Source organism: Cellulosimicrobium sp. 22598 (assembly GCF_052044445.1).
In the GTDB taxonomy this organism is placed as follows: domain Bacteria; phylum Actinomycetota; class Actinomycetes; order Actinomycetales; family Cellulomonadaceae; genus Cellulosimicrobium; species Cellulosimicrobium cellulans_G.
Genome location: NZ_JBQEMZ010000020.1, coordinates 1 through 57,671 on the forward strand (window position 1 = coordinate 1; position 57,671 = coordinate 57,671).

Annotated in this window: 40 protein-coding genes and 1 tRNA gene (1 of these 41 running past the window's edge); 27 read left to right on the forward strand and 14 right to left on the reverse strand. The window is 74.3% G+C overall.

Going from position 1 to position 57,671, the window contains the following annotated elements; genetic code table 11:
- The first annotated feature begins 197 nt into the window (after positions 1 to 197).
- From ACTJIY_RS17805 to ACTJIY_RS17815, 3 genes are all read left to right on the forward strand, one after another.
- Positions 198 to 806 carry a TetR/AcrR family transcriptional regulator gene (locus ACTJIY_RS17805; RefSeq protein WP_253052350.1) on the forward strand — a complete coding sequence of 203 codons (609 nt, stop codon included), beginning with the start codon at positions 198 to 200 and terminating at the stop codon, positions 804 to 806.
- Positions 807 to 843: 37 nt separating this feature from the next.
- The gene (locus ACTJIY_RS17810) at positions 844 to 1,869 is read left to right on the forward strand and encodes an alpha/beta fold hydrolase (protein WP_253052352.1); all 1,026 of its coding nucleotides are present in this window, start codon (positions 844 to 846) and stop codon (positions 1,867 to 1,869) included.
- A gap of 89 nt (positions 1,870 to 1,958) precedes the next feature.
- Positions 1,959 to 2,582 carry a GyrI-like domain-containing protein gene (locus ACTJIY_RS17815; RefSeq protein ID WP_440675094.1) on the forward strand — a complete coding sequence of 208 codons (624 nt, stop codon included), beginning with the start codon at positions 1,959 to 1,961 and terminating at the stop codon, positions 2,580 to 2,582.
- 70 nt (positions 2,583 to 2,652) lie between these two features.
- Here ACTJIY_RS17815 and ACTJIY_RS17820 read toward each other — a convergent pair whose 3' ends face one another.
- A complete protein-coding gene (locus ACTJIY_RS17820) occupies positions 2,653 to 3,366 on the reverse strand; it encodes an anaerobic ribonucleoside-triphosphate reductase activating protein (RefSeq protein ID WP_253052356.1) in 714 nt (237 codons plus the stop codon).
- Between the two features lie 457 nt (positions 3,367 to 3,823).
- On the opposite strand from ACTJIY_RS17820, the gene ACTJIY_RS17825 reads away from it, so the two are divergent.
- From ACTJIY_RS17825 to ACTJIY_RS17845, 5 genes are read left to right on the forward strand one after another with little or no spacing between them, the layout of a single operon-like run.
- Positions 3,824 to 5,071 carry an efflux RND transporter periplasmic adaptor subunit gene (locus ACTJIY_RS17825; protein WP_440675095.1) on the forward strand — a complete coding sequence of 416 codons (1,248 nt, stop codon included), beginning with the start codon at positions 3,824 to 3,826 and terminating at the stop codon, positions 5,069 to 5,071.
- Complete coding sequence (locus ACTJIY_RS17830) at positions 5,068 to 5,814, forward strand: ABC transporter ATP-binding protein (RefSeq protein WP_439159205.1); 747 nt, start codon at positions 5,068 to 5,070, stop codon at positions 5,812 to 5,814. The genes ACTJIY_RS17825 and ACTJIY_RS17830 overlap by 4 nt, the downstream gene beginning before the upstream one ends.
- Positions 5,811 to 7,028 (forward strand): ABC transporter permease, encoded by a 1,218-nt coding sequence (locus tag ACTJIY_RS17835; RefSeq protein WP_440675096.1) that lies wholly within the window; start codon positions 5,811 to 5,813, stop codon positions 7,026 to 7,028. Before ACTJIY_RS17830 ends, ACTJIY_RS17835 begins: the two co-directional genes overlap by 4 nt.
- Positions 7,029 to 7,077: 49 nt before the next feature.
- On the forward strand, positions 7,078 to 8,025 hold the full coding sequence (locus ACTJIY_RS17840; RefSeq protein ID WP_440675097.1) for a hypothetical protein: 948 nt from the start codon (positions 7,078 to 7,080) through the stop codon (positions 8,023 to 8,025).
- Positions 8,018 to 9,997 carry an HlyD family efflux transporter periplasmic adaptor subunit gene (locus ACTJIY_RS17845; RefSeq protein WP_440675098.1) on the forward strand — a complete coding sequence of 660 codons (1,980 nt, stop codon included), beginning with the start codon at positions 8,018 to 8,020 and terminating at the stop codon, positions 9,995 to 9,997. Before ACTJIY_RS17840 ends, ACTJIY_RS17845 begins: the two co-directional genes overlap by 8 nt.
- A 15-nt stretch (positions 9,998 to 10,012) precedes the next feature.
- Here the strand turns inward: ACTJIY_RS17845 and ACTJIY_RS17850 are convergent, their stop codons facing one another.
- The 7 genes from ACTJIY_RS17850 to ACTJIY_RS17880 all read right to left on the reverse strand — a co-directional run bounded on the left by ACTJIY_RS17850 (position 10,013) and on the right by ACTJIY_RS17880 (position 24,065).
- Positions 10,013 to 11,551, reverse strand: coding sequence for a sensor histidine kinase (locus ACTJIY_RS17850; protein ID WP_440697248.1), 1,539 nt, complete (start codon positions 11,549 to 11,551; stop codon positions 10,013 to 10,015).
- Between the two features lie 94 nt (positions 11,552 to 11,645).
- Positions 11,646 to 12,413 (reverse strand): response regulator transcription factor, encoded by a 768-nt coding sequence (locus ACTJIY_RS17855; RefSeq protein WP_353707409.1) that lies wholly within the window; start codon positions 12,411 to 12,413, stop codon positions 11,646 to 11,648.
- A gap of 189 nt (positions 12,414 to 12,602) precedes the next feature.
- The gene (locus tag ACTJIY_RS17860; protein WP_440675100.1) at positions 12,603 to 16,580 is read right to left on the reverse strand and encodes a discoidin domain-containing protein; all 3,978 of its coding nucleotides are present in this window, start codon (positions 16,578 to 16,580) and stop codon (positions 12,603 to 12,605) included.
- 332 nt (positions 16,581 to 16,912) lie between these two features.
- A complete protein-coding gene (locus ACTJIY_RS17865) occupies positions 16,913 to 20,635 on the reverse strand; it encodes a glycoside hydrolase family 97 catalytic domain-containing protein (RefSeq protein ID WP_440675101.1) in 3,723 nt (1,240 codons plus the stop codon).
- A 190-nt stretch (positions 20,636 to 20,825) separates the two neighbouring features.
- Positions 20,826 to 21,728, reverse strand: coding sequence for a carbohydrate ABC transporter permease (locus tag ACTJIY_RS17870; protein WP_253052372.1), 903 nt, complete (start codon positions 21,726 to 21,728; stop codon positions 20,826 to 20,828).
- Positions 21,725 to 22,627 carry a carbohydrate ABC transporter permease gene (locus tag ACTJIY_RS17875; protein WP_237841486.1) on the reverse strand — a complete coding sequence of 301 codons (903 nt, stop codon included), beginning with the start codon at positions 22,625 to 22,627 and terminating at the stop codon, positions 21,725 to 21,727. The genes ACTJIY_RS17870 and ACTJIY_RS17875 overlap by 4 nt, the downstream gene beginning before the upstream one ends.
- A gap of 139 nt (positions 22,628 to 22,766) precedes the next feature.
- Entirely contained in the window at positions 22,767 to 24,065 is a 1,299-nt protein-coding gene (locus ACTJIY_RS17880) for an ABC transporter substrate-binding protein (RefSeq protein ID WP_253052374.1), read from the reverse strand.
- Between the two features lie 372 nt (positions 24,066 to 24,437).
- Between ACTJIY_RS17880 and ACTJIY_RS17885 the strand changes: the two genes are divergently transcribed.
- The 7 genes from ACTJIY_RS17885 to ACTJIY_RS17915 all read left to right on the forward strand — a co-directional run bounded on the left by ACTJIY_RS17885 (position 24,438) and on the right by ACTJIY_RS17915 (position 36,927).
- Entirely contained in the window at positions 24,438 to 25,556 is a 1,119-nt protein-coding gene (locus tag ACTJIY_RS17885; RefSeq protein WP_253052376.1) for an ROK family transcriptional regulator, read from the forward strand.
- Entirely contained in the window at positions 25,553 to 26,686 is a 1,134-nt protein-coding gene (locus ACTJIY_RS17890) for a substrate-binding domain-containing protein (protein WP_253052378.1), read from the forward strand. Before ACTJIY_RS17885 ends, ACTJIY_RS17890 begins: the two co-directional genes overlap by 4 nt.
- Positions 26,683 to 27,504, forward strand: a complete 822-nt coding sequence (locus ACTJIY_RS17895) for an ATP-binding cassette domain-containing protein (protein ID WP_353707412.1) — start codon at positions 26,683 to 26,685, stop codon at positions 27,502 to 27,504. Before ACTJIY_RS17890 ends, ACTJIY_RS17895 begins: the two co-directional genes overlap by 4 nt.
- A complete protein-coding gene (locus ACTJIY_RS17900) occupies positions 27,501 to 28,715 on the forward strand; it encodes a sugar ABC transporter permease (protein WP_253052382.1) in 1,215 nt (404 codons plus the stop codon). The genes ACTJIY_RS17895 and ACTJIY_RS17900 overlap by 4 nt, the downstream gene beginning before the upstream one ends.
- Positions 28,715 to 29,854: a LacI family DNA-binding transcriptional regulator gene (locus tag ACTJIY_RS17905; RefSeq protein ID WP_353707414.1), complete on the forward strand. Its 1,140-nt coding sequence runs from the start codon at positions 28,715 to 28,717 to the stop codon at positions 29,852 to 29,854. The genes ACTJIY_RS17900 and ACTJIY_RS17905 overlap by 1 nt, the downstream gene beginning before the upstream one ends.
- A 205-nt stretch (positions 29,855 to 30,059) precedes the next feature.
- Positions 30,060 to 35,480, forward strand: coding sequence for a GH92 family glycosyl hydrolase (locus tag ACTJIY_RS17910; protein ID WP_440675102.1), 5,421 nt, complete (start codon positions 30,060 to 30,062; stop codon positions 35,478 to 35,480).
- Between the two features lie 151 nt (positions 35,481 to 35,631).
- Positions 35,632 to 36,927, forward strand: a complete 1,296-nt coding sequence (locus ACTJIY_RS17915) for an AGE family epimerase/isomerase (protein ID WP_253052388.1) — start codon at positions 35,632 to 35,634, stop codon at positions 36,925 to 36,927.
- Positions 36,928 to 37,069: 142 nt separating this feature from the next.
- On the opposite strand, the gene ACTJIY_RS17920 is transcribed toward ACTJIY_RS17915, so the two are convergent.
- Positions 37,070 to 37,140 (reverse strand) — tRNA-Gly (locus tag ACTJIY_RS17920).
- Positions 37,141 to 37,227: 87 nt separating this feature from the next.
- On the opposite strand from ACTJIY_RS17920, the gene ACTJIY_RS17925 reads away from it, so the two are divergent.
- The 10 genes from ACTJIY_RS17925 (at position 37,228) to ACTJIY_RS17970 (ending at position 47,676) form a co-directional block, all read left to right on the forward strand.
- Entirely contained in the window at positions 37,228 to 37,884 is a 657-nt protein-coding gene (locus tag ACTJIY_RS17925) for an NINE protein (RefSeq protein WP_440675103.1), read from the forward strand.
- 106 nt (positions 37,885 to 37,990) lie between these two features.
- A complete protein-coding gene (dcd, locus tag ACTJIY_RS17930; protein ID WP_047233554.1) occupies positions 37,991 to 38,566 on the forward strand; it encodes a dCTP deaminase in 576 nt (191 codons plus the stop codon).
- Positions 38,567 to 38,631: 65 nt separating this feature from the next.
- Complete coding sequence (locus ACTJIY_RS17935) at positions 38,632 to 39,705, forward strand: hypothetical protein (protein WP_253052392.1); 1,074 nt, start codon at positions 38,632 to 38,634, stop codon at positions 39,703 to 39,705.
- Between the two features lie 234 nt (positions 39,706 to 39,939).
- Positions 39,940 to 42,969 (forward strand): Na+/H+ antiporter subunit A, encoded by a 3,030-nt coding sequence (locus ACTJIY_RS17940; RefSeq protein ID WP_440697249.1) that lies wholly within the window; start codon positions 39,940 to 39,942, stop codon positions 42,967 to 42,969.
- An 11-nt stretch (positions 42,970 to 42,980) separates the two neighbouring features.
- Complete coding sequence (locus ACTJIY_RS17945; protein WP_253052396.1) at positions 42,981 to 43,565, forward strand: Na(+)/H(+) antiporter subunit C; 585 nt, start codon at positions 42,981 to 42,983, stop codon at positions 43,563 to 43,565.
- Positions 43,562 to 45,160 (forward strand): Na+/H+ antiporter subunit D, encoded by a 1,599-nt coding sequence (locus ACTJIY_RS17950; protein ID WP_440675105.1) that lies wholly within the window; start codon positions 43,562 to 43,564, stop codon positions 45,158 to 45,160. The genes ACTJIY_RS17945 and ACTJIY_RS17950 overlap by 4 nt, the downstream gene beginning before the upstream one ends.
- On the forward strand, positions 45,157 to 45,756 hold the full coding sequence (locus ACTJIY_RS17955) for a Na+/H+ antiporter subunit E (RefSeq protein ID WP_253052400.1): 600 nt from the start codon (positions 45,157 to 45,159) through the stop codon (positions 45,754 to 45,756). Before ACTJIY_RS17950 ends, ACTJIY_RS17955 begins: the two co-directional genes overlap by 4 nt.
- Entirely contained in the window at positions 45,753 to 46,160 is a 408-nt protein-coding gene (locus ACTJIY_RS17960) for a monovalent cation/H+ antiporter complex subunit F (RefSeq protein ID WP_087470905.1), read from the forward strand. The genes ACTJIY_RS17955 and ACTJIY_RS17960 overlap by 4 nt, the downstream gene beginning before the upstream one ends.
- The gene (gene mnhG, locus ACTJIY_RS17965) at positions 46,160 to 46,588 is read left to right on the forward strand and encodes a monovalent cation/H(+) antiporter subunit G (protein WP_253052402.1); all 429 of its coding nucleotides are present in this window, start codon (positions 46,160 to 46,162) and stop codon (positions 46,586 to 46,588) included. Before ACTJIY_RS17960 ends, mnhG begins: the two co-directional genes overlap by 1 nt.
- A gap of 95 nt (positions 46,589 to 46,683) precedes the next feature.
- Positions 46,684 to 47,676: a cation diffusion facilitator family transporter gene (locus tag ACTJIY_RS17970; protein ID WP_440675106.1), complete on the forward strand. Its 993-nt coding sequence runs from the start codon at positions 46,684 to 46,686 to the stop codon at positions 47,674 to 47,676.
- A gap of 81 nt (positions 47,677 to 47,757) precedes the next feature.
- Here the strand turns inward: ACTJIY_RS17970 and ACTJIY_RS17975 are convergent, their stop codons facing one another.
- From ACTJIY_RS17975 to ACTJIY_RS17985, 3 genes are all read right to left on the reverse strand, one after another.
- Positions 47,758 to 48,324 carry a methylated-DNA--[protein]-cysteine S-methyltransferase gene (locus ACTJIY_RS17975; RefSeq protein WP_440675107.1) on the reverse strand — a complete coding sequence of 189 codons (567 nt, stop codon included), beginning with the start codon at positions 48,322 to 48,324 and terminating at the stop codon, positions 47,758 to 47,760.
- Positions 48,321 to 49,931: an AlkA N-terminal domain-containing protein gene (locus tag ACTJIY_RS17980; RefSeq protein ID WP_440675108.1), complete on the reverse strand. Its 1,611-nt coding sequence runs from the start codon at positions 49,929 to 49,931 to the stop codon at positions 48,321 to 48,323. Before ACTJIY_RS17980 ends, ACTJIY_RS17975 begins: the two co-directional genes overlap by 4 nt.
- A gap of 154 nt (positions 49,932 to 50,085) precedes the next feature.
- A complete protein-coding gene (locus tag ACTJIY_RS17985) occupies positions 50,086 to 51,117 on the reverse strand; it encodes an alpha/beta hydrolase (protein ID WP_440675114.1) in 1,032 nt (343 codons plus the stop codon).
- A 169-nt stretch (positions 51,118 to 51,286) separates the two neighbouring features.
- On the opposite strand from ACTJIY_RS17985, the gene ACTJIY_RS17990 reads away from it, so the two are divergent.
- Positions 51,287 to 52,618 (forward strand): enoyl-CoA hydratase/isomerase family protein, encoded by a 1,332-nt coding sequence (locus ACTJIY_RS17990; protein WP_440675109.1) that lies wholly within the window; start codon positions 51,287 to 51,289, stop codon positions 52,616 to 52,618.
- A gap of 89 nt (positions 52,619 to 52,707) precedes the next feature.
- On the opposite strand, the gene ACTJIY_RS17995 is transcribed toward ACTJIY_RS17990, so the two are convergent.
- Positions 52,708 to 53,793 (reverse strand): ThuA domain-containing protein, encoded by a 1,086-nt coding sequence (locus tag ACTJIY_RS17995; RefSeq protein ID WP_253052410.1) that lies wholly within the window; start codon positions 53,791 to 53,793, stop codon positions 52,708 to 52,710.
- Between the two features lie 291 nt (positions 53,794 to 54,084).
- Positions 54,085 to 55,362 carry an LppM family (lipo)protein gene (locus ACTJIY_RS18000; RefSeq protein ID WP_440675110.1) on the reverse strand — a complete coding sequence of 426 codons (1,278 nt, stop codon included), beginning with the start codon at positions 55,360 to 55,362 and terminating at the stop codon, positions 54,085 to 54,087.
- Between the two features lie 295 nt (positions 55,363 to 55,657).
- On the opposite strand from ACTJIY_RS18000, the gene clpB reads away from it, so the two are divergent.
- Positions 55,658 to 57,671, forward strand: the 5' portion of a protein-coding gene (clpB, locus tag ACTJIY_RS18005) for an ATP-dependent chaperone ClpB (RefSeq protein WP_253052414.1). The gene runs 608 nt beyond the window's last position; only the first 2,014 of its 2,622 coding nucleotides appear in the window; the start codon lies at positions 55,658 to 55,660; its stop codon lies off the right edge, out of view.

Genomic DNA, 57,671 nt, shown 5'->3' on the forward strand with positions numbered 1-57,671 from the left:
TCGCCTCCTCGTCGAGCTCCGGCCAGTCGTCGGCTCCTGACCAGAAGGTTGGGGGTTCGAATCCCTTCGGGCGCACCTCATGACGAACGGCCTCACCCGCACGGGTGGGGCCGTTCGTCGTTCTGAGCGTGGGCGTCGCTCCGTCCCGCGCCGAGCGGGCCCTCCCCCTTTCCGCACGATCGTGCTACGTTCACCGGATGACCAAGGGCGACGAGACGCGGCAGGTGATCCTGCACCGTGGCGTGGAGGCCGCGTACCGCGTCGGGCTGACCGGTCTCACCATCGGCGAGCTCGCGTCGGCCACGGGCATGTCGAAGTCCGGCCTGTACGCGCACTTCCGTTCCAAGGAGTCGCTCCAGCTCGCCGTCCTCGGCCAGGCGCGCGCCGAGTTCATCGACACGGTGGTGGCCCCCGCGCTGCGCACCCCCCGCGGCGAGCCGCGGATGCGGGCGCTGTTCGAGGGGTGGCTCGCGTGCGACCTGCGCCAGGACCCCGGCGGCTGCCTGTTCGTCAAGGCGGCGACCGAGCTCTCCGCGCAGCAGGGCCCCGTCCGGGACCAGCTCGTGCGCGACCACCGCGACCTCTGCGACGCCGTCGCGCAGGTCTTCCGCACGTGCGTCGCGGAGGGCGGGTTCCGCGCCGACGCGGACCCGGAGCAGTTCGCCTCGGACCTCTACGGCGTCATGCTCGGGGTGAACCACGCGCACGTCCTCATGGCCGACCCGCTCGCCGAGGAGCGCGCCCGGCGCGCGTTCGAGGCGCTGCTCGACGCGGCGCGCACGACCGCGCCGCTCCCCGTCCGCTGACCCCCGCCGTCTGCACCGCCGACCGAGAGGAACCGCCGTGGGCGTCCCAGGCTCGAAGAAAAGCACGACCGTTCGTGCCGACCGGCGACGCGCCGCGCGACGGCGCAAGGCCGCCCTGCGGCTCGCGGTCGTCCGCGCGCGCCTCGCCGTCCTCCAGGCGGTCTCCCCGCGCCGGGCCGCGCGTCTCGCGCTCGACCTCTGGTGCACGCCGCCCGACGGCGCGGGGCGGCGCCGCGACGACCGCACGGCCCCCGGCACGCTCACCACGGTGACCACGGCCGCCGGGTCGCGGGTCGTCGTCGAGACGTGGGCCGCGACCGGCGGCGAGGGGGCGACGAGCCCGGACGGCGACCCGGCGGGCACCCGTGCGCCCACCGAGGTCGGCGTCGTCTACCTGGCCCACGGGTGGGGCGGGTGGCGCGGCCAGCTCGGCGCGTTCGTCGAGCCGCTCCGTGCAGCCGGCTACCGCGTCGTCGCGTTCGACGCGCCGAGCCACGGCGACTCCGGTCCCGGCAGCCTCGGCCGGCGGCGCAGCACCATGCCCGAGCTCGCGGACGCGCTCGCGACGGTGGTCCGGTCCCACGGCGAGCCCGCAGCGGTCGTCTCGCACTCGCTGGGCACCGCGACGACCGTCCTCGCGGTCCGCGACGGGCTGTCCGCGGGTCGGCTGGTGCTCGTCGCGGCGATCGCCGACGTGCTGGGCGAGCTCGACGGGTTCGCGGACGTGCTCCGGCTCTCGCGCCGGACCCGCGAGCTGCTCCGGGGCCTGCTCTCCGACGTCGCGGGCCGTCCGCTGGCCGAGCTGGACGTGCGCGAGACCCTGCGCACCCACCCGGTCCCGCCCGCGCTCGTCGTGCACGACCGCGCGGACAAGGAGGTCCCGTACCCCGTCGGGGCGGCGCTCGCCGCGGCATGGCCCGAGGGCGAGCTCCTCACGACGGACGGGCTCGGGCACCACCGGCTGCTGCGCGACCCCGAGGTCGTGCGGGCCGTCGTCGACTACGTGACGCCGCTGCGCCCCGACACGCCCGTCGAGCCCGACCTCGCGCGCCGCGGAGCCTGAGCCCGTCGCGTCAGGCCGGGGTCGGGTGCCCGTGGCCCGCACGACGGCGCGGGCAGGCCGGCGTCGGGGGCGGCGGGTAGCGTCGGGCCATGCCCTCGGACAAGGTGGACCTCAAGGCGCTGCACCGCGACCTGTACGCCCCGCCGCGCGGGAGGTTCGTCGAGGTGGACGTCCCGACGCTCGCCTACCTCGCGGTCGACGGCGAGGGCGACCCGAACACGTCGCCCGCCTACGGCGAGGCGGTCGAGGCGCTCTTCTCCCTCGCGTACGCCGTGAAGTTCGCGAGCAAGCGGGAGGGCCGCGACTACGTCGTCGGTCCGCTGGAGGGCCTGTGGACGGCCGACGACCCGGGCACGTTCGTGCGGCGGGAGAAGGGCGCGTGGCGCTGGACGCTGCTGGTGCTCCAGCCGGACTGGGTCGACGAGGACCTCGTCGTCGCGGCCACGGAGACGGTCCGCGCGAAGAAGGACGCACCGGCCGCGCTCGACCTCGTGCGGCGCACGAGCCTGACCGAGGGCCGGTCCGTGCAGACCCTGCACGTCGGGACGTACGACGACGAGGGCCCGGTGCTCGCGGAGCTGCACGACGTCTACCTGCCCGAGCACGGCCTCACGTTCGCCGGTCCGCACCACGAGATCTACCTGAGCGACGTGCGACGCACGGACCCGGCGAGGCTCCGCACGGTGCTGCGCCAACCCGTCCGCCCGGTCTGACGACGACCAGGCCTCTACCTCGCGCTACCAGGGCTCTGCCTCGCGCTACCTGGGCAGCGACCACCCGCGGTCAGGCGGCCGACCGGCGTCGTGCCCAGGCGAGGTCCGTCTCGTCGAGCACGTCGGCGAGCCGGCGGCCCGCGAGCGCGCGGGTCCACGCGGCGGACGCGCCGTCCGGCGCGGCCTCCTGGAGCACCCACTCGCGCACCCCGAGGCGGCGCAGGTGCGTGCCGAGCGCGAGGAGCTCGGTGCGCGAGTGCACGCTCGGGTCGACCGTGGTGCGCACCTCGTGGTCGACGCCGGAGCGCAGCAGCACGGTCAGCGCCTCGAACGCGCGGCGCCCGGACGGGATCGTCCCCGTGACGACCGGGTAGCGCGAGGGCAGGTGCTTGATGTCGAGCCCGACCCAGTCCACGAACGGCAGGAGCCGCGCGAGCCGGGCCGGCCAGGGGCCGGCGGTGTGCAGCCCGACGTCGAGGCCGAGGCCGCGCACGTCGTCGATCGCGCCGAGCAGGCCGGGGTGGAGCGTCGGCTCGCCGCCCGAGAAGACGACGCCGTCGAGCAGCCGACGGCGCGGGGCGAGGAACGCGACGACCTCCGACCACGGGACCGTGTCCCCGGGCGGCGGTGCGCCGTGGGCCGCGACCGCGCACAGTCCCGGGTGGTGGCAGTACCCGCAGTGCCACGGGCAGCCCTGGGTGAGGACCGTCGCCACCCTCCGCCCGGGCCAGTCCGTGACGGACAACCGGTTCAGTCCGGCGACCACGAGGCCGGGGCGGGTCATCGGCGGCTCCTTCCGACGCACGACGGCCCAGCAGTCCGACGGGTCGGGGTCGCCCGCCGCGCTGCCAGGACCTCGAACGTAGCGCCGCCGCCCGGTGCGCCGGACCGGCCGAAGGTCCCGACCTGCGCGGCGCACGACGGCGTCCCCCGGTCGTCGCCCCGCCGCCGCGGGCGGGTTCACAGGGAGGACATAGCCGCGCGCTACTCCCGTCCCAGTCGCGCTCCCTAGCGTCCTGGTCATCCGCCACCCGTCGGGGTGGCATCGATCCTGGGAGTCGAGGGTGCTGCTGCAACGCTCGCGGTCGTCCGTGCCCACCACGGAGTCGGGGACGAGGCCCGCCGATCCACCGGAGCCGGACGAGGCGCCGGGGACCAGCGACGACCGCGGCACCCGTCGTGGCCGGCTGACGCGGCGGCTGCGCGGGCCTCGGCCCCGCCGGCGGGCGGTCGTGGTCGGGGTGATCGCCGTCCTCGTGGTCGCCGCGCTGGTCGTCTACCTCACGGTCCTGCGGCCGCGCGCGTCGTCGGCCCCGGAGGCGGGAGCCCTGCAGCCGACCACCGCGCAGGCGAGCACGGCGACGTTCGAGCGGACCGTGACGACGACGGGGACGCTCACGCCGAGCGTGCGGGAGGACGTGTCGTTCGCGGCGTCGGGCACCGTGCAGTCGGTCGAGGTCGCCGCGGGCGACACGGTCGAGGCGGGTCAGACGCTCGCGACGATCGACACCCTGCAGCTCGACGCCGCGCTCGCGCGGGCGAACGCGGACCTCGCGCAGGCGCAGGCCGACCTCGCGGACGCGCGGGAGTCCGACGACGGCAGCGACGCGGCGGAGGCAGCCGTCGAGGCGCGCGAGTCCGCCGTCGCGGTCGCGCAGCAGGCGTACGACGAGGCCGCGGCGGCGATGTCCGACGCGACGCTCACCGCCTCGGTGGGTGGTCTGGTGACGTCGGTCGGCGTCGCGGTGGGGGACACGGTGGGCCCGTCGTCGAGCACGGGCTCGTCCGGGTCGACCGGCGCGGCCGACCAGGGTGGTGCCGGAGCGATGCCCGGCACGTCGAGCGGCGGGTCGACCGGCACCTCGTCGTCCGGCTCGTCCGACACCGCGGCGTTCACCATCGTCGGGACCGACGCGTGGACGGTCGAGGTGAGCGTCGGGGAGTCCGACGTCGCGGCGATCGAGACGGGAGATCAGGTCGAGATGACGTCGGACGACCTCGCCGAGACGGTGTTCGGCACCGTGAGCGAGATCGGGCGCCTGCCCTCCACGACGCAGGGCGCGGTCGCGTACCCCGTGACGGTCGCGGTCACCGGCAGTCCCGAGGGCCTGCACGACGGCGTGAGCGTCGACGTCTCGATCGTCACCGAGCGCCGCACCGACGTGCTCTCCGTGCCGGCCGCCGCCGTCTCGACGAACGACGACGGGGCCTCGGTCGTGACGCTCGTGGACGGGGACGGGTCGACCTCGGAGCAGGTCGTCGAGACCGGTGAGTCGTCGGGCCAGATGATCGAGATCGTGTCCGGCCTGTCGGAGGGGGACACCGTGCAGTACACCGCGTTCACCCCGGGCGCCGGACGCGGCCAGGGCGGGGAGGAAGGCTTCGACCCGTCCCAGATGCCCGGGCGCGGCCAGGGCGGGTTCCCCGAGGGCTTCGATCCCTCGCAGCTGCCCGCCGGCGGCTTCCCCGGCCGCGGGGGGAACTCGTGACCGCCGCGACGAGCGAGGTCGGTCTCGCGGGTCTCCCGGCCGAGCCGGGCTCCTCGCCGGTCATCGACCTGTGCGGCGCGCGCAAGACCTACCGCACGGGCGACCTCGAGTTCGAGGCGCTGCGCGGCGTCGACCTCCGGATCGAGCGCGGCGAGTACGTCGCGATCGTCGGGCCGTCGGGCTCGGGCAAGTCGACGCTCATGAACGTGCTCGGCTGCCTCGACACGCTCACCTCGGGCACGTACCGGCTCGCGGGCGACGACGTCGACGACCTGGACGAGACCGACCTGGCGAGCGTGCGCAACGAGCAGATCGGCTTCGTGTTCCAGCAGTTCAACCTGCTGCCGTCGCTCTCCGCGCTGCGCAACGTCGAGCTCCCGCTCGTGTACCGGGGCGTGGCCTCGGCGGAGCGCCGCGAGCGGGCCGCGGAGGCGCTCGCCCGCGTCGGCCTCGCCGACCGCACCGCGCACCGGCCCGGCCAGCTCTCGGGCGGCCAGCAGCAGCGCGTCGCCGTCGCGCGGGCGCTCGTCGGCGAGCCGGCGCTCGTCCTCGCGGACGAGCCGACCGGCAACCTCGACTCCCGTTCGACCGCCGACGTGCTCGACCTGCTCGACGCGCTGCACGCGCAGGGCCGCACGATCGTCCTCATCACGCACGAGCACGAGGTCGCGCAGCGGTCCCGGCGGGTCGTGCGCGTGCTCGACGGCCTCGTGACGTCGGACGAGCGGGTGGTGGCGTCATGAGCTGGACCGAGACCGCCGCCACGGCGTGGCACGCGATCCGCGCGCACACGATGCGCTCGCTGCTCACGGTGCTCGGCATCCTCATCGGCATCGCCGCCGTCATCCTCACGGTCGGGCTGGGTCTGGGGACGCAGAAGGACGTCTCCGAGGACATCAGCTCGCTCGGGTCGAACCTGCTCATCGTCACCCCCGGGTCCTCCACCGACTCCTCGGGGATCCGCGGCGGGTTCGGCTCCGCGTCGACGCTGACCGTGGCCGACGCCGAGGCTCTCGCCTCGGACGTCGCGGTGCCCGACGTCGCGGCGGTGGCCGCGGAGAAGGAGTCGTCGCAGTCGCTCGAGGCGGGCGACGCCAACTGGACGACGACCGTGACGGGCGTCACCGACGACTGGCTCGAGGTGCGCTCGCGCGAGGTCGCGGTCGGCGCGTTCGTCGACGTCGCCTCGACCGACGAGGTCGTGCTCGGCCCCGAGACCGCGAGCGAGCTGTTCGGCACGACCGACGTCGTCGGCCGCACCGTGAGCATCGCCGGGACGACGTTCGACGTCGTGGGCGTTCTCGAGGCCGCCGGGTCGAGCGCGTCGGCGAACCTGGACGACGTCGCCGTCGTGTCCATGTCGGCGATGACGTCGGCGATCACGGGCGGCACGAACACGTCGGTCAGCACGATCTACCTCAAGGCGACCGACACCGACGCGATCTCCGCCGCCTACCAGGAGGCGCAGTCGCTGCTCCTCGCGCTGCACGGCGCGTCGAGCGCGGACGCCGCCGACTTCACGATCGACTCCCAGGACTCGCTCGTGTCCACCGCGACGTCGGTGTACCGCACGCTCACGGTCCTGCTGGCCGGGGTGGCCGGCCTGTCGCTGCTCGTCGGAGGCATCGGCGTCATGAACATCATGCTCGTGTCCGTGTCCGAGCGGACGCGCGAGATCGGCCTGCGCAAGGCGCTCGGTGCGCCGCCCGGCGCGATCCGCCGTCAGTTCCTCACGGAGGCGTCGATCCTCGGCGTCACCGGCGGCCTCGTCGGCGCGCTGCTCGGCGTCGTCGCGGCGCTCGCCCTCCCGGCCGCGCTGGGCTCCTCGATCGTGGTCTCGCCGCTCGCCGTCGGCGGCTCGATCGCCGTGGCCCTGGCCATCGGGCTCGTGTTCGGCGTGTATCCCGCCGTCCGTGCCGCGCGCCTCGCCCCGATCGACGCGCTGCGCAGCGAGTGACCCCGCCCTGCTCCCTCCCGATCCTCGACACGCACACCTGGAGAGCTCCATGACCTCGCGCACCACGCGCCCCCGCACCGGCCGGCCTCGCGACGTCCTCGTCGCGCTCGGCGGCCTCGGCCTCGCGCTCGCCCTCACGGCGTGCTCCGCCTCGGACGCCGCGACCCCCGACGACTCACCGTCGGACGCCGCGGCCGACCAGGGCGCGGTGTCCGAGGGCGCGTCACAGGGCCGCGGCGGCCGTGCCCCCGGCGTCTCGGGCGAGATCGCCGCCGTCGACGGGACGACCGCGCAGGTCCAGGACGACGAGTCGCAGACCGCCGTCGTCTGGTCCGACGACACCACGATCAGCGTCACGGTGGACGGCGCGCTCACCGACGTGACCGTCGGGTCGTGCGTCCTGGCGGTGACCGGCTCCCTGCCGCAGGACGAGACCGAGGACTCGGCGGGAGACGCGGCCACGAGCGTCGCCGTGAGCGAGCCGGTGGACGGCGAGTGCACCGGCGGCTTCGGAGGGTTCGGCGGTGGCGGGTTCCCCGGTGGCGGTGAGCGGCCTCAGGGCGCGCCGACGGACATGCCGTCCGACCTGCCCGAGATGCCCGACGGCGCACCGACCGACATGCCGTCGGGCGCGCCGGACCGCGAGGGCGGGCCGGGTGGAGGCTTCGGCGGTCTGACGACGGGCCTCGTGACGGCGGTCGACGGCTCCACGATCACGGTGCGCACGACCTCGCCCGAGGGGGAGACCTCCGAGGAGACCGTCTCGGTCGACGACGCGACCACCTACACGGTCCAGCGCGCGGGCACGGGCGACGACGTCGTCGTCGGGCAGTGCGTCACCGCCCAGGGCGAGAGCGAGGACGGCAGCGCGTTCGCCGCGACGAGCCTGAGCGTCTCCGCTCCCGGCGACGACGGGTGCACGAGCGGGTTCCCCGGCGGCCGGGGCGGGTTCCCCGGCGTGCGCGGTGGCCAGGACGAGGACGGTCGCGATGCGTGACGCGGTCGTTCGTCGTCGCCGCCGGTCGCGGCGCCACCGGTGGGTCGCCGCGGGCGTCGCGGTCGCCGTGCTGGGCGCGGGGGGCGCCGCCGTCGCCCTGCGGCCTGCTGCCGCGCAGTACCGCACGGCGACGGTCGCCACGGGTGACGTCGCGCAGCAGGTGTCCGTCAGCGCCACCGTGGCGTCCGCGAGCCGCGCCGACGTGACGTTCGGCGCGTCGGGCACCGTCGTGACCGTCGACGTCGCCGCCGGCGACCGCGTCGAGGCGGGTGACGTCCTCGCCACGCTCGACGCCGACACGCTGCAGGACGCCGTCGACGACGCGAACGAGACCCTTGCCGAGGCGCAGCAGACCCTCGCCGACGACCTCGACGCCCAGTCGGCCGGCTCGGGCTCGACGGCGAGCGTGACGTCCGCCTCCGGGGCGGGCGCGGTCGGGGCCGGTACCTCCGCGGGCGGGTCCGTGCTCCTCGTCAGCACGACGGGTGCGGGCACGCGCGCCGTGACGCTCACGGCCGCCGGTGGGTCGAGCGAGGCCGAGCAGGCGGTCACCACCGCGCTCGACGCGCTGGCCGACGCACGGACGGCCGTGCAGACGGCGCAGGAGGCGCTCCTCGCGGGGTACGAGTCCGTCGCGGACGCCCTGCTCGCCGGCACCGCGGCGCTGGGCACCTCGGGCGACGCGGTCGCCGCCGCGACCGGCGACCAGGGCCCGTGCGCCGCGGTCCTCGTGGCCGGAACCGCCGACGCCGCCGTGACCGAGGACGAGCTGACCGCGTGCGTCGCCGCGATCGTCTCCGCGCAGGAGGCCCTCGCCGCGACCGACGGCGCCCAGCAGACGACCGGAGCGGCGCAGACGGCCCTGCGGGACCTCGTGGCGAACCTCGACGACGCCGTGACCACGCTCGGCGAGAGCTCCGCCGAGCTGGACGCCGCGGTGGCGGCGCTCCTCGACGCCTCCGGTCCGGGGAGCGGCTCCGGCAGCGCCGGTGGGGCACCTGATGCCGGGGCCGGCACGGGGGCGGGGACGGGCGCCGACGGCGGTGCGTCCCCCGCGGGCGGAGCCGCCCCCTCGGGCGGGGGCGCAGGGGCGACCCCGGATCTCTCGGGCGGCGGTACCGGGGCCGTCGGGTCGGCCGCGGGCGGCGCGCCGTCGGGCGGATCCGCGACGACCAGGGGCGACGGGACGTCGTCGGGCACCGTGACCGCGGAGCGCATCCTCGCCGACCGCGCGGCCGTCAGCGTGGCCGAGCGGCAGCTCGACATCGCCGCCGCGGCCGCGGCGGCGGGCACCCTCACCGCGCCGATCTCCGGGACCGTGGCACAGGTGGACGTGGCCCCGGGCGCGTCGGTCGGCACGAGCGACACGGCCGTGACCGTCCTCGGCGACGGCGGCTACGTGCTCACGACGACCCTCGACCTCGCCGAGGTGGGTGCGGTCGAGGTCGGCCAGGCCGTCACCGCGACCGTTCCCGCCACGGGCGGTGCGTACACCGGCACCGTGAGCAGCATCGGGATCCTCGACGACTCGCAGACCTCGACCCCGTCGTACGCCGCGGCCGTCGCGCTCGACGCGGTCGACGGCGAGCTGCCCGAGGGCGCGTCCGCGTCCGCGACGATCGCGGTCGCCGAGGTGAGCGACGTCCTCGTCGTCCCGACGTCCGCCGTGGCCGCGGACGGGCCGGCGCGCACGGTCCGGGTGCTCGACGGCGACGGCGTGCGCACCGTGACGGTGACGACGGGCGCCGTCGGGCCGGAGGTCACCGAGGTCACCGAGGGCCTCGCCGCAGGCGACGAGGTCGTGCTGGCCGACCTGGCCCGAGAGCTCGTGCCCGACGACGAGGAGTCGAGCGGGCTCGCCGGCCTGGGCGGGTCCGAGGGGCAGAGCGGCTTCCCCCAGGGAGGCTTCCCCCAAGGAGGCTTCCCCGAGGGGGGCTTCCCTGAGGGTGGCTTCTCCCGCACCGGCGGATGAGGACGTCGATCCAGGTCATCCGGACCCGCGAGGCAGGCGGACGGTGAAGGTCGTGCCGGTGGGGTCGGGTTCGTCCGCGGTCGCCGACGTCACGGTGATCGTGCCGCCGTGCGCGGTGACGATCGCGTCGGCGATGGCGAGGCCCAGGCCGGTGGAGCCGCCGGTGCGGTTGCGGGCGTCGTCGCCGCGCGTGAAGCGCCGGAAGAGCGTCGGGCGCAGGGTCGGCGGGACGCCGGGGCCGTCGTCGGCGACGGTGAGCACGACGTCCTCGCCGTCGGTCGTCAGCCGTACCGCGACGTGGGTGCCCGGCGGGGTGTGCGTGCGCGCGTTGGCGAGGAGGTTCGCGAGCACCTGGCGCAGGCTCGCCTCGTCGCCCAGGACCTCGAGGTCGACGTCCTCGTCGGTGTCCTCGCCGCGCGCGTCGGGCAGGTCCGTGGCGAGGTCGACGTCCAGGTCGCCGGTGCCGGGCAGGTCGAGGTCCCAGTCGTGGTCGGGCCCGGCGGCGTGGGCGTCCATGACGGCGTCCACGGCGAGGCCGGCGAGGTCGACGGGCGCGCGGTCGAGCGGGCGGCCGGCGTCGAGCCGCGCGAGGAGCAGGAGGTCCTCGACGAGCCCCGTCATGCGGACGGCCTCGGACTCGATGCGGTCGAGCGAGCGCGCGGTGGCGGGCGGGACGTCGTCGGGGGAGCGGCGCACGAGCTCGGCGTACCCGCGGATGGAGGCGAGCGGGGTGCGCAGCTCGTGGCTCGCGTCGGCGACGAACCGCCGCACCTGGGTCTCGGAGTCGTGGCGCGCCTGGAGCGAGGTCTCGACGTTCTCCAGCATGCGGTTCAGCGCGGCGCCCACCTGCCCGACCTCGGTGCGCTCGTCGGTGAGGTCGGCCGGGACGCGCGGGATCGCGTCGATCTCGCCCTGCGCGAGCTCCAGCTCGGAGACGCGGCTCGCCGCGGCGGCGACGTCGTCGAGTGGCCGGAGCGAGCGCCGCACGAGCCACGTGCCCAGGAGCACGGCGGCGAGCAGGCCCGCGGCGCCGAGCGCGACCTGGACGGAGACGTAGTCCTCGACCGTCGCGTCGACGGTCGTCGTGCTCGAGGCGACGACGACGGGCTGGTCGTCGTCCGTCGTCCGGTGCACGGCACGGAACGACCCGAGGTCCGGCAGGTCGACGTCGTGCGCCCTGCCGTCGGCCGGCACGGCCTCGAGCGTGGCGATCTGGGCCTCGTCGAGCGTGACGCGCTCGAGCGTCGGCGAGACGTACTCCGCGAGCACGATCTCGCCGTCGGCGTAGCGCACGAGCGCGCTCCCCGGACCGATGCCGGCAGGCAGGCGTGCCGGGTCGTCGCCGTCGGGAAGGCTGCTGGGCGACGGGGCCGGGGTGCCCGTCGCGTCGTCAGGGAGCTGTCTGCCCGGCGGCAGGACCCCGGGCCCCTGCGCGAGCCGCTGACTCGCCTGCTCGAGCTCGTGGTCGACCTGGGTGACGAGCTGGGTGCGCAGCGCCGCGGTCGAGGCGGCGGCGAGCCCGACGGTCACGACGAGGACGACACCGGCGACCACGAGGACGAGCCGTCGCCGCAGCGCGGTGGGACGTCGGCGGGCCGGGCCCGGTGTCCCGGTCCCCTGCGCCGGGGCCGTCCCGGCCCGTGACGGCTCAGGCACCGGCGTCGGCCGCGCCCGCCGCGGGCTTGAGCACGTAGCCGACGCCGCGGAGCGTGTGGATCATGGGCTCGCGGCCCTTGTCGATCTTGCGACGCAGGTAGGAGACGTAGAGCTCGACGATGTTCGCCTGGCCGCCGAAGTCGTAGCTCCAGACGCGGTCGAGGATCTGCGCCTTGGAGAGCACGCGGCGCGGGTTGCGCATGAGGTAGCGCAGGAGCTCGAACTCGGTGGCCGTGAGCCGGACCTCCTCGCCCGCGCGGCGCACCTCGTGCGCGTCCTCGTCGAGCTCGAGGTCGCCGACGACGAGCACCGAGTCCTCGCGCGCGGTGGCGCCGCCCCGGCGCAGCAGCCCGCGCAGGCGCGCGACGACCTCTTCGAGGCTGAACGGCTTGGTCACGTAGTCGTCGCCGCCCGCGGTGAGGCCGGCGACGCGGTCCTCGACGGCGTCGCGCGCCGTGAGGAACAGCACCGGCCTCCGGGCCTCCTGCTCGCGCAGGCGTCGCAGCACGGTGAGGCCGTCCATGTCGGGGAGCATGACGTCGAGCACGACGACGTCGGGATCGGTCTCGCGCGCGGTCCGGATCGCGGAGCTCCCGTCGAGCGCGGTGGACACGTCCCAGCCCTCGTAGCGCAGCGCCGAGGTGAGCAGCTCGGCGAGGTTGGGCTCGTCGTCGACCACGAGCACGCGGACGGGCGAGCCGTCCGGGCGCGTCAGGCGGGGCTGGTCGGGACGGCCGACGGGGGCGGTGGCTGCGGTCATGGAACCAGCCTCCTCCCTGACCCGGTGACGCGCCTGAGCCGAACCTGTGAGTCACCTAGGTCCTGAGGGCTGCACCCCAGCGCGCCGAACCCGGGGTCGCTCCTCGATCCGGAGGTGGATCGAGGAGCGACCCCGGGTTCGGGGTGGGTCGGCCGAGGTCGGCCGGGGTCGGCCGCGGGCGGCCGCGGGTCAGCCGCAGGTCGGTCGGCCGTGCTCCGGCGTCGCGACGGTCTCGCGCTCGTCGGCGTCGTCCGACGGCGCGGCCGTGACGCTCACGGCGCCGTCCGCGGCGTCGCCGCGGACGGCGAACGACTGGTACGCGTTCTTGCCGGGGGCCACCGAGGGGAAGCTCTTCGAGCCCCACGGCGTGGCGACCTCGACGTCGAGGCGCGCGTCGTCGTCGTTCACGACCCGCACGGCGACGTACGGCTTGCCGCCGAGGCACCGGACCTCGGCCGTCGCGGTGACGGCGACTGCTGCCGGAGACGTCGGGTCCGCCGCGCCGGGCGCGAGCACCCGCAGCGCGGTGAGCCCCGGGTCGCCGTCCTGCCACGACGTGCTCAGCGCGACGTACCGCGCCGTGCGGTCGACGGCGAGCGTGCCGCGGACGTCCCCTGCGCCGAGGGTGCCGACGTCGGTGAACGTCAGGCCGTCGTCGCTCACGGACACGACCGACTCCGGCGCCCCGCCCCGCTCCCAGGCGGCGACGACGGTGCCGATCTCACGCGGTGCGCCCAGGTCGGTGACCATGCGGCCGTCCGGGCCGGGGACCCACGCCGTGGCGGCGTCGCCGTCCACGGCGAGCGACGGCGACGTCATGCCGTCGGGCAGCACCGACGCGGGGAACGTGAGGGTGCTCAGCGCGTGGTCGGCGACCGGGAACCGGGTCGCGTCCCGGAAGGTGACGCGCGTGCCGGACGGCGTCGCCCCGACCGTGCGGGTCGCTCCCGTCTCGGCGTGGCGGAGCTCGACCGGCGTCCCGTCGCCGCTCACGCGGAACGACCGGGCGTCGTCGACGGCGACGGTGACCCCGGCCGGGGTCGCTCCGCCGTGCGCGGCGACCGTCGCGCGGGGTGCGAGGACGACCGCGTCGCCCGCGGGGACGGTGACGTCGAGCGCCGAGGCGTCCGCGCCGACCGTCTGCGTGCCCGCGTAGACGGGGACGGCCCCGCCGTCGTGCGGGACGGTGAGCGTCGTCGCGACGTCCGCGCCCGTGAGGTTGAACGCCACGACGTAGCCGTCGACGGCGCTCACGAGCACGGCCGGGTCCGCAGCCGTCGGCACGCGGGCCCCGGCCTGCGCGGCGGTCGCCGCGGCGTCGCCCGGGACCATCTCCACGAGCCGGGGGCCGGTCGCGCCGTCCGTGAGCCGGACGACGTGCCGCGTGTCGGTCGCGCGCGACACCGTCACCGGCGCGTCGGAGCCGCGCACGACGAACCCGGCCTCGCCCTCGACGTTGAGCCAGTCGCCGTCGCTGCTGAGCACCTGGTCGCCGGTGTACCGGAACGACGCGGCGTCGTGCCAGGTCCGGCCGTCGAGCGACGTCTGCACGCGGTACTCCTGGCCCGCGGCGACCTCCCAGCCGAGCTGGACCTGGCTGACCTCGGTCGGGGCGCCGAGGTCGACCTGGATCCACGAGTCGGGCTTCGTGCGGTCCGCGACCGCGACGGCCCAGCGGGTCGTGGCCGAGCCGTCGGTGACGGCGCTCGCGGGGTTGGAGCCGTTGGCGCTCGACGCCGTGGCCGGCTTGCCCGCCGCGACGTCCGTGCCGGTCGGGGAGAACGCGCGCAGGTGGTAGAGCGAGTAGCCGTACGCCGCGTCCCCGCGCACGCCCTGCATGCGGACGTAGCGCGTCGTGACCGGCGCGGGCTCGGCCGCGCCCTCCGGGGTGAGGTCGACGGTGTCGAGGCGCGCGACGTTCACGTCCGCCGGGGCCTTGCCGTAGGCGGTGGCCGTCGTCCAGGTCTGGCCGTCGGTCGACGTCTGGACGAGGTACCGCGCTCCCGCGCTCGCCTCCCACGCGAACCGCACGCCGCCCACGGTCGTCTCCTCGCCGAGGTCCACCTGGATCCACGAGTCGGGGCGGGTGCGCTCGCCGACCGCGACGGCCCAGCGGGTCGACGCGTTGCCGTCGGTCACGCGGGCCGCGGTACGGCCGTTCGCGGCGTCCTCGCTGGACGCGGTCGCGACCTTGCCGGCCGCGAGGTCGGTCGCCGACCCCTCGTCCGCGCCGTACGCGTGGAACGCGAACATCGAGTAGCCGTACTGCGGGTGGCCCTGCTGTCCGAGGAGCCGCACGTACCGCGCGGTGACGGGCGCGAAGGTGAGGTCGTCCACGCGCGCGGCCTTGGCGTCCGCGGGGTCGGCGGGGCGCGTCACCGGGAGCGTCGCGGTGGTCTCGCCCTCCGCGGTCATGTAGGTGCGCGACCCGTCGAGGCCGGAGTACCCGTTCATGTCGAGGTTGCGGACGGACAGGCTCGCGTCCTCGGTGCCCGCGCCGGTCGACGCGTAGACCGCGGCCCCGGTCGGGAGCGTGACCTGGCCGGCGTACCCCGTCCCGATCCGGAACACCGACGACGTGCCCTCGAAGCCGTCGCGCGGCCCGGTGTACGTCGTCACGTGCCGCTCGTCGACGGCCGCGCCGGTGCTGGGGTAGAGGTAGGGGGTCGAGCCCGAGACGTGGAAGAGCCACGAGTCGTGCGACGGGACCCAGGGGAACTTCACGAAGCCCTTGCGGCTCGACGCCGCGGCCCAGGCGTCCGCGGACTGCTGGACCGTCAGCCCCGGGCCGGCGCCGAAGTCGCGCACCCCGGCGAGGCGCTCGAAGAACGCGTCCTGCGGCGTCGGCTCGACCGGGCCCTCGGGGGACTCGGCGGCCTCGACGTGCAGCAGGTAGGAGATGGCGATCTCGGCGCGCGCCTCCGGCTCGTACTTGGGCTCGCCGGAGAACTTCGCGAGGCGGTAGACCGGGGCGTAGGACTGGTAGTCCGCGAGCGCGGCCGCGAGGTTCGCCTCGGCGCGCGCGGCGTCGGGGTCGCGCAGCACCTGGCCGAGGAACGCCATCGGGATGGCGTCGCGGCCGTAGAGGTACTCGCGGTCGGCGACCATCGGCATGAACGGCTCGCCCGCGTCGGACATGACGAGCTTGATCGACTCCCACAGCTCCGCCGAGTTGGGCTGGTGCGTGAGGATCTCCGGCAGCGGCTCGTCACGCAGGAGGAAGTGGATCGCGTTGCGCCCGCCGGACCGCCAGATGTCGGACTGGTAGTGCGGGCCGAACGACCCGTGGTTCTCCACGAGGTACGTGTCGTGGATGGTCTGCATGGTGTTCGTCGACACGGGCTTGCCCGCGACGACGGCCGGGTTGTTGCGGTCGGCGGTCGGCTGCCCCGCCGCGTTGCGGCCCCAGTCGCCGAGCTGCTCGGCCCAGCGCGCCGCGTCGGGGTCGTCGGGGGCCCAGGCGAGGCCGGGGGCGAGCGCCTGCGTGTAGACGCCGACCTCCTCCTGCGCCGTGTCGCCCTCGAACTTGCCCGTCGGCCAGTCGGCGGTCCACGACCCGGAGAGGGGGTCCTTGCCGAAGTCGAGGTCGGCGGTGTACGTGGACTGGCCGGTCGCGATCGTCGTGAGGTTGGCCTGCGTCGTCGCGTCGAGCTCGTCCCACAGCAGCGTCCCGGCCGCGAGGAAGTAGGACTGGAACGTCGAGTCCCAGAACAGCTTCTTGCCCCACGTGCCCGCCGGGTCGACGAACCGGTTGCTCGCGGCGTAGTGCCGGATCGTGGCGAGCGTGTGCGCGCGGAGCGTCTCCTCGGAGATGCCCGCGAGCTCGGCGTCGTACTCGCCGTGGGTCAGGAGCACGGCGTTGCCCAGCACGACGGCGAAGTTGAAGTCCTTGAGCTGGTACACCCCGGCGGACTCGTCCCAGACGGTCTCGACCCAGCGGGTGTGGCGCAGCAGCGCGCCGTAATAGTCGGCCGCGGTCGCGTCGGGCGCGCCGAACGCGGGCGTGGGGTCGACCTCCGCCGTCACGGCTGCGGGGGAGGCGGCCGAGGGCGCTCCCTGCGCGACCGCGGGGGTGAGCAGCAGGGCCCCGGCGGTCGCGAGCGCGACGGCGGCGGTGGCGCGGCGGCGTGCGCGCCGTCCGGGCGGTGGGGTGGGCGGGCGGGTCATGGGGCCTCCGGGCGTCGTCGAGCGGCAACGGTGCTGGTGCTCGGGCGGGTGGTACGGGTGCGGGCGGGTGGGAGGTGGTGCGGTGCGCGCGGGGAGCGCCGGTCCAGGGTCGGACGACCGGCGCCCCCGCGCGGGTCGGGGGAGCCGCTCAGGCGGGGCGGGGGATGCTCACGCGGTGCGTTCCTCTCGGGTGGTGCGACGTCGCACGCGGTGACGCGAGGCCACCTGACAGCGCTGTCGACAGCGAGTATAGGCGGGGTTCTCCCGGGAGTGAAGGGAGCGCCGCGGACTTCGCCCGGTCGGCCGCCGTGACGGCCGACCGGGCGGTCCGCTCAGCCGCAGTCGACGGCGGGCACGTCGACCGACACCTGCGCGTCCACGGGCTCTCCGCCGAGCTCGCCGTGCGCGGTGACCACCGCGGTCGTCGCCTCGACGGCCCGCGCCCGCGTCGCGAACGACTGGTAGCCGGACGCGCCGGGCACGACGTCGGCGACCGTGCGCTCGCCGAACGCGGTCGCCAGGCCGAGCGTGAGCCCGACCGGGACGTCCTCGCCGTTGAGCGCGCGCAGGGCCACGTAGGCCTTGCCGGCCAGGCACCGCGCCTGCGCCTCGACGCGCACGTCGGCGGCGGTGCCGACGACGCCGCCGGACGACCCGACGACGACGCCACGGTCGGGGACGAGCCGCACGTGGTCGACGTTCACGTTGCCCGTGTCGCCGCGGTCGTAGCGCAGGCCGACGCGCGTCGTCCCCTCGCCCACGGTCACGCGCACCGGCTCCGTGAAGCCCCAGCGACGCCACCGTTCGGCGTCCTGCCCGAGGTTCGGGAACGGGACGGGGCCGGACGAGACGCCGTCGACCGTGAGCGAGAGCTGGCGGTCGAGGGGGGCGACGACCATGCCGTTGGCGTAGCGGAAGCTCACCTCGTAGGTGGTCCCCGGCGCGACGCCCGCGACGTCCACGGCGAAGGCCGCCCCCTCGCGGCTGAGGGTGCGGACGAAGCCCGTGCCCGTGTAGCCGGGGTGCTCGGTCGTCGTGATCGCGCCCCCGCTCAGCGTCCCGGCCTCGGCCTCGAGCACGAGCTCCTCGCGCTGGGCCGCGACGAGACCGCCCAGGGCCTCGGCCGCGGGACCGGCGGGCAGGGCGGCGAGCGCGGCGGCCGCCCGGTCGAGGGCCCTGCCCACGGCGGCGTCGTCGTCGCGCGTCGCGGCACGGACCGCGGCGGCCAGCGGTGCCCTCGCGGCGGCGGCGTCGCCCGCGGTGAGCTCTCCCGCCTCCTCGGCCGCGTGCAGGTCGGCGAGCACGCGCGGCAGCCCGACCCGCTCGCCGAGCCACGGCGCCACCGCGGTGTCGAGCGTCGCGAGCGCGCCTCCCCCGACCTGCTCGGACGAGCGCGTGAGCAGGACCGTCCGCACGCTCTGCGCGGCGACCTGGGCGGCGCCCAGGTCGGCGTCGGCCGCCGCCGCGACGAGCGCACCGACCCGCGTCGTCAGCAGCGCCGCCGTCGCGGGGTCGAGGTCGCCGTCCGTGCGAGCGGCGGCCACCAGGGCCTCCAGGGCGGCGCCGTCCGGGTACGGCAGGAGCGCCGCCCGGGCGGGCTCGCCCAGCGCGTCGTCCGCCCCGGCGACGGCGAGCTCGTTGTGCTCCGTGTAGGACACGTCGGCCGCGTCGAGGGTGAACGCGAGCTCGCGCGTCTGTCCGCCGCCGACCCGCGCGGTCGTGCCCGCGACCGTCTCGCCGTCGAGGACCAGGTGCGCCTCCGCGACCGTGGTGCCCGCGTTCGCGACCTGGGCCGTGACGTGGACCGACCCGGTCGCCGGGTCGAACGTCGCGGTCGGCGTCCCCACGAGGTCCAGACGGGCGCGCTCGTACGGCGTGAGCTTTGCGAGGTCCTCCGCGGTGGCGGGCCGGAGCCGGACCGCCTGCCCGCCCGCCCCGACGAGCGACGCGCTGAGGACGTCGTCGGAGGTCACGAGGGACCGCGTGACCTCGACCGCCGTGGGGTTGCCCTTCCAGCTCGCGTCCTGGGCGTCGGCCCAGACCTCCGCGACGTACGTGACGCCGTCGTCGAGCATGTCCAGCGGGACGTCGAGCGTGCGGTCGACCTCGTCGGTCACGACGCCCACGTACCAGGTGTCGCCGCTGCGGCGGGCGGTCGTCACGTGGTCGCCGATCTGCGCGTCCACGCGCGACTCGTCCCACGTCGCCGGCATCCCGCGCAGGTACTCGAACGCCTCGGGGTGCTTCGCGTAGTTCTCGGGCGTGTCCGCGAGCATCTGGAGCGGGCTGTAGAAGGTCGTGTAGAGCGCGAGCTGGGTGGTGGTGGTCGTCTGCACCCGCGTGTTGAGCTTCGCCGGGTCCCACAGCACGTCGAGCACGCCCGGCGTGTAGTCGGCCGGGCCGCCGATCCAGCGCGTGAACGGCAGGATGGTCGCCTGCTCCGGCGGGTTGCCGTTCGCGCCCATGTAGTTCTGCTGCTCCATGCCCGCGACGCCCTCGCCCGTCATCATGTTGGGCCAGGTGCGGTCCTTGCCCGTGGGCTTGATCGCCTCGTGCGCGTTGACGGAGATGCCGTGCCGCGCCGCCGCCTCGACGACGCGCTGGTAGTGCTTCACCGCCTCCTGGTCGTAGTGGCTGCGGTTGACGCCGCCGAGCTGGAAGCGGGTCGCGTAGCCGGTCTTGATCGCGTGGATCCCCCACTCCTCGTACTGGGAGAAGATGCGCTCGAGGTTCTGGTCGTAGTAGTCGACGTAGCCGCGCGTCTCGTTGTGCGCGACGAACCCGACGCCCTTCTCGGCGCCGTAGCGCAGCACCTCGTCGAGGTCGACGTCGGGCATCGGCGTCGTGAAGTCCTGGTTGGTCCAGGAGCCCCCGGCGTTGGTGTTCCAGCCCTCGGCGAGCACGTACCGGGCCCCCGCGTCGGCCGCGAGGTCGATGTAGTCCTTGATCCGCGCGGTCGTGGCGCCGTGCTTGGCACCTGCGGTCCACGTCGTGTCGCGGCGCTGGAGCTCCCACCACACGCCGGTGTACGTCCCCGCCTCGATCCAGTCGGTCGTGTCGGCGGTGCCGTCGCCGTCCGAGTCGACGTCGCACACGGCGCACGGCGGGTTGAGGTTCTGGACCAGGTGCGACTCGGCGAGGTCGCCCGCCGCGCGGCCCACCTGCACCGTACGCCAGGGCGTCACGACGTCCTTCTCGCGCGCGTCGAGCACCGCCTTGGTGCCGTCCGGGAGCGCGACGAGCTCGCTCACCAGGGTCCCGGGGGTCGCGCCGCGGACGAGCGTCATGCTCGCGTAGTCCGTGAGGTCGGCCTCGTGGACGGCGAGGAACAGGTCGTCGCCGCGGGAGAGCGTGAGCGGCGTCTGCGCGTCGGGCACGTCGCCGACAGGCGCGGTCCTGTAGTGCTTCTCGTCCGCGTTCCAGTCCGTGCCGGCGCGGATGAAGTACGCGGTGAGGTCCGCCGGGAGCGCGAACTCGGTCCGCTCGGCCGTCACGACGAACGGGCCGCTCGCGAGCGCGTCCTGGTGAGGCAGGACGTAGCGGAACCCGACGCCGTCGTCGAACACGCGGACCACGACGTCCAGCGCCAGGCCGGAGGAGTGGCGCGCGTGCACGGTGAGCTCGTTCGCGTGGTTGCGCACCGACGAGCTCGTGCCCCACGCGGGTGTCCACGTCTCGTCGATCTCGTCGCGCTCGACGGACTCGACGGTCATCCCGGAGGTGAGGTCGACGTCGGGGGAGCGCAGCACGAGGCCGAGACCGGAGGAGCCGACGACCGTCGTCGTGCCGTCCCGCACGACGTCGTAGGTGAGGCGCCCGTCGACGACGCCGACCGTGAGGTCGAGGCTGCCGTCGGGCGACGAGACCTCGTGCCCGTCGAGCGGCTCGACGACCGACGAGGAGGCGGACGCCTCCGGTGCGGCGAGCGCGGGAGCCGCGGCGCCGACGGGCGCGACGAGCGCGAGCGTGAGGGCGGCGCCGGAGAGCAGACGGGCGCGGCGGCGTCGTGCGGTCGGCGGGGGCGGGGTGGGATGGTGCGGCATGTGGTGGTACACGAGGCTCCTTGAGACGTCGTCGTCCTGGGGGCCGTCGGCAGCCTGCGGTCGTGCGCGGGTGCCGCGCGGCGCGGCGGTCGCGGGGTGCGCGCCCGTCGTCGTGCGGTGGGTGGTGGTACGACGGAGGGGCGGGCCGGACCTGGTACGACCAGGTCCCGCCCGCCCCCCGCGTGCTCGGCTCGACCGGAGGTCAGCCCTTCACCGAGCCGGACATGAGTCCGCCGATGAAGTACTTGCCGAGGATGATGTAGACCAGCAGTGTCGGCAGGGACGCGAAGAGCGCACCGGCCATGGACACGCCGTAGTTCTGCAGCAGCGCGCCGTTCGCGAGGTTGTTCAGCGCGAGCGTGACGGGGCCGTTCTGGCTCGAGGAGAAGAACACCGCGAAGAGGAAGTCGTTCCACGACGAGGTGAACTGCCAGATGAGCACGACCACGAAGCTGGGGATCGAGATCGGCAGGATGATCGACCAGTACGTCCGGAACATCCCGGCGCCGTCGACGCGCGCGGCCTCGATGAGCTCGTGCGGCACGGTCATGTAGTAGTTGCGGAAGATGAGCGTCGTGATCGGGATGCCGTACACGACGTGCAGCAGGATCAGCGACGGCACGCCGCTCGGGATGCCGAGGTCCAGCACGAGCTGGTTGAGCGGGATCATCACGGCCTGGTAGGGGATGAACATCCCGAACAGGATCAGGGTGAAGACCAGGTTCGAGCCCTTGAAGGACCAGCGCGAGAGCACGAACCCGTTGAGCGAGCCGAGGAAGGCCGCGATGATCGCCGACGGCACGACCATCTGCAGCGTGCGCAGGATCGCGGGGGACAGCGCGGTCCATGCCGTCTGCCAGTTCTCGAGGGTCCACACCTGCGGCAGCGACCACGCGCGGGCGGGCGACGCGTCGCCGGTGCCCTTGAAGCTCGTCACGAGGAGCACGTAGACCGGGATGAGCACGATGATCACGAAGAAGATCAGCGCGGCGTACTTGAGGGTGCGACCCACGGAGAAACGGTTCTTGGGCACCGTGCGGTGCAGGTCGATCGGGCGACCGGCGGTGTCCGGTGCCGGCACCGAGGTGGCTACGACGTCGGTCATCGCTTCTCCTGACGGTTGGTGCGGACCAGGTAGGGCACGATGACGACGGCCACGATGATCAGCAGGATCGAGCCGACCGCCGCGGCGTTCGCGTAGTCGAAGCTCGACTTGAACACGTACATGTCGACGGCCGGCACCTTGGTCTGGTAGTTCGCCGGCTTCGAGATCGACATGATGAGGTCGAACGACTTGAGCGACATGTGGCCGATGATGATGAGCGCGGAGAGCGCCACCGGCGAGAGCTGCGGGAAGAGCACGTGGCGGTAGAGCTTCCACTCGCTGGCGCCGTCCATGCGGGCGGCCTCGCGCAGCTCGTCGGGGATGCCGCGGAACCCGGCGAGGAAGAGCGCCATGACGTAGCCGGAGAGCTGCCAGATCGCGGGGATCGCGATGGCCGTGATGCCCCAGGTGACGTTGTTCCACCAGTTGTTCTGGAGGAAGTCGAGCCCGATGATCTGGAACAGCCGGTTGAGCCCGCTCGCCTGCGCGTCCTGGTTCGAGTTGAGGAGCCAGCGCCACACGACGCCGGAGGCGACGAACGACACGGCGAAGGGGAACAGGTAGACCGAGCGGAACAGGCCCTCGCCCTTGACGGGCTTGTCCATCATCCACGCCCAGAGGAAGCCCATGACGAGCGTGCCGGCGAGGAACACCACCGTGTAGAGGACGAGGTTCTTCAGCGAGTGCTGGAACGCCTCGCTGCCGAGCAGGTCGACGTAGTTCTCGAACCAGACCACCACGGACGGCTTCTGTCCCGTGGCCTGCGCGGCCGTGTGGTTGTCCGTGATCGAGGTCTGGAAGTTCGCGCCGATGAGTCCGTACACGAACACGCCGACGAGGATCAGCGAGGGGGCGAGCATCAGCAGCGCGGGGCCGGCTCGTCGCAGTGACTTGAGCATGGTGGGTCTTCCCGGTCGTGGGTGTGGGACGCGGCGCAGGGGGGCGCCCGGTGTCCCGGGGACGCGTTCCGGTCGCGCGGGTCCGCCGCGCGCCGACGGGAGGTTCCCGACGACGCGCGGCGGCTCCGGTGGAGCGGTGTCAGCCCTGTGCGGCGGCAGCGAGCTCGGACTGGTAGGTCGCGAGGTCGGACCCACCGGACGTGAACTTGCTCGTCGCGTCGGAGATCGCGTTGAGCGTCGCGACCGGCGCGGCGGCGCCGTGCGCCAGCGAGGACACGATCGTGTCGTTGCCGAACGACTCGATCGCCGTCTGCTGGTACTCCGAGAACTCCGACGGGTCGGCGTCGGTGCGGGCCGGGATGGAGCCCTTGGCCTTGTTGAACGCGACCTGGCCCTCGAGCGAGCCGACGGTCTCGAGCCACGCCTTGGCGCCGTCGGGGTGCGGCGCACCCACCGGGAGGGTGAACGAGTCGGCGAGGAAGTCGAACACGCCGTCCGTGCCCGGGACCGGGAACGCGGTGAAGTCGGTGCCGAGCGTCTTGCCCTGCTCCTCGAACGCCGCGACGGCCCAGTCGCCCATGACGTTGAACGCGGCGTTGCCGTCGATCACCATCTGGGTCGCCTCGGGCCAGTCGAGCCCGTCGCGGTCGGTGTTGGTGTAGCTCATGAGCTTCTCGAAGTCCTCGAGGGCGGCCGTGACCTCGGCGCCCTCCCAGTCGGTCGAGCCGTCCCACAGGCCGTTGTAGCCCTCGGCGCCGAGGTCCGCGAGGAGCACGGTCTCGAGCAGGTTGACCTGGGTCCAGGTCGTCGCGACCGACAGCGGCGTGACGCCCGCGGCCTTGAGCTTGTCGAGGTCCGCCATCCAGGCGTCGAGGTCCGCGTACGTCGCGGCCGGGTCGACGCCGTTGGCCTCGAGGACCGTCGGGTTGGCCCACACGACGTTCGCGCGGTGGATGTTCGACGGGATCGAGTAGATCGCGCCGTCGTCGGACTTGAGGCGGTCGACGAGGTCGGCCGGGAAGACGTCGTTGAGGCCGAACTCGTCGTACAGCGACGAGACGTCCTCGATCTGCGCGGCGTCGATGTAGTCCTGCAGCTCGGCACCGGCGTGCGCCTGGAACGTGTCCGGCGGGTCCTGCGCCTGCAGGCGGGACTGGAGGAGGTCCTTCGCGGCCGAGCCGGCGCCGCCGGCGACCGCGCCGTTGATGAACTCCACGTCGGGGTGCTGCTCGTTGAACACGCCGACCAGCGCGTCGAGACCCGCCTTCTCGGAGCCTGCGGCCCACCAGGTGAACACCTCGACCTCGTCGCCGCCCCCCGAAGCGCCTCCGTCCCCGGTGCCCCCGTCACCGGAACCACCGCCGCTGCACGCGGCGAGTGCGAGACCCACGAGGGCGGCCGTCGCCACCGTCGCGCTCGTCCTGCGATCGATTCGCATCGTGATTTCCCTACGCCTTCTTCGGTCGTGGGGGACCGGCGAGACGACCACGTCTCATCGGCCGGGCGCACCGGCGCGCCCTCGAACCCGCTGCCCATACAACGTCCCGGTGCGGCTTGATGTCAAGAAATGAACGCAAGCGTCGCCGAATCGTGATCTTCGCGTCAGGTCCTGCACGCAACCAGCGGTTCTGTCGAGTCTGGCCTAGGATGACAGCGCTGTCCAGTTCGTTCAGAAGATCGGCTCAGCGTCCACGCCCGGCCTGTCCCACCTGGACGGGAGTGCCCCGGCGGTATCCTGACCTGCGTGCGCGCTGACCGGGTGACCCCGGGCTCGCAGACTTCACTGCGTGAGGCCAACCGAGCTCGGATCGTGAGCGCCGTCCAGCAGCGTGGCTCCCTCACGCAGATCGAGCTGGCCGGCGTCACCGGCCTGTCCCCGGCCACCGTCTCCAACATCGTCAAGGAGCTCACCGGCGCGGGCGTCCTGCACACCTCGCCGTCCACGCGCAGCGGCCGCCGCGCGCTCCAGGTCACGCTCGCGCGCAACCTCGGGCTCGTCGCCGGCGTCCACTTCGGCACCCGGTCCATGCGCGTCGCGCTCGCCGACGCGTCCATGCGCGTCCTCGCGGACCAGCGCATGCCCCTGGCCCCCGACCACCGCGCGGACACCGGGCTGCAGCGCGCCGCCCTGCTCGTCGAGGAGATGGTCGCGTCCGTCGACGCCGCACCCGACGAGCTCCTCGCCGTCGGCGTCGGCGTGCCCGCGCCCGTCGACGTGCGCGCGGGGCGCATCGCGACGGTCGGCATGATGCGCGGCTGGGACGGCGTCGTGGTGCCCGAGGTGCTGGAGGCCGAGCTCGGCGCGCCCGTGACCGTGGACAACGACGCCAACCTCGGCGCGCTCGCCGAGACCCGGTTCGGGGCCGCCGTCGGGCACGACGCCGTCGCGTACCTGCGGGTCTCCCACGGCGTGGGCGGAGGGCTGGTGCTCGGGGGGAGGGTCGTGCACGGGCGCGCGGGCGTCGCGGGCGAGATCGGCCACGTCACCATCGACGAGAACGGCCCGGTGTGCCGGTGCGGCAACCGGGGCTGCCTCGAGATGTACGTCGGTGCCGGGGTGCTGCTGTCCATGCTCTCCGAGAGCCGCGGCCCCCTCACCCTGCGCGACGTCATCGCGCGCGCCCAGGAGGGCGACCCCGGGTGCCGCCGCGTCCTGTTCGACGCCGGCCAGCACCTCGGCGTCGCGGCCGCCAACCTGTGCAACCTGGTCGACCCCGAGATCGTCGTCGTCGGGGGACAGCTGGCCGACGCGGGGGAGGCCCTGCTCGGGCCGCTGCGCACGGCGCTCGAGCAGCGGACCGTGCCGAGCACCGCCGGCCCCGTCGAGGTGGTCGCGTCCGAGCTCGGGTCCGCCGCCGAGGTGCGCGGGGCGCTCGCCGTCGCGCTCGACCTCGCACGCGTCAGCGGGTCGCTGGGGGTGAGCGCATGACCGGGGCGACCGCCGCGCGCACGGGGCCGACCCGCCGTCGGGCCCGGACCGCCGTGACCGGCGCCCTCGCGGCCGTCGTCGTCGCGCTGCTCGCGCTCGCCGGCTGCGCCGCGCCCGAGGAGCCGACCGGGCCGTCGGAGGGGACCATCGGGCTCCTGCTGCCCGAGGCGAAGACCGCGCGCTACGAGACCACCGACCGCCCGACCTTCGTCGGCGTCGTCGAGCGCCGCTGCCCCACGTGCGAGGTCCTGTACGCCAACGCTGCCCAGGACGCCGCGAACCAGCAGCAGCAGGCCGAGTCCATGCTCGCGCGCGGTGCCGACGTGCTGGTCCTCGACGCGGTCGACGCGGTCGCCGCGGTGAGCATCGTCGCGGAGGCGCAGCGGCTCGGGGTGCCGGTCATCGCCTACGATCGCTTCGTCGAGGGTGCGAACTACTACGTCTCGTTCGACAACGAGCTCATCGGGTACCTCATGGGGGAGGCGCTCGTGGGCGCGGTCCTCGACCGCGCCGAGCAGGACCCGCCGGCGCAGGGCCGGCGGCCGGGCGTCCTGCTCGTGCAGGGCTCGCCGACCGACCCGAACGCCGCGGAGCTCGCCGCCGGCGCCCACCGCGCGCTCGAGGGAGAGGACATCGACGTGCTCGCCGAGTACGACACCCCCGACTGGAGCCCCGACAAGGCGACCGAGTGGGTCGAGGGGCAGCTCACGCAGTACAGCGGCCGCGTCGACGGCGTGTTCGCGGCGAGCGACGGCATCGCGGGCGGCGCGATCGCGGCGATGAAGGCCGCCGGCCTCGACCCCGTCCCGCCCACCACGGGACAGGACGGCGAGCTCGCGGCGGTCCAGCGCGTCGTCTCCGGCGACCAGTACATGACCGTGTACAAGGCGACCGCCCAGCAGGCGCGCACGGCGGCCGAGCTCGCCGTGCGCGTGCTCCGCGGCGAGGACCCCCGCGCGACCGCCGTCATCGACGGCGTCCCGAGCCTCCTCCTCGCGCCGCGCGCGGTCGGGATCGACGACGTGCAGCGCGTCATCGTCGACGGCGGGGTCTACACCGTCGACGAGATCTGCACCTCGTACTACGTCGACGCGTGCGTCGAGGCGGGGCTCCTGGAGGTCGCCCCGTGAGCGCCCCCGTCCTGTCGCTGCGCGGCGTCTCCAAGAACTTCGGCGGCGTCCGCGCGCTCGTCGACGTGGACGTCGACGTGCACGAGCACGAGGTGCTCGCCGTCGTGGGCGACAACGGCGCCGGCAAGTCGACCCTCGCTGGCGTCGTCGCGGGCGCGTTCCGGCCCGACGCGGGAGAGGTCCTGCTCGACGGCGCGCCCGTCGTCCTCGACTCGCCCGCGGCGGCGCGCGCGCACGGCATCGCGGCGGTGTTCCAGCAGCTCGCCCTCGTCGACGACCTCGACGTCGTCGAGAACGTGTTCCTCGGGCAGGAGACGCTGCGCGGCCCGTTCCTCGACGAGATCGCCATGGAGCGCGAGGCCTGGGGCCTGCTCGACCAGCTCGCCGCGACCGTCCCGTCCGTGCGGCAGCCCGTGCGCACGCTGTCCGGCGGGCAGCGGCAGGTCGTGGCCGTCGCGCGGGCGCTGCTGGGCGCACCGCGCGTGCTCGTCCTCGACGAGCCGACGGCGGCCCTCGGCGTCCGGCAGACGGCCGAGGTGCTCAACCTCATCGAGAAGCTGCGCGAGCGCGGCCACGCCGTCGTGCTCATCAGCCACCAGGCGGGCGACCTGCAGGCCGTCGCCGACCGCATCGTCGTGCTGCGGCTCGGGCGCGTGCACGGCGAGTTCGCGGGCGACACGTCCTACGAGGACCTGCTCGCCGCGATGACGGGCGCCGTCCGGCCCGCGCGGTCGGGGGGCGCCACCCGGCCCCCGACCGGCCCCGGGCGCGAGCCGCGCGAGCGGCGCTCCGGCGGCACCGGGGCGGTGCACCGATGAGCGTCCCCGGCCGCACCTCGGGCGCGGCGCTCGACCGCTCGTCGACCGGCGCGCTGTCCGGGAGCGTCGTCCGGCAGCTGCGCGGCGCCCACCTCGGCATGCTCCCGATCGTCGGCGCGCTCCTGCTCATCTGGGTCGTGCTCGGCGCGATCAACCCGGCGTTCCTCTCGGCGGAGAACCTCGTCAACCTCACGCTCCAGAGCGCGCCCACGGGGATCATCGCGCTCGGGGTCGTGCTCGTGCTGCTGGTCGGCCAGATCGACCTGTCCGTCGGCTCCGTGAGCGGGCTCGCCGCGGCGGTGCTGGCGGTCGGGACCGTGAACCTGGACTGGCCCGTCGGGCTCGCGATCCTCGCGGCGCTCGCCGTGGGCGTCGTGGTCGGCCTGGGGTACGGGATGCTGTCCACGCGCCTCGGGCTCGCGTCGTTCGTCTTCACCCTGGCCGGGCTGCTCGTCCTCGCGGGCGTGCAGCTGCGGGTGCTCGGTCCCTCGGGCTCGATCAACATCCCGTTCGAGTCCTGGCTCGTGCGCACCGTGCAGCAGGGCTTCCTCGCGCCGGCCGCCGCCTGGGTCCTCGTGGTCGTGGTGGTGGTCGGGTACGCCGCGCTGCGCGTCGTCGACCACCTGCGTCGCGTGCGCGCGGAGCTGCCGAGCCCGGGCCTGGGCCGGATCGCGGTCCGCACCGCCGTGCTCGCCGCGGTCCTCGTCGGCTCGGTCGCGTACCTGGGGACCGCGCGCGGGATCGGCTACACGGTCGTGCTGTTCGTCGCGCTCGTCGTGGTGGTGGACGTCCTGCTGCGCCGCACGCGCTGGGGGCGGTCGGTGCGCGCCGTCGGCGGGAACCGACGCTCCGCGCTCCTCGCGGGCGTCGCGGTGCGGCGGACCGTCGTCTCGTGCTTCGTCGCCTGCTCCACGTTCGCCGCACTGGGCGGCATCCTCGCGGCCGGGCGTCTCGCCGCCGCGAACCAGGGCACCGGCGCCGCCGACACCTACCTCACGGCGATCGCCGCGGCGGTCATCGGCGGGACGAGCCTGTTCGGCGGACGCGGGAGCGCATGGTCCGCGCTGCTCGGCGTGCTGGTCATCCAGTCGATCGCCAACGGGCTGACGCTGCTCAACCTCGACACGGCGACGCGATACATCGTGACCGGAGCGGTGCTCCTGCTCGCTATCGTCGTCGACATGCTCATCCGCGGTCGACGGGAGGTCTGATGATGGTGATGCAGGGGGAGAGCACGGGCGCGCTCCCGCCGGGCGGGAGCGCGGCGACGGCGCGGGGTGCCGTGACGGGCACCCCGACGGAGACGGCGGCACGCCCGCACGCAGGGCGCGGGGGCCGACGGCCGACCCTCGCGGCCGTCGCGGAGGTCGCCGGCGTGAGCCTCAAGACGGCGTCGCGCGTCCTCAACGACGAGCCCAACGTGGCGCCGCAGACGCGGGCCAAGGTGCAGGAGGCCGCGCAGCGGCTCGGTTTCCGCCGCAACGCGGTGGCGGCCGACCTGGCGCGCGGTGGCTCCTCGCGGCTCGTCGGCTTCGTCACCGGCGACCTCGCGAACCCGTTCTACTCCGCGCTCGCGAGCGGGATCGAGCGCGAGCTGCGTCACCACGGGCTCCAGCTCATCACGACGAGCTCCGACGAGGAGCCCGAGCGCGAGCGCTCGCTCACGGAGGCGCTCGTCGAGCGCCGCGTCGGCGCGCTCGTCGTGACGCCCACGTCGACGGACCACTCGTCGCTGCGCCGCGAGCTCGACGACGGCCTGCCCGTCGTCTTCATCGACCGGCCCGCGCAGGGCGTCGACGCGGACACCGTCGTCATCGACAACCGCGGCGGGGTGCGCGACGCCGTCACGCACCTGCTCGCGCACGGGCACCGGCGGATCGCCCTCGTGGGAGACGTCTCCCGCCTGTGGACGTTCCAGGAGCGTCGCGACGAGTTCGTCGCGACGCTGCGCGGCGCGGGCGTCGAGGACCCGTCGCGGTACGTGCGGGACGGTGCCCACGACGCCGATCTCGCGCGCGCGTTCGTCGCGGAGCTCCTGGCCCTCCCGGAGCCCCCGACGGCGTTCGTCACGGCGAACAACAAGATCACGGTCGGTGCGCTCCACGCGCTGCGGGACCGCGTGTCCGCGGGCGGCGCGGCGGACGTCGCGCTCGTCGGCTTCGACGACTTCGAGCTCGCGGACCTGCTGAACGTGACGGTCGTGGGGTACGACGTCGTCGAGATGGGGCGCCAGGCTGCGTCGCTCGCGGTGTCACGGGCCGAGAACCCGGAGCTGGCCCCGCGCCTCGTCGTGGTGCCCACGCGCCTCGTCGTGCGGGGCACGGGCGAGGTCTCCGGCCCGGGAGCCTAGGCCCGCGGCGCCCGGGAGCCCGGGCCCGCGGCGCCGGGCGCGACGGCAGCGTCCCGTCCGGTCCCGGCGGCCTCGGCCGCGTTGACAAAGACCGTCGCCCGCGCATAAGTTCGGGCTGCCCCTGACAACGCTTCCCCCCTGCGCGTTGTCAGGGGCACCCCTGCAGCCTGACAGCGCTGTCAGATGATCGAAGGAGATCGCGAGCATGACCAGACCCCTCCCGTCCGGACGCGCGGACGCCGCGCGCTCCAGGAGCGGCCGCGCGAGGCCCCTCGGCCTCGCGCTCGCCGCGGCCCTCACCGTCCCTCTCGCAGTCCCCGTCGGCGTCCTCACGGCAGCCCCCGCCGCTGCCGCGGAGCCCGGGGACTTCTCGTCGTCCTTCGAGTCGGGAGACCCCGCAGCGCTCGCCTCCACGGTGGCCGAGCGCGACGGCGCGCCCTGGCAGGCGAACGTCGGGTCGTTCACGAGCGGCCTCCCCGGCAGCGTGCTCGGGAAGCTCAAGGCCGTCACGGCGAGCGCCCAGAACCTGCCGAACGAGGGCGCCGCGAACCTCGCGGACGGCAGCTCCGGCACCAAGTGGCTCGCGTTCGCCTCGACCGGCTGGGTCCGGTACGAGTTCACGGAGCCGGTCTCGTTCGTCGCCTACTCGATGACCTCGGGCGACGACGCCGCGGGCCGCGACCCGAAGACCTGGACGATCGAGGGCTCGAACGACGGCTCCACGTGGACCCCCCTCGACCAGCGCACCGACGAGGACTTCCCGAACCGGCAGCAGACGCGCAGCTTCGAGCTCGACGAGCCCACCGAGGCGTACACGTACCTGCGCCTCAACGTGACCGCGAACTCGGGCGACTCCATCGTCCAGCTCGCCGGGTGGGACCTCTCGGACGACCTGAGCGCGGGCCCCTCCGCCGCGCCCATGAACACCAAGGTCGGCACCGGGCCCCGCGTGAGCTTCACCAACAAGGCGGGCGTCGGGTTCTCGGGCCTGCACTCGCTGCGGTACGACGGCTCGCACCTCGCCGACGGCGAGACCTACGCGACCAACGTGCTCTACGACGACGTCGACGTCGTCGTGGGCGAGGACACGCGCCTGAGCTACACGATCTTCCCCGAGCTGCTCGACGACCTGCAGTACCCGTCGACGTACGCGGCGGTGGACGTGCTGTTCACCGACGGCACCTACCTGTCCGACCTCGGTGCGCGCGACGCGCACGAGACCGTCGCGACGGCCCAGGCGCAGGGCGAGGGCAAGATCCTCTACGCCGACCAGTGGAACTCCGTGCGGATCGACCTCGGCGACGTCGCCGCGGGCAAGACCGTCGACCAGGTGCTGCTCGGCTACGACAACCCGGGCGGCCACGCGGGCACCAAGTTCGCGGGCTGGCTCGACGACGTCGCGATCACCGCGAACCCGGCGACCATCGACGGCTCGAGCCTCGCGAACTACGTCGACACCCGTCGCGGCACGCTCGCGTCGGGCAGCTTCTCGCGCGGGAACAACATCCCCGCGACGGCGACGCCCAACGGCTTCAACTTCTGGGTGCCCTACACCAACGCCTCCTCGCAGAGCTGGCTGTACGAGTACCACAAGGCCAACAACGCCAACAACAAGCCCGTGCTCCAGGGATTCGGCGTCTCGCACGAGCCGAGCCCGTGGATGGGCGACCGCAACCAACTGACGTTCCTCCCGTCGACGGCGTCGGGGACGCCCGACGCCACGCTCTCGACGCGCGGTCTCGAGTTCGACCACGCCGACGAGCTGGCGCGTCCGGACTACTACGGGGTCACGTTCACCAACGGGTCCGCGATCGAGGCGACGCCCACCGACCACGGCGCGGTGCTCCGGTTCAGCTACCCCGGCGCCACGGGCCACGTGCTCGTGGACAAGGTGGACGGCTCGTCCAAGCTCACGTACGACCAGGCCACGGGGACGCTCTCCGGGTGGGTCGAGAACGGCTCGGGCCTGTCCGTGGGCCGTACGCGCATGTTCGTCGCCGGCACCTTCGACCGTAGTCCGACGGCGGTCGGGACGGCGGCGGGCAACCGTGCGGACGCGCGCTTCGCGACGTTCGACACGTCGTCCGACAAGACGGTCGAGCTGCGCGTCGCGACCTCCTTCATCAGCCTCGACCAGGCGCGCAAGAACCTCGACCTGGAGGTGACGGGCAAGACCTTCACGGAGGTCAAGGCCGCCGCCGCGCAGGCGTGGAACGACCGCCTGGGCGTCATCGAGGTCGAGGGCGCGAGCGAGGACCAGCTCGTCACGCTGTACTCCAACCTCTACCGCCTCAACCTGTACCCGAACTCGCAGTTCGAGAACACGGGCACGGCGCAGGCGCCGGCGTACAAGTACGCGAGCCCGGTCTCCGCGACCACGGGCTCCGCGACGGACACGCAGACGAACGCGAAGATCGTCGACGGCAAGATCTACGTGAACAACGGGTTCTGGGACACGTACCGCACGGCCTGGCCGGCGTACTCGCTCCTCTACCCGGAGCTCGCGGGCGAGCTGGTCGACGGGTTCGTCCAGCAGTACCGCGACGGCGGCTGGGTCGCGCGCTGGTCCTCGCCGGGCTACGCCGACCTCATGACGGGCACGAGCCCCGACGTCGCGTTCGCGGACGCGTACCTCAAGGGCTCGCTCCCGACGGCCACCGCGCTCGAGGCGTACGACGCCGCGCTGCGCAACGCGTCCGTCGCGCCGCCGAACAACGCCGTGGGCCGCAAGGGCCTTCAGACGTCGCCGTTCCTCGGGTTCACGCCGGAGTCCACGCACGAGTCCGTGTCGTGGGGCCTGGAGGGCCTGATCAACGACTTCGGCATCGGCAACATGGCCGCCGCCCTCGCGGAGGACCCGGCCACGCCGGACGAGCGTCGCGAGACGCTGCGCGAGGAGTCCTCGTACTTCCTCGAGCGCGCCACGCACTACGTCGAGCTGTTCGACCCCGAGGTGGACTTCTTCGTGCCGCGGCACGCGGACGGCACGTGGGCCGTCGACCCGGAGACCTACAACCCTGAGGCCTGGGGCGGCGGGTACACCGAGACGAGCGGCTGGAACTTCGCGTTCCACGCGCCGCAGGACCCGCAGGGTCTCGCCAACCTCTACGGCGGCAAGCAGGGCCTGGAGGACAAGCTCGACCTGTTCTTCTCCACCCCGGAGAAGGGCGCCGGCAACGGCGGCATCCACGAGCAGCGCGAGGCGCGCGACGTGCGCATGGGCATGTGGGGCATGAGCAACCAGGTGTCGCACCACATCCCGTGGCTGTACGACGCCGCGGGCGCGCCCTCGAAGACCCAGGAGAAGGTCCGCGAGGTCACCCGCCGCCTGTTCGTGGGCAGCGAGATCGGCCAGGGCTACCCGGGCGACGAGGACAACGGCGAGATGTCGTCGTGGTGGATCTTCGCCTCGCTCGGCTTCTACCCGCTCCAGGTCGGCTCCGACGAGTACGCGGTCGGCTCGCCGCTCTTCGACAAGGCCACCGTGCACCTGCCGGACGGCGACCTCGTGGTCAACGCCGAGAACAACTCGGTGGACAACGTCTACGTGCAGTCCCTCGCGGTGGACGGCGAGGCCCGCACCTCGACGTCGCTCTCCCAGGCCGACCTCTCGGGCGGCGCGACGCTGGACTTCGTCATGGGTCCGGAGCCGTCCGACTGGGGCACGGGCGAGGACGACGCGCCGCCGTCGCTCACCGAGGGCGACGAGCCCCCGGCGCCGGTCCAGGACGCGACGACGTCGGGCCTCGGCACGACGACCGTCGCGGACGGCGACGCGGCGACGAGCGCCGCGGCCCTGACGGACAACACGTCCGGCACGCGCACGACGTTCGCCACGACCACCCCGTCGATCACGTGGGCGGGCAACGGCATCCGGCCGACGGTCGAGTCGTACACGCTGACCTCCGGGGCGAGCGGGACGGCGGCGCCGTCCGCGTGGACCCTCGAGGGCTCCGACGACGGCGAGACCTGGACGACCCTCGACGAGCGGTCCGGCGAGCAGTTCCGCTGGGCGCTGCAGACGCGGCCGTTCACGGTCAAGGAGCCGACGGCGTTCGCGCAGTACCGCGTGACCGTCACCGCGGCCTCGGGCTCGGGCGCGCTGTCGCTCGCCGAGGTCGAGCTCCTCGCCGATCCGAAGGCCTCCGGGGCCGAGGAGCTGACGCTCTCGGCCGCGCCCGACCGCGACACGGTCACCGGGCGCGAGGTCTCGGGCTCGTTCGCGACCCTCACCGGGGTCGAGGGCGACGCGTCGGCGCTCGACGTGCAGGTCGCGTTCGGCGACGGCTCCCAGCCCGTCGCGGGCTCGCTCCAGGCCGGTGCGTTCGGCGGGTACGCGGTGAACGCCGCGCACTCGTGGGCCGCCCCGGGCGTCTACCCCGTGACCGTCACGGTCTCGGGCGAGGGGATCGAGCCCGTCTCGACCACCTCGTACGTCTCCGTCTCGCTCCTGCGCGAGGGCTCGCTGCTCGCGGCGTACGACAACGTCTGCATCGGCGACCTCGGCACGACCGTCGGGTCGTGCGACGGCCAGGGCGTCTTCTTCGACCGGGCCCAGCTCGCGGCGAAGGGCTTCGTCCAGGGCCAGCGCTCGACGGTGCCCGGCACGGACCTCGCGTTCGACGTCCCGGCGGTCCCCGCCGGCCAGCCGGACAACGCGACGGGCGACGGCCAGACCATCGAGCTCGAGGTCCCCGCGGACGCCGAGCAGCTCTCGGTGATCGGCACCGGCACGGAGAAGAACCAGCAGGCCCAGGGCGTGCTGACCTTCGACGACGGCTCGTCGCAGCCCATCGACCTGAGCTTCGGCGACTGGTCGGGCGCGGCGCGCAACCCGGTGTTCGGCAACATCCCCGTCGCGGTCACGGACAACCGCCTGCGCGGCGGCAGCCCGCAGACCGGCACCCCTGCCGCGTTCTTCGCGACGGCGCCGATCACGCTCCCCGAGGGCAAGCGGGCCGTGAGCCTCACGCTCCCGGACCAGCCGGGCGAGCTCGCGCGCGACGGCCGGATCCACGTGGTCGCGGTCGCGCACGACGGCACGTTCGCCGAGCACCCCGCGCTGGAGGTGACGGCCGCGGACGGCGTGACCCTCGCCGTCGGGCAGTCCGCGGACGCCGTGCTCGCCCAGGTGACCGGCGGCCGCGAGGGCGCCGAGCTCCGCGCGGCGGTCACGTGGGGCGACGGCTCCGACGTCGCGGCCGGCACCGTGGCGGACGGCTCCGTCTCCGGGGCGCACGCCTACGCGGCGGCCGGGACGTACACCGCGTACGTCGTGGTCGACGACGGCTGGACCAGCCAGGTGGTCGAGGTCCCCGTGACCGTGACCGAGGGCCAGCCGCAGCTCGCGATCGACGTCACCGTGAGCTCGCGCTGCCTCGCCGGCAAGGCGTACGTCGCGGTCCGCGCCGAGAACGGCGAGGACGCGCCCGTCGCGATCCGCCTCGTCACGCCGTTCGGCACCAAGGAGTTCGCGGCCGTCGCGCCGGGGGCCAACGCCTACCAGTCGTTCGCGACGCGGGCGACGTCGGTCGAGGCCGGCACGGTCACCGTCGAGGCGACCCGAGGAGACCAGGGGGTGACGGCGTCGATCACGGCGGACTACGCGGCCGTGACCTGCGGCTGAGCCCCTGAGCCCACCGTGCGCCCCGGTCTCCGGGGCGCACGGTGAGCATGCACCACCGGCGGTGCCCCGGGATGATCGTCCCGGGGCACCGCGCCGTACCGGCACCGCGCCCGGTGCGGCACCACGTTCCCAGCACGAGAAGGACCGAGACATGACCGAGCACCCGTCCGAGCAGCCCTCGCCCGCAGCGGCCCCCCGGGTCGACCCCACGGCCGATCTCACGGCATGGCGGCGCGACCAGCTCGCCGACCTCCTGTACTTCGGCGCGGCCTCGCTGCGGTCGGACGGCGCCGCGCAGTGGCTCGACGACGACGACGTCCCCGACCTCGCGCGGCCGGTGCACACGTGGATCACGTCGCGCATGGCGCACGTCTACGCCTTCTCCTCTTTGCTGGGCGTGCCCGGCGCGGGCGAGCTCGCGGACAAGGCGCTGCGGGGTCTGCGGGGCGTGCTCGTCGACGCGGAGTACGGCGGCTGGGTGTCCTCGCGCGGTCCGGGCCCGCGGCCCGGCGACTTCGCCGCGACGGAGGAGGGGGCGGTCGACGGCACCAAGAGCGCGTACGCGCACGCGTTCGTGGTGCTCGCCGCGGCGTCGGGGACGATCGCGGGCCGCGAGGGCGCGCGCGAGCTGCTCGACGCGGCGCTCGCCGTGCTCGACGAGCGGTTCTGGGAGCCCGGGCCCCGGATGCACGCGGACGAGTGGTCGCGCGACTGGACCACGCTCGACGCGTACCGCGGGGTCAACGCCAACATGCACGCGGTCGAGGCGCTGCTCGCGGCCCACGACGCGACGGGCGACGCCGAGTGGCTCGGCCGCGCCGCGTCGATCGCGGACCGCGTGATCGGCTGGGCGAGCGAGAACGAGTGGCGCATCCCCGAGCACTTCGACGCGGACTGGAACCCGCTGCCGGACTACAACGCCGACCGCCCGCGCGACCCGTTCAAGCCGTACGGGTCGACGCCGGGGCACGGGCTCGAGTGGTCGCGCCTCGTCCTGCAGGTCGACGTCGCGGCCGGCACGCCCGGTGCGCGCACCGAGGCCGCGGTCGCGCTGTTCGACCGCGCCGTCGCCGACGGCTGGGACGGCGAGCACGGCGGCGGGTTCGTGTACACCGTCGACTGGTCCGGGGTACCCGTCGAGCCGCGCCGCTACCACTGGGTCGCGGCCGAGGCCGTCGCCGCGGCCGACGTGCTCGGCCGGGTCACGGGGGAGTCGCGCTTCGCCGAGGCCGCCGCGGGCTGGTGGGCGTGGATCGACCGGTTCCTCGTCGACCCCGAGCGCGGCTCGTGGCACCACGAGCTCGACACGTCCAACCGCCCCGACGGCGTCACGTGGGTCGGCAAGCCCGACGTGTACCACGCCGCCCAGGCCGTGATCCTCCCGGACCTGCCGCTGACGGGCTCGCTCGCCGCCTCGGCCAAGGCCGCGGGCAGCATCCTGGGCTGACGCCCACCCCAGACCGCCGAGCCCGGGGTCGTTCCCCACGTCACCGTCGCCGTGGGGAGCAACCCCGGGCTCGGCGCCGTCCTCTGCCGGACAACGACGACGAGAGCCCCGCACCGGACCGGTGCGGGGCTCTCGAGCGCTGAGCGGGTGACGGGAATCGAACCCGCGCTGTCAGCTTGGGAAGCTGAAGTTCTACCATTGAACTACACCCGCGCGGCGCCGGTGGCGTCCGCCCCGGGCCCTCTGGGAGGATCCTCGGCGAATCAGCGCGCGCCCCGATCATAGCGGACGTCGCCGGTGATGCCAGAACCCGACCGCACCACGACCCAGTACCGCGCCGACGTGCCGCGCGCCGCCCGAGGAGCAACCTTGTCCGAGAACCCGTACCAGCAGCAGCCCGACCCCGCGCAGGGGACCCCGGCCCCGGGCGACCCGGTCTACGGGGGCGGGGCGACGCCGTCGGGCGCAGCGCCGGGCCACGACCCGCAGCCCGGCTACGGCGACGCGTACGGCCAGCCGCAGCAGGGCTACGGCGACGCCTACGGCCAGCAGCCGTACGGGACGCCCGGTGCGCAGCCGGGGTACGGCCAGCCGCAGGGCGCGGCCTACGGTGCCGCGCCCCAGCAGGGCTACCCCCAGCAGGGCTACGGCCAGCAGCCGGGGTACGGGCAGCCCGGCCCGTACGGGCAGCCCGGCTTCGACCCGGCGTACGACCCCCAGGCCAAGTCCCGGCTCGCCGCGGGCCTGCTCGGGATCCTCGTCGGGAGCCTCGGCATCCACCGTTTCTACCTCGGCTACACGGGCATCGGCCTGACGATGCTGCTCGTGTCGGTGCTGTCGTTCGGCTTCGCCGCGCCGGTCATCGCGATCTGGGGCCTCGTCGAGGGCATCCTCTACCTGACCTCGAAGACGGGCTACTACTCGGTCGACTCGACGGGCCGCCCGCTGCGCGCCTGACGCCGCGCCGAACCCTGGACCGTTCCCCACGGCGACGCGTTCCCGGGAGCGATCCAGGGTTCGGCGACCGGTCCTGGCGGGCGCCGGCGTCGGCTAGCGTGGGGCCGTGCTGCTCTCCGACCGCGACATCCGGGCCGAGCTCGACGCCGGGCGCGTCCAGCTCGAGCCGTACGACCCGTCGATGCTCCAGCCGTCGAGCATCGACGTGCGACTCGACCGGTTCTTCCGGCTGTTCGACAACCACAAGTACCCGTTCATCGACCCGTCGCAGGACCAGCCGGACCTCACGCGCCTGGTCGAGGTCGACCCGGCGGAGCCGTTCGTGCTGCACCCGGGGGAGTTCGTCCTCGGGTCGACGTTCGAGGCGGTGACCCTGCCCGACGACGTCGCCGCGCGCCTCGAGGGCAAGTCGAGCCTCGGTCGGCTCGGCCTCCTCACGCACTCCACGGCCGGCTTCATCGACCCGGGCTTCTCCGGGCACGTGACGCTCGAGCTGAGCAACGTCGCGACGCTGCCGATCACGCTGTGGCCGGGCATGAAGATCGGGCAGCTCTGCTTCTTCCGCCTGTCGTCGCCCGCCGAGAACCCGTACGGCTCGAGCGTCTACGGCTCCCGCTACCAGGGCCAGCGCGGCCCGACGGCCTCCCGCTCGTGGCAGAGCTTCCACCGCACCGACGTCTGAGCGCGGCACGCCGCGTCGGACGCCGTTCGACCCCGCAGGACCCGAGGACCGGAGGACCGCACCGCATGAGCCCGCTCCCGCCGCTGCCGCACCCCGACGGGCCCGGCGCCGCGCAGTCCTACCAGGCGCGGCACCTGCTCGGGCTCCCGGCCGACGTCGTCGTCGACGAGGTCGAGACGCTCGCTCTCTCGCGGTTCGCGGGCGCGCGCTGGGACGTCGCGCCGGAGGGGACCGAGCCGCTCGTGCCGCCCGCCCGCACCGCGGCCCCGGGGGCGCCGGGCGTGCTGCGCACGTCGCGTCACACGACGATCACGGGGCCGTACGCGGGGTCCGGGGCCGGCCTGCCGCCGGGCACGACGCTCGTGTTCGACGTCGTGTGCCCGCGCGAGCGCGGCGACGTCCCCTACCCGGGGGGCGGAGACCGCGACGGGATCGGCCGCGCCTTCCCCGGCGGGCTGCCGGTGCGGGAGGAGGAGCGGGTCGTGGCGTTCCTCGTCGCGGCGGCGCGCCGGCTCGGCGGGTCGGTGCGGACCGACGTCGGGAACCCGGCCGGCCCGGGCGTCGTCCTCACGCCCGACCCGGGCGTCGCGATCGACATGACGCTCTACTCGGACGTCTGGCTGGACCCCAACGCCGCGCTCGCGCTCGTCGCGCGGCTGCACCCCCGGACGCGGCTCGCGACCGAGGGCAAGTCGTACGAGGGGCCGCCGAAGGGCATCGCGGACCTGCCGCTCTACCCGGGCGAGAAGATGGACCCCGCGCTCCGGCGCGCGATCCACGCGGCCGCCGACGACGTCGACATCAAGGCGCTGACGACGGGTGCGGTCCTCGACGGGTACGGGCTGATCGTCGACCTCGGCATGGACGGGCTCGTCGCGGTGGAGGTGGGCGGCGAGGAGGCCCTGCCGCTGCTGCTGCGCGGCCTGCCGTGGACGGCCGACGGCGCCGTGAGCTACCGGGTGCGGTGGGAGCCGCGCGACCTCGTCGAGTCGCAGCAGGAGCAGCCGTCGCTCGACCACCAGGTCGCGCGCAAGCGTGCGGCGCAGGTCGTCGCGCAGATCGCGCGGACGCTGCACGACGCCGTCGGGGGCGAGATCGCGGACGAGGCGGAGTTCCTCGTGGACCCCGAGGATCTGTGACGGGAGACTGAGGAATCGGTCACGGTCCGGCCTGCGGGGCCGGTGGAGGGCTGGGGAGTCGGTAAAATGATCCTCGGCACGGCATCGCCGTCGCCGTGAACTGTCGTGCCCTGCGACTCCCTTCCGCGGGTGCGACGATGACAAGTCCAGCAAGAACCCCGGCTCTGCCTGCCCACCCCGCCCCCGACCCGGACGGAGCGGCCCGTGCTCTACGTGCTCGTTGCTCATCTCGTGATGGCACTGGGCGCGCCCGCACTCGTCTCGCTCCTCGGCCGCCGGGCGTTCCTCGTCATGGCGCTCGCGCCGGCGTCGGCGGCCGTCTACGCGCTCGCCTGGACCGAGCGCGTGATGGCGGGGGAGCACCCCACCCAGGTCGTCGAGTGGGTGCCGGGCCTGGGCCTCGAGCTCGCCTTCCGCATGGACACGCTGTCGTGGCTCATGCTGCTGCTCGTCGGCGGCGTCGGCGCGCTCGTCCTCGTCTACTGCTCGGCCTACTTCTCGCCCACCGCGCAAGGCCTGCGGCGGTTCGGCGGCGTCCTCACGGCGTTCGCCGGGGCCATGGTCGGGCTCGTCACCGCGGACGACATGCTGCTCCTGTTCGTGTTCTGGGAGCTCACGACCGTCTTCTCCTACCTCCTCATCGGGCACTACGCCGATCGCAAGGCGAGCCGGCGCGCCGCGATGCAGGCGATCGTCGTGACGACGGCCGGCGGTCTGGCGATGCTCGTGGGCGTCGTGATCCTCGGGGTCCAGGGCGGGACCTTCCGGATGTCGGAGATCATCGCCGACCCGCCCACGGGCGGCGCGGTGACGGCCGCGATCGTCTGCCTCCTGGTGGGCGCGGCGAGCAAGTCCGCGCTGATCCCCCTGCACTTCTGGCTGCCCGCGGCGATGGCCGCGCCGACCCCGGTGAGCGCCTACCTGCACGCGGCCGCGATGGTCAAGGCCGGCGTCTACCTCGTCGCGCGGTTCGCGCCCGCCTACTCCGACACGACCGTGTGGCGGTCGATGGTCATCGCGCTCGGCGCGGGCACCCTGCTCGTGGGCGGCTACCGCGCGCTGCGCCAGTACGACCTCAAGCTCGTGCTCGCGTTCGGCACGGTGAGCCAGCTCGGCCTCATCATCCTGCTCGTCGGCCTCGGGACGCGCGGGGCAGCGCTCGCCGGTCTCGCGATGATCGGTGCGCACGCGATGTTCAAGGCGTCGCTGTTCCTCGTGGTCGGCGTCGTCGACGCCGCGACCGGGACGCGCGACCTGCGTCGCCTCACGGGCGTGGGCAAGGCTCTCCCGTGGACGGCGGTCGCGGGCGGGCTCGCGACCGCCTCGATGATCGGGCTCCCGCCGTTCGCGGGCTACGTCGCGAAGGAGGCGGCGCTCGAGTCGCTCCTGCACGGCTCGGGGCCCGTCTGGGTCGACACGGTGGTCCTGTGGGCCGTCGTCGTCGGGTCGATGTTCACGGTCGCCTACGGGATCCGGTTCTGGTGGGGCGCGTTCGCGTCCAAGCCGCACCTCGGCACGCCCCCGGCGCGGGCCAACGAGCACGTGAACCTGCGCGCGCTCGCCGCGCGCGGCCCCGCCGTCGCGGCGGACGAGCCGCCGATCGACCCCGCGCGGATCCATCGCCAGCCGTTCCTGCTCGTGAGCCCGGCCGTCGTGCTCGCCGTCCTGGGCCTCGCGACGGCGCTCGTTCCCCACTTCGGTGAGGACCTCCTCGCGCCCTACGCGGACACGTATCCCGTGGGCGAGCCCGGGCACCTCGTCCTGTGGGCGGGCTTCACCCCCGCGCTCGCGCTCACCGTCCTCGTCCTCGCGGTCGGCGTCGTGCTGTTCTGGCAGCGGGCGCGCGTCGAGCGCTTCCAGGCGTCGCTGTGGACCGGCCCGGAGGCCGACGTCACGTACCGCAAGGTCATGCGCAAGCTCGACGACCTCGCGGCGGACGTCACCGCGGTCACCCAGCGTGGCTCGCTGCCGTTCTACCTCGGCGCGATCCTCGTCGTCCTCGTGCTGGGGCCGGGGATCGTCATGGTCGCCCAGACGGCGTGGCCCGAGCAGCTCAAGGCGTGGGACCGCCCCGCGCAGCTCGTCGCGGTCGCCGCGATCTGCGTCGCGTCGGTGCTCGCCGCGCGCTCGCGCCGCCGCCTCAAGGCCGTGATCCTCGTCGGCATCGCGGGGTACGGCAACGCCGTCCTCTTCCTCCTGCACGGCGCGCCCGACCTCGCGCTCACGCAGGTCCTCGTCGAGACGATCACGCTCGTCGTCATGGTGCTCGTGCTGCGCCGCCTGCCCGCGTACTTCTCCAACCGGCCGCTCGCCGCGAGCCGCTGGGTGCGCCTGGGCATCGGCCTGGCCGTCGCCGTCGTCATGATGGGCTTCGCGGTCGTGGCGCCGCTCGCGCGGGTCGCGACGCCGATCTCCGTCGACTTCCCGGCCGAGGCGTACGAGTTCGGGCACGGCAAGAACATCGTCAACGTGACGCTCGTCGACATCCGCGCGTGGGACACGATGGGCGAGATCTCCGTCCTGCTGGCCGCGGCCACGGGTGTCGCGTCGCTGGTGTTCCTGCGCACGCGCAGCGGGGAGATCCTGCGCGCCTCGGGCGCGAAGCCCGCGACGACGGCGTCCGGCTCGGGCGTCTGGAGCGAGGGCAGCGCGGACCCGGGCGCGGCGCTGCGCCGCCGCGGCGTCACCGAGAAGGACCAGCCGCGCATGCTCGTGTGGCTCAGCGCGGGGCGCACGCTCGCGCCCCAGAGACGCTCGGTGATCTTCGAGGTCGTCACGCGCGTGCTGTTCCACGCGATGATCGTCTTCGCGCTCTTCCTGCTGTTCTCCGGCCACAACGCGCCCGGTGGCGGGTTCGCGGCCGGGCTGGTCGTCGGGATCGCGCTCATCGTGCGCTACCTCGCGGGCGGTCGCTACGAGCTCGGCGAGGCGGCGCCGGTCCACCCGGGCCTGCTGCTCGGCACGGGCCTGTTCCTGTCCGCGGGCGTGGGGCTCGTCGCGTTCCTGCTCACCGGCAACGTGCTCGGCAGCGACGCGTACGACATCGCGCTGCCGCTGGTGGGGGAGATCCACCTCGTCACGTCGCTGTTCTTCGACGTCGGCGTGTTCCTCGTCGTCGTGGGCCTCGTCCTCGACATCCTGCGCACCCTGGGGGCGGAGATCGACCGGCACGCCGAGCGCGCCGCCGCCGGGCGCGAGCCGGGCGAGGACACCGGGCCGTTCGAGGCCATGGAGCCCGACTCGATCGGGGGCGGCCGCCGGTGAACGTCATCGACATGACCCCGAGCGTCGTCCTCGTGCTCGCGATCGGCGTGCTCTTCGCGGCGGGCGTCTACCTGCTGCTGGAGCGCAGCCTCACGCGCGTCCTGCTCGGCTTCATCCTCATGGGCAACGGCGCGAACCTGCTGTTCCTCGTCGCGGGCGGGCGCGCCGGGGGCGCGCCCCTCATCGGCACGACGCCCGAGGACGAGATGAGCGACCCGCTCGTCCAGGCGATGGTGCTCACCGCGATCGTCATCACGCTCGGCATCACGGCGTTCGTCCTCGCGATGGCGTACCGGTCGTGGCAGCTCCACGGCCACGACGAGGTGCAGGACGACCTCGAGGACCGCCGCGTCGCGCGGCACGCCGCGCGCAACGCCCCCGCGTTCGAGGACGCGGACACGGAGGAGAGCGGCGCGAGCCTGGACGACGAGGCCGCCGAGGTCCGCGACGAGACCGACGGCGACGGCGACGGGATCACCGACGGGCAGGAGCCGCCGTCGTCCCCGGCCGCGCCGGACGACGACGCCGCCCGGCCCGACCGCCCGGACGACCCACGACCTGACGACCGCAGCGACGACGGGAAGGAGCCGCGATGAGTCTCACCGCCGCGGCGCTCGTCCCGCTGCCCGTCGTCCTCCCGCTCGTCGCGGCGGGCGCCGCGCTCGCGCTGTGGCGCCACCCGCGCGCCCAGCGGCTCATCACGGTCGCCGCGCTCGCGCTCGTCCTCGCGGCGTCGGTGGGGCTGCTCGTCGCGGCCGACTCCGGACCGATCGTCGTCGACGTCGGCGGCTGGGCCGCCCCGGTCGGGATCGACCTCGTCGCGGACCGGCTCTCGTCGCTCATGCTCGTGGTCTCGAGCTTCGTCATGCTGTGCGTCCTGCTGTACTCGCTCGCGCAGGGCGTGGCGGACGGCGACGAGGAGGCGCCGGTCGCGATCTACCACCCGACGTTCATGGTGCTCGCCGCGGGGGTGTTCAACGCGTTCCTCTCGGGCGACCTGTTCAACCTCTACGTCGGTTTCGAGATCTTCCTCGCCGCGAGCTACGTGCTCCTGACGCTCGGCGGCACGGGCGAGCGCATCCGCGCCGGGTCGATCTACGTCGTCGTGGCGCTGCTGTCGTCCATCGTGTTCCTCGTCGCGATCGCGCTGACCTACGCGGCGACGGGCACCGTGAACCTCGCCCAGCTCTCCGAGCGCTACGGGGAGATCGACCCGGGCATGGCGCTCACGATCCAGCTCCTGCTGCTGCTCGCGTTCGGCATCAAGGCGGCGATCTTCCCGCTGTCCGCGTGGCTGCCCGACTCGTACCCGACCGCGCCCGCGCCCGTCACGGCGGTGTTCGCCGGCCTGCTCACCAAGGTCGGCGTCTACGCGATCATCCGCACGCAGACGCTGCTGTTCCCCGAGGACAGCGTGGTCGACGACGTGCTCATGTGGCTCGCGCTGCTCACGATGGTCGTCGGGATCCTCGGCGCCGTCGCGCAGAACGACATCAAGCGACTCCTGTCGTTCACGCTCGTGAGCCACATCGGCTACATGATCTTCGGCATCGCGCTCGCGTCCGAGCCGGGCATGGCGGCCGCCATCTTCTACGTCGTGCACCACATCACCGTCCAGACGACGCTGTTCCTCGTGGTGGGCCTCGTGGAACGCCGCGGCGGGTCGACCTCGCTCGACCGGCTCGGCGGCCTCGCCAAGCTCGCGCCCGGGCTCGCGATCCTGTTCTTCATCCCCGCGATGAACCTCGCCGGGATCCCGCCGCTGTCCGGCTTCCTCGGCAAGGTGGGCCTGCTGGAGGAGGGCGTCGCGCAGGGCACCCCGCTCACGTGGGCGCTCGTCGTCGGGTCGGTCGTCACGTCGCTGCTCACGCTGTACGCGATCGTCAAGGCGTGGAACAAGGCGTTCTGGCAGACGGCGCCCGTGGAGATCCCCGCGGACGCGCGCCTCCCGCGCGGCATGGTCGGGCCGGCGACGGCGCTTGTCGCGTTCGGCCTCGCGCTCACCGTGGTGGCCGGCCCGCTCTACTCGTACACCGAGCGCGCGGCCACGACGCTCCTCGACGGCCACACGTACGTCGACGCGGTGTTCCCGGGCGACTCCGACCGCGGGCGGGGCGAGTCGAACGAGGTCGCGACGGGCGAGACGGACGGCACGGAGCCCGCCACGACGACCGGGGGTGGGGACGGATGAGCCTGCACCGCCGCCGTCGCGCGCTCGCCTCTGGCTGGTTCGCGCGCGTCACCACCCAGTGGCGCACGATCCTGTGGCTGACGCTCGTCTGGGTCATGCTCTGGGGCGACCTGTCGTGGGGCAACGTCCTCGCGGGCGTGATCCTCGGCTTCGCCGTCATCACGTTCTTCCCGCTGCCGTCGATCGCGGCGCGCGGGAAGCTCCGGCCGTGGCCGTTCGCCGTGCTCGTCGGGCGCTTCGTCGCCGACCTCGTCGTCGCCTCGTTCCAGGTGAGCCTGCTCGCCCTCACGCCCCGCCACACGCCGCGCGGCGCCGTCGTGGGCGTGCGGCTGCGCAACCCGTCGGACATCTACCTGACGATCACGGCCGAGCTCTCCTCGCTCGTGCCCGGCTCCATCGTCGTCGAGGCGCACCGGCTCACGGGGATGCTCTACCTGCACGTGCTCGACGTCGAGACGGCGGGCGGGGTGGAGAAGGTCCGCCAGGACACGCTCGCACTGGAGGCCCGCGTGCTGCACGCGCTCGCGTCCAACGACGAGCTGCGCGCCGCCGGCCTGTACCGCGAACCGTCGGAGCGAGAGGTGGCCGAGGCATGAGCGACACCGTCTACCTCGTCGTCGTGATCGCGTCCGCGGCGCTGCTCGCGGTCGGCGCGAGCCTCGCGATCGTGCGCGCCGAGCGCGGCCCGTCGATGCTCGACCGCACCATCGCGCTCGACGTCTTCACGACGACTCTCGTCGGCGCGATCGCGCTCGAGGCCGCGTTCTCGCGGCGCACGGACACCATCCCGATCCTCGTCGTGCTGTCCCTCGTCGGGTTCGTGGGCTCGGTGACGATCGCGCGCTTCGCGTCCGTCGAGCCCGAGGACGAGGGCCGCATCCGCACGGCCGACGAGGTCGCCGCGGAGGACGCCGCGCGCCGCGAGGCCGAGGAGGCCGACCGCGACTCCGCCGTGGACCCCGAGCACCACGGCGGCGCGCCCGAGGGGGAGGTGCGCTGATGGACCCGGCGACCAGCTTCTGGGACACCCTGGCCGACGTCGTCTCGGCCGTCTTCCTGCTGAGCGGCGCGTTCCTCGCGTTCGCCGCGGGGGTCGGCGTCGTCCGCTTCCCCGACCTGCTCGCGCGCATGCACGCCGCGACGAAGCCGCAGGTCCTGGGGCTCATCCTCGTGCTCGCGGGCCTGAGCCTGCGGCTGCGCTCGTGGGGCGCCGTCGCGACGCTGTTCCTCGTCGTGATCTTCCAGCTCCTCACGTCGCCGGTCGCGGCGCACATGGTCGGTCGCGCCGGGTACCGCACCGGCAAGGTGCGCACGGACCTGCTCGTCGTGGACGAGCTCACGCGCGACCAGGACGCGGCCGAGCGCGAGGACTCGGGCGAGCACGAGGACGTCGGCCCCGCTGCCGGGGCCGACACCTCGGAGCGCTGACGCGCTCGTCCGGACCTGCGGCCGACGGCCGGAGCGCTCGACGGTCGTTCGCTGCTCCGCGCGCGGGCCGCGGGCGCGGCTGGTAGACCGGCTGCATGGCCGACGCCCCCACGCCCGCCCCGCCGCAGCCGGAGTCGCGCAACCCGCGGGTCGCCCGGCCGGAGGACGGCGGAGAGAGCACCGTCACCGTCGTCGTCGCGTTCCTCGCGAACGCGCTCGTCGCGGGCGCCAAGACCGTCGCCGCGACGATCACCGGGTCGGCGTCGATGCTCGCCGAGGCCGTGCACTCGTGGGCGGACACCGGCAACGAGGTCTTCCTGCTCGTCGCCGACAAGCGCTCGCGGCGCCCCGCCGACGCCGAGCACCCGCTCGGGTTCGGCCGCGAGGCGTACGTGTGGTCGATGTTCGCGGCGATCGGTCTGTTCGCCGTCGGCGCGGGGGTCTCGATCACGCACGGCATCCAGGAGCTCGTGCACCCCGAGCCCGCGGACGACTTCGTCGTCGCCTACGCGGTGCTGGCGCTCGCGTTCGTCCTGGAGGGCGTGTCGTTCCTCCGCGCCCGGCGCCAGGCGCGCGACGAGGCGCGGGCCGCCGACCGGGACACGTTGCACCACGTGCTCGTCACCTCCGACCCTACGCTGCGGGCCGTGTACGCGGAGGACGCCGCCGCGCTGGTCGGCCTCGTCGTCGCGTTCGGCGGGGTGCTCGCGCACCAGCTCACCGACTCTCCCGTCCCGGACGCGATCGGGTCGATCGTCGTCGGCCTCGTGCTCGCGGTGGTGTCGGTCGTGCTCATCGACCGCAACCGCCGCTTCCTCGTCGGCGAGGCCGCGCTGCCCGCGACGCGGGCCGCCGTCCTGCAGGGCATCCGGGACCTGCCGGAGGTCGAGCGCGTGACCTACCTGCGGCTCGAGTACGTGGGCCCGCGCGCGCTCTACCTCGTGGCGAGCGTCGACCTCCGCGGCGACGAGACCGAGACGACGGTCGCGCGCCGCCTCGACGACCTCGAGCGCCGCGTGACGTCCGTGCCGCTCATCGCGGGCGCGGTCTTCACCGTCTCGGCCCCCGAGGAGCCGTCGATCTCCTGACCCTGACGGTGCCGAACCCGGGGTTTCTCCCCTGTTCGACGCCGAGCCGGGGAGCGACCCCGGGTTCGGCTCAGGGGGTGCTCAGAGGAGCGACGGCGCCCCGGCCGCGCGGGCCTCGCGGTCGAGCAGGCTGCGCTTGACCTCGAGGCCGTAGCGGAACCCGCCGAGGCTGCCGTCCGTGCGGAGCACGCGGTGGCACGGGACGAACAGCGCGGCGGCGTTTATCGCGCACGCGCCCGCGGCGGCGCGCACGGCGGCGGGCCGCCCCGACAGCTCGGCGTACCGGGTGTAGGTGACGGGGTCGCCCGGCTCGACCGTGCGCAGCACGTCCCACGCGTGCGCACGGTACGGGCCCGAGACCTGGCGCACGGGGACGGCGTCGATCGCGTGCACGTCGCCCGCGTAGTACGCGCGGACCGCGGCGACGGCCAGGACGACGGCGGGCGCGTCGTCGGGCACGGTCGAGACGTCCGCGGGGCGCAGGTCGGGGTGGACGAGCGCGACGAGCGCCGCGGGCTCGGCCGTCCAGCCGGAGGCGAGGACCGTGCCGTCGGGGTCGACGACGACGGTGAACGGGCCGTCGGGCGTCTCGACGGTCGTCGTCACGGCGGTCGCGGAGGTCGCGGGGGCGGTGGGTGCGGTGGTCACGGGGTCTCCTTCGTGGGGTCGGACGAGGGTCGGGGGGTCGCGGCGCGCCACAGGTGCATCGCGGCGTACGAGCGCCACGGCGCCCAGCGCTCGGCGTGCGCGGCGAGCGCGCGACGCTCGTCGGGCAGACCGAGCGCCGCGGCGCCCGCGCGGAGGGCGAGGTCGCCGTCGAGCAGGACGTCGGGGTCGTGCAGGACGCGCATCGCGACGTACCCGGACGTCCACGGGCCGACGCCGGGCATCGCCTCGAGCGCCGCGCGCTGGGCCGCCGGGTCGTCGGCGGGGGACAGCGCGAGGGCGCCGTCCGCGAGGGCCCGGGCGACGCCGAGGATCGCGGCCGTGCGCCGCGCCGGCCCGCGCACGTGGTCGGCTCCGCCGTCGGCGAGCTGCGCCGGCGTCGGGAAGAGGCGGGTCGGCCCGAACCGGGACGCGAACGGCGTGCCGAGCGCGACGGCGAGCCGCGACAGGTGCGTGCGCGCGGCGGCGACGGAGATCTGCTGTCCCACGAGCGCGCGGACGAGGATCTCCGTCGCGTCCACCGCACCCGGGACGCGGATGCCGGGCACGGCGCGCACCGACGCGGCGAGCGCCGGGTCGGTGGCGAGGGCGGCGTCCACGGCCGCGGGGTCGGCGTCGAGGTCGAACAGGCGGCGGACCCGGGCGATCGCCGCGGGCAGGTCGGCCACGGACGTGAGCTCGAGCTCGACGTGGAACCGCGCCGCGCCGCGGGTGCGCCCCGGCGGCGGGCCGTACGTCGCGCGGAACGCGCCCGGCCCGTGCGGCAGCGCGAGCGTGCGCGCGTACGACAGGAGGGGTCCGGTGAGGTCCGCGACCTCGACGCCGTCGACGGCGCGGGCCGCCAGGAACGCGAACACGCCGCGCGCGTCGAAGGGCTCGCGCAGGGGGAGCGTGAGGTCGAGCACCGCGGTGGTGCCGCCGTCGTCCCGGACGGCACGAGCGTCGTCGGGGACGTGCACGCCCGCGTCGCCGCGCGGAGGGGTCGGGCGGCCGGGCCGGGCCCGACGGCGCAGCTCGCTGGGCGTGGTGTCGAAGACCTCGGTGATCGTGTCGTTGAACTGCCGGACGCTGCCGAAGCCCGCGGCGAACGCGACGTCGGCGAGCCGGAGGTCGGTGCCCGTGAGCAGGGCGCGCGCGGTCTGGGCGCGCAGCGCGCGGGCGAGCGCGACGGGACCGGCGCCCAGCTCCGCGACGAGCACGCGGTGCACGTGCCGGGCCGAGTACCCGAGCCGCGCGGCGAGGCCGTCGACCCCCTCGCGGTCCACGACCCCGTCGGCGACGAGGCGCATCGCGCGGGCGGAGAGGTCGTGCCCGAGGTCCCAGCTCGGCGTGCCGGGGACGGCCTCCGGCAGGCACCGCTTGCACGCGCGGTAGCCGGCCTCGTGCGCGGCCGCGGACGTGAGGTAGAACGTGACGTTCTCCGGCTTGGGCGTCCGTGCCGGGCACGACGGCCGGCAGTAGATGCCCGTGCTGCTCACCGCCGTGATGAACTGCCCGTCGAACCGGCGGTCGCGCGACGCGATGGCGCGGTAGCGCTCCGCGAAGACGGGGTCCGCCGTCGTGCGGGGGGTCGCGAGGGTCGTGGTCATGCCTCGATCCTCACCCGCGGGACGACCGCTTGGCTAGCGGGATTCGGACACGACGGTGTCGCCCCTCCGGCGCGAACCCGGGGTCTCTCCTCAGGAGGGTCGGGTCGTGGGGAGCCAGCCCGGGCTCGCCAGCCGGAGGCGTCGGCGGGACCCGTCAGACGCGGGCGTCGAGCCAGTCGAGCACCTCGCGCAGGTAGGTCGACCTCGCGGGCTCGGGGGAGAGCGCGAGGTCGTGCGCGCCGCCCTCGACCGTGACGATCGTGACGTCGTCGCCCAGCCGCTCCGCACGCGACGCGATCTGCCCGACGTCGAGCACGCTGTCGGTCGTGAGCAGCGCGTCGTGCCAGCCCGACGCCGGGCCGCTGCGCGCGGACGCCAGCACGAGGACGGGGCAGTCGACGTGCAGACCGCGCGCCACGCGCGCGTGCCCGCGCCGCACCGCGCGCAGGAACCCCGCACGGACCGGGAAGCCCTCGATCGGCTTCCAGGTCAGGTCGAAGTCCCACTCGCCACCCGTGCTCGCGTGCAGCGCCTCGGCCCAGTGCGGGTCCAGGCCGCCCACCACCAGCCGCGGCGCGACCCGGCCGACCGCGTCGACCACCCACGTCACCGGGCCCCGGAACACCCACGGCTTGTTGAGGTCGAACCACGGGCTGTTGAGCACGAGCGCCGCGAGCCGGCCCGGGCGCGCGTCGGCCCACAGGCTCGCGACGAGCCCGCCCGTCGAGTGGCCCAGCACGACGAGCCGCTCGTGCCCCTCCGCGCGGATCGCGCGCGCGGCGGCGTCCAGGTCGCGGGCGTAGACGGCGAGGTCCGTGACGAAGTTGGGGTCGTCGTCGGGCCGGGACGGGGCGCCCGAGCCGCGCCCGATCGAGCGCCCGTAGCCGCGCAGGTCGAGCGCGTAGAACCGGTACCCGCGCGCCTCGACCGCCTCGGCGACGTGCGTCTGGAAGAAGTAGTCGATGAACCCGTGGACGTACAGCACCGCGGGCCGCTCTCCCGCGCCCGACGGCGGCTCCCCGCCCGCGGCGGGCCCCGCGCCCGGCGCGGTGGACGGGGCGGCCGGACGTGCGCCGTCGGCCCTGCGGACGAGCGTCGCCACCGCGCCGTCCGGCAGGTCGAGGTCCCGCGCGACCCAGTCCTCGCCCAGCACGTCCGTGCGCCACCCCGTCCCCGTCCCGGCCATCTCGTCCACCGTCTCCTCCTCGTCACCGGCTCGTCCGACCTGTCAGCGTCCCACCGCTCCCCCGGCCCGTCGAGCGCTGGCTCGGGACGGCGGCGAGGCGTGTCGGCGGCCCGGGACCCCGGGACGCGCGGCGCGCCGACGCCTCGCGGTGCGAGGTAGCGTGGCGCGCGTGACGAGCGAGATCATCGCCCGCGTCGACGACGGCGTCGGGCACCTCACCCTGGACCGGCCCCGCGCGCTCAACGCGCTCGGCGACACGATGCTCGGCGAGATCGCCGACGTGCTGGAGGAGTGGCGCGTCGACCCGACCGTGCGCGTCGTGCTGCTCGACGGCGCCGGCGACCGCGGCCTGTGCGCGGGCGGCGACGTCCGCGCGCTCCACGCGTCGATCGTGGCCGGGAAGCAGGCCGAGGCGCGCCGCTACTTCCGGCGCGAGTACGCGGTGGACGCGGCGCTCGCGGAGCTGCCCGTTCCCGTCGTGACGATCATGGACGGCATCACCATGGGCGGCGGGGTCGGCCTCGGCGCGCACGCCCCGGTGCGCGTCGTCACCGAGCGGTCGCGCGTCGCGATGCCGGAGACGCGGATCGGCTTCACGCCCGACGTCGGCGGGTCCTGGCTCCTGGCGCGCGCGCCCGGGCGGCTGGGGGAGATGCTCGCGCTCGGTGCCGTGACGATGGACGCCGCCGACGCGATCTTCGTCGGGCTCGCGGACCACTACGTGCCGAGCGAGCGGCTGCCCGTGCTCGCCGCCGACCTCGCCGCGCTCGCGAGCGCGGGGGTCGACCCGCTCGACGTCGAGGACGTGCGGGAGGTCGTGCGTCGCCACGCCCTGCCGGCGCCGGTCTCGCGACTCGTCACCCGACAGGCGGCGGTCGAGGCCGCGTACTCGGCGGACACCGTGCCCGAGATCCTGGCCCGCCTGCGCGCCGCAGCCCAGGACGGGGACGAGCAGTCCGGCGCCGAGGCCGACGAGCTCGAGCGGCTCTCCCCGACCGCGGTCACCGTGGCGCTCGCGGCCGTGCGCAGCGCGCGCGACCTCCCCGACCTGCGCGCGGCGCTGGAGCAGGAGTACGGTCTCGTCTCCTGGTTCGTCGACACGCAGCCCGACCTCGTCGAGGGCGTCCGCGCGCAGCTCGTCGACAAGGACCGCGACCCCTCGTGGCGCCCGGCGACGCTCGCCGAGGTCGACCCCGGGGTCGGCGCCGAGGCGCTCGCCTACGTCCCCGCCGAGCCCCTGTGGGACGACGCGCTCAGCCCGCGCCTCGCACGCCGCGCGGTCGAGGCCGTCGTCCGCCGGTTCAGCGAGGACGAGCCGACCGCCCAGGAGCTGGCGGAGGCGGCCGACGACCTCGTGGTCGAGCTCGTCCAGCGGCGCGACGACGGCGGCACGGTCGTGCACCTCGCGGACTCGTGCGGCGAGCACTTCCTCGACGGGTACTGGCCCGCGGTGCGGTTCGACGCCGTGGGCGACGTCGTCGAGGTCACCGTCGAGTCCTGACTCGCCGGCACGCACGCGCTCGCCGGAAGACGCCGAAGCGGCCACGCCCGGAAGGCGTGGCCGCTTCGGCCGGAGGTGGGCTCCCGAGGTCAGAAGACGAGCGTCTGCTGCCACTCGATCAGGTCGCCGATCTTCGCGACGAGGGTCTCGTCCTGGAGACCGTGCGCCTTCCCCTGGGCCTGCTTGAGGATGTGGATCGCGTCCGCGTGCGCGCCCGCGTCGGCGGCCGCCTCGGCCCGGTCGAGGTAGTCGCGCACGCCGGCGGAGAGCTTCTCCGCGCGGTTCGAGCCCGTCGAGAGCGACGTCACGATGCCGTCGACCTCCTTGAAGGTGACGCAGTCACCGCCGCCGCTCACCTTGCCGGCAGTCCACTCGATGCCCCCGGCGAGGTGCGCGAGGAACAGCGGGTCCGAGTAGGAGGAGTCGACGTGGCCGGCGCCCTCGTACCAGGACCGTCCGCCCTCGAAGTTCTGGCACCAGGCCAGGGGGTGGTCGTCGCCCATGGCGTCGCGGCCGGGGTTGTAGGTCGACTCGTCCAGCGTGATGAGGACGTGCACGTCCTCCCGCGGGTTGCTGGTGAAGTTGTACCACTCGTCGAACCTCGTCCACTCCGCGGGGAGCATCTCGGTCGACGGGTGGCCGGGGCTCTCGACCCGCATCGTGGCCGTCTGCTGGGCCGGGTGGCTCTTGAACCGCGCCGACCCGCCGCTGAGCTCGCTGTACCACGGCACCGCGTGCATGGTGTCGGTCGCGGCGTGCAGGCCGACGTACCCGCCGCCGTCGCGGATGTAGCCCTGCAGGGCCGCGAGCTCCGAGTCGTTCAGCAGCCGGGGACGAGCAGGGTCCTGGTTGTTGGTGCCGTCGACCGGCGAGGCGAAGAGGATCGTCGCGTACTGCGAGAGGTCCTCGGCGCTCGTGAACGGCGTCGAGTCGAGCGTCAGCTCGGGCTGCCGCGAGTCCCACACGTCGACCGTGAACCCGCGCTCCTCGCCGATGGCGATGACCGCCTCGGTCGTCTCGTCGATGTGCGAGTGACGGAAGCCGAGAGTCTCGCCGACGACGAGGACCTTGTACTCGTCGTCGGCCGCGCTCGCCGGGACCGCGGCGACCCCGACCGCGAGAGCGCTCGCTGCAGCGGTGAGGCCGGTGGCCAGGCGCCAGGCGTGATGCTTCATGGTGACTCCTCGTTGAGTGAACCGGTACGCCCCCCGACCGTCGGGCATCCAGGTGCCCGGCGGCTTCGAGCGACGGTATCCCGCCCCGTCCCTAAAAGGCAATACCGATAAACAAAATGCCGTCGGGTGGTGGGGACGAGGCTCGGGGACGCACGACGGCCCGCCCCGGTCTCGGGGCGGGCCGTCAAGGGTGGTGCTGCGGGCGGACCGGCGACGGGGGCCAGCGGGTGGTCAGCGACCGCTGGTCACCGACGGCTGGTCACCGACCACGCGCCGTCGGACGCGCATCCGTCACTCGGGCGGCGGGCGCAGGCGCGTCGCGTCGTCGATCTCGTCGTCCGGGCCGGCGGGGCTCACCGGGCCGTCCGGGCCCGGGGCGCCGGGCTGCGGCGGGAGCGGCTGGGTCGGCGCGGGCTGCTGGTACGGCGGCAGCGGCTGCGTCGCCCCCGGCGGGACGGGCGGCTGGGCGGGGAGCGGCGTCGTCGGCGACGACTGCGGGTGCGGCGTGCCGGGAGGGGCGTACGGAGCCGCGCCCGGGTAGCCCCCCTGCGGCTGCGGCGGGGCCGGCGGCTGGGTGCCGTACGGGCCCGGGGCCGGGGGCTGCGCCCCGTAGCCCTGCGGTGCCCCCGGCTGCCCGGGGTAGGCGCCCGGCTGCTGTCCCGGGTACTGACCCTGCTGGCCGGGGTAGCCGCCCTGCTGGCTCGGCTGCTGGGCGGGGTAGCCCTGCTGGCCCGGGTACTGGCCCTGGGGCTGACCGGGGTACTGACCGGGCTGACCGGCCGCGGGGTACGCGCCCGGCTGACCCGGCTGACCCGGGTAGCCGCCCTGCTGGAAGCCGGCCGCCTGGCCGTCCTGCGTGCCCGGCTTGGAGCGGAGCACCAGCCAGAGCACCAGGCCGATGATGCCGAGCAGCACGACGCCGCCGATCACGAACCACAGCCAGGCCAGGGAGCCCGAGTCCGAGGAGTCGCCCGCGCTCTCCCCGCCGTCGGGCGCAGTGGCGCCGTCGGAGTCGTCGGTGGCCTCCTCGGAGCCCTCGTCGCCCGTGCCGGCCGCGCCGCCCGCGACGGCCGAGCCGCGCGCCGTCATCTCGTTGACCTCGCCGACGACCGGCGTCCAGGTCACGGTGTTGCCGTCGACGGTGCCGTTGGACTCGGAGACCTCGCCGGGGAACGTGATGGCGACCTTGATGTCGAGGCTGTCCATCATCTGCCGCGTCATCTCGTCGCCGGCCGCGTCGCCGGTCTCGGGGTTGAACTCCTCGCCCGTCATGTCCATCGAGCCGCTCACGACGTACTCGTCGCCCTCGCGCGTCACGGAGATGGAGTCGGTGGCGCCGGTGTCGAGCTGGGAGATGGGCTGGTCGGCGTACGTGATCCTGGTGCCGGTGTAGCCGTCCTGCGCGTACGGCTCCTGCGTCGCGCCCTCGGGCAGGTCGGACTCCATCTCGGAGCCCATCTGGTCCCACATCTCCTGCGGGTCCATGTCCAGGGACTGGGCCATCTCGTCGGAGAACGCCATCACGACGCTGCCGTCGAACGTGTCGTCCTCGTTGAGGGTGATGGCCATGTCCATCCTCATGCACCCCGCGAGGAACAGTGCGAGGGTGGCGAAGAGGGCGCCGAGGCCGAGTCGTCTGCGCAAGGGTGAGGAGTTCACCGGCCCAGCATGTCGCGGATCGTCGCCCGAGGCGAGGGACGATGCCGATTTGAGACGGAATGCGGCCGAGAGTTCATCCACGTCGGACGACGGACCACCGGGAGGTCGGGCGCGAGGCTGACGATCGAAGTTGAGCGGAATACACTCAACTTCGGAGTCGTTCCACTGGTCAGACCATCTTTTCGAGCACCACACCGGAGCACCTATGGAAACGAAGTTCACCACGATGTCGCAGCAGGCGATCGGCGAGGCGATCCAGACCGCGTCGGCCGCCGGCAACCCGCAGCTCGAGCCCACGCACCTCCTCGCCGCGCTGCTCGCGCAGGAGGGCGGGGTCGCCGTCGGGCTCCTGGACGCCGTCGGCGCGGACAAGCAGGCCGTCGGGCAGAAGGTCCGGGCCGCGCTCGTCGCGCTGCCCACGGCGAGCGGGTCCGCCGTCGCGCAGCCGACGCCGTCGCGCGCCACGTCGACCGCGCTCGACAACGCCGCGAAGGAGGCGCAGGCGCTCGGCGACGAGTACGTCTCCACCGAGCACCTGCTGCTCGGCATCGCCGCGGGATCCTCGCAGGCCGCGACGATCCTGCAGCAGGCCGGCGCGACCGCCGACGCGCTGCGGTCGGCGCTGCCCGCGGTGCGCGGGAGCGCGCGCGTGACGAGCCCCAACCCCGAGGGAACCTACAAGGCGCTGGAGCAGTACGGCACCGACCTCACGGCCGCCGCCGCCGAGGGCAAGCTCGACCCCGTCATCGGGCGCGACTCGGAGATCCGGCGCGTCGTGCAGGTGCTCAGCCGCCGCACCAAGAACAACCCGGTGCTCATCGGCGAGCCCGGCGTCGGTAAGACCGCCGTCGTCGAGGGCCTCGCCCAGCGCATCGTCGCGGGTGACGTCCCGACGTCGCTCCAGGGCAAGCGCCTCGTGTCCCTCGACCTCGCGAGCATGGTCGCGGGCGCGAAGTACCGCGGCGAGTTCGAGGAGCGGCTCAAGGCCGTCCTGGAGGAGATCCGGTCCTCCGACGGCGAGGTCGTCACGTTCATCGACGAGCTGCACACGGTCGTCGGGGCGGGCGCGGGCGGCGAGGGCGCCATGGACGCGGGCAACATGCTCAAGCCCATGCTCGCGCGCGGCGAGCTGCGCCTCGTGGGCGCGACCACGCTCGACGAGTACCGCGAGTACATCGAGAAGGACCCGGCCCTGGAGCGCCGGTTCCAGCAGGTGTTCGTCGGCGAGCCCTCGGTCGAGGACACCGTCGCGATCCTGCGCGGCCTGAAGGAGCGGTACGAGGCGCACCACAAGGTGACGATCGCCGACTCGGCGCTCGTCGCCGCGGCGTCGCTCTCCGACCGGTACATCACCGGGCGCCAGCTCCCGGACAAGGCGATCGACCTCGTCGACGAGGCGGCGTCGCGCCTGCGCATGGAGCTCGACTCCTCGCCGATCGAGATCGACGAGTTGCAGCGCGCGGTCACGCGCCTGGAGATGGAGGAGGTCGTGCTGTCCGAGTCGACCGACCCCGCGTCGCTCGAGCGCCTCGAGAAGCTGCGCGCCGACCTCGCCGACCGGCGCGAGGAGCTCGCCGCGCTCACCGCGCGCTGGGAGGCCGAGAAGGCGGGCCACAACCGCGTGGGCGACCTGCGCGCCAAGCTCGACGAGCTGCGCGTCCAGGTCGAGCGCGCGATCCGCGAGGGCGACCTCGAGACCGCGGGCCGGCTCCAGTACGGCGAGATCCCGCAGCTCCAGCGCGAGCTCGACGCGGCCGAGGCCGAGGAGCAGGCGGACGACGCGTTCGCGGCGTCCGGGCCCGAGGCCGCCCCGATGATCGCCGACAAGGTCGGCGCGGACGAGATCGCGGAGGTCGTGTCCGCGTGGACGGGCATCCCCGCGGGCCGCATGCTCCAGGGCGAGAGCGAGAAGCTCCTGCACATGGAGGAGGTCATCGGGGAGCGCCTCATCGGCCAGCAGGCCGCCGTCCGCTCGGTGTCCGACGCCGTCCGGCGCTCGCGTGCGGGCGTCGCCGACCCGGACCGCCCCACGGGCTCGTTCCTCTTCCTCGGCCCGACGGGGGTCGGCAAGACGGAGCTCGCGAAGTCGCTCGCCGACTTCCTCTTCGACGACGAGCGCGCCATGGTGCGCATCGACATGTCGGAGTACTCCGAGAAGCACTCGGTCGCCCGGCTCGTCGGCGCGCCCCCGGGGTACGTGGGGTACGAGGAGGGCGGCC

Excerpts from the sequence above, each read along its gene's own strand:
- mnhG (WP_253052402.1), top strand. The coding sequence starts at position 46,160 with ATGGACCCGGCGACCAGCTTCTGGGACACCCTGGCCGACGTCGTCTCG.
- ACTJIY_RS17955 (WP_253052400.1), top strand. The coding sequence starts at position 45,157 with ATGAGCCTGCACCGCCGCCGTCGCGCGCTCGCCTCTGGCTGGTTCGCG.
- ACTJIY_RS17945 (WP_253052396.1), top strand. The coding sequence starts at position 42,981 with ATGACCCCGAGCGTCGTCCTCGTGCTCGCGATCGGCGTGCTCTTCGCG.
- ACTJIY_RS17980 (WP_440675108.1), bottom strand. The coding sequence starts at position 49,931 with ATGACCACGACCCTCGCGACCCCCCGCACGACGGCGGACCCCGTCTTC.
- ACTJIY_RS18000 (WP_440675110.1), bottom strand. The coding sequence starts at position 55,362 with ATGGCCATCACCCTCAACGAGGACGACACGTTCGACGGCAGCGTCGTG.
- ACTJIY_RS17845 (WP_440675098.1), top strand. The coding sequence starts at position 8,018 with ATGCGTGACGCGGTCGTTCGTCGTCGCCGCCGGTCGCGGCGCCACCGG.
- ACTJIY_RS17970 (WP_440675106.1), top strand. The coding sequence starts at position 46,684 with ATGGCCGACGCCCCCACGCCCGCCCCGCCGCAGCCGGAGTCGCGCAAC.
- ACTJIY_RS17890 (WP_253052378.1), top strand. The coding sequence starts at position 25,553 with ATGACCGGGGCGACCGCCGCGCGCACGGGGCCGACCCGCCGTCGGGCC.
- ACTJIY_RS17820 (WP_253052356.1), bottom strand. The coding sequence starts at position 3,366 with ATGACCCGCCCCGGCCTCGTGGTCGCCGGACTGAACCGGTTGTCCGTC.
- ACTJIY_RS17995 (WP_253052410.1), bottom strand. The coding sequence starts at position 53,793 with ATGAAGCATCACGCCTGGCGCCTGGCCACCGGCCTCACCGCTGCAGCG.
- ACTJIY_RS17905 (WP_353707414.1), top strand. The coding sequence starts at position 28,715 with ATGATGGTGATGCAGGGGGAGAGCACGGGCGCGCTCCCGCCGGGCGGG.
- ACTJIY_RS17870 (WP_253052372.1), bottom strand. The coding sequence starts at position 21,728 with ATGACCGACGTCGTAGCCACCTCGGTGCCGGCACCGGACACCGCCGGT.
- ACTJIY_RS17985 (WP_440675114.1), bottom strand. The coding sequence starts at position 51,117 with ATGGCCGGGACGGGGACGGGGTGGCGCACGGACGTGCTGGGCGAGGAC.
- ACTJIY_RS17815 (WP_440675094.1), top strand. The coding sequence starts at position 1,959 with ATGCCCTCGGACAAGGTGGACCTCAAGGCGCTGCACCGCGACCTGTAC.
- ACTJIY_RS17840 (WP_440675097.1), top strand. The coding sequence starts at position 7,078 with ATGACCTCGCGCACCACGCGCCCCCGCACCGGCCGGCCTCGCGACGTC.
- ACTJIY_RS17935 (WP_253052392.1), top strand. The coding sequence starts at position 38,632 with ATGAGCCCGCTCCCGCCGCTGCCGCACCCCGACGGGCCCGGCGCCGCG.
- ACTJIY_RS17950 (WP_440675105.1), top strand. The coding sequence starts at position 43,562 with ATGAGTCTCACCGCCGCGGCGCTCGTCCCGCTGCCCGTCGTCCTCCCG.
- ACTJIY_RS17875 (WP_237841486.1), bottom strand. The coding sequence starts at position 22,627 with ATGCTCAAGTCACTGCGACGAGCCGGCCCCGCGCTGCTGATGCTCGCC.
- ACTJIY_RS17880 (WP_253052374.1), bottom strand. The coding sequence starts at position 24,065 with ATGCGAATCGATCGCAGGACGAGCGCGACGGTGGCGACGGCCGCCCTC.
- ACTJIY_RS17860 (WP_440675100.1), bottom strand. The coding sequence starts at position 16,580 with ATGACCCGCCCGCCCACCCCACCGCCCGGACGGCGCGCACGCCGCCGC.
- ACTJIY_RS17940 (WP_440697249.1), top strand. The coding sequence starts at position 39,940 with ATGGCACTGGGCGCGCCCGCACTCGTCTCGCTCCTCGGCCGCCGGGCG.
- ACTJIY_RS17835 (WP_440675096.1), top strand. The coding sequence starts at position 5,811 with ATGAGCTGGACCGAGACCGCCGCCACGGCGTGGCACGCGATCCGCGCG.
- ACTJIY_RS17900 (WP_253052382.1), top strand. The coding sequence starts at position 27,501 with ATGAGCGTCCCCGGCCGCACCTCGGGCGCGGCGCTCGACCGCTCGTCG.
- ACTJIY_RS17925 (WP_440675103.1), top strand. The coding sequence starts at position 37,228 with ATGCCAGAACCCGACCGCACCACGACCCAGTACCGCGCCGACGTGCCG.
- ACTJIY_RS17910 (WP_440675102.1), top strand. The coding sequence starts at position 30,060 with ATGACCAGACCCCTCCCGTCCGGACGCGCGGACGCCGCGCGCTCCAGG.
- ACTJIY_RS17915 (WP_253052388.1), top strand. The coding sequence starts at position 35,632 with ATGACCGAGCACCCGTCCGAGCAGCCCTCGCCCGCAGCGGCCCCCCGG.
- ACTJIY_RS17960 (WP_087470905.1), top strand. The coding sequence starts at position 45,753 with ATGAGCGACACCGTCTACCTCGTCGTCGTGATCGCGTCCGCGGCGCTG.
- ACTJIY_RS17855 (WP_353707409.1), bottom strand. The coding sequence starts at position 12,413 with ATGACCGCAGCCACCGCCCCCGTCGGCCGTCCCGACCAGCCCCGCCTG.
- ACTJIY_RS17805 (WP_253052350.1), top strand. The coding sequence starts at position 198 with ATGACCAAGGGCGACGAGACGCGGCAGGTGATCCTGCACCGTGGCGTG.